56 protein-coding genes and 10 pseudogenes are annotated in these 56,736 nt (G+C 39.5%); 24 read left to right on the top strand and 42 right to left on the bottom strand.

Annotated features, from left to right (window positions below):
- Positions 1 to 15: 15 nt before the first annotated feature.
- From AC0L6R_RS09505 to AC0L6R_RS09465, 9 genes and pseudogenes are all read right to left on the bottom strand, one after another.
- The gene (locus AC0L6R_RS09505; RefSeq protein WP_283414307.1) at positions 16 to 918 is read right to left on the bottom strand and encodes a tetratricopeptide repeat protein; all 903 of its coding nucleotides are present in this window, start codon (positions 916 to 918) and stop codon (positions 16 to 18) included.
- Between the two features lie 101 nt (positions 919 to 1,019).
- Positions 1,020 to 2,007 (bottom strand): annotated as a pseudogene (gene pfkA / locus AC0L6R_RS09500) (6-phosphofructokinase).
- A 3-nt stretch (positions 2,008 to 2,010) separates the two neighbouring features.
- Positions 2,011 to 2,382, bottom strand: a complete 372-nt coding sequence (locus AC0L6R_RS09495; protein WP_111613051.1) for a methylglyoxal synthase — start codon at positions 2,380 to 2,382, stop codon at positions 2,011 to 2,013.
- Positions 2,383 to 2,464: 82 nt separating this feature from the next.
- Positions 2,465 to 3,004: pseudogene (locus AC0L6R_RS09490) on the bottom strand (prolyl oligopeptidase family serine peptidase); the annotation flags it as partial.
- Positions 3,005 to 3,071: 67 nt separating this feature from the next.
- A pseudogene (locus AC0L6R_RS09485) lies at positions 3,072 to 3,143 on the bottom strand (hypothetical protein); the annotation flags it as partial.
- Positions 3,144 to 3,186: 43 nt separating this feature from the next.
- A complete protein-coding gene (locus tag AC0L6R_RS09480) occupies positions 3,187 to 3,459 on the bottom strand; it encodes a hypothetical protein (RefSeq protein ID WP_473270963.1) in 273 nt (90 codons plus the stop codon).
- Positions 3,460 to 3,598: 139 nt separating this feature from the next.
- Positions 3,599 to 4,082, bottom strand: a pseudogene (locus tag AC0L6R_RS09475) (hypothetical protein).
- Positions 3,991 to 4,194: a hypothetical protein gene (locus AC0L6R_RS09470; protein ID WP_473270962.1), complete on the bottom strand. Its 204-nt coding sequence runs from the start codon at positions 4,192 to 4,194 to the stop codon at positions 3,991 to 3,993. The pseudogene AC0L6R_RS09475 and the gene AC0L6R_RS09470 overlap by 92 nt, the downstream one beginning before the upstream one ends.
- Positions 4,124 to 4,531, bottom strand: a complete 408-nt coding sequence (locus AC0L6R_RS09465) for a hypothetical protein (protein ID WP_473270961.1) — start codon at positions 4,529 to 4,531, stop codon at positions 4,124 to 4,126. Before AC0L6R_RS09465 ends, AC0L6R_RS09470 begins: the two co-directional genes overlap by 71 nt.
- Positions 4,532 to 4,718: 187 nt before the next feature.
- Between AC0L6R_RS09465 and mscL the strand changes: the two are divergent.
- A pseudogene (gene mscL / locus AC0L6R_RS09460) lies at positions 4,719 to 5,136 on the top strand (large-conductance mechanosensitive channel protein MscL).
- A gap of 43 nt (positions 5,137 to 5,179) precedes the next feature.
- Here mscL and AC0L6R_RS09455 read toward each other — a convergent pair.
- The 10 genes and pseudogenes from AC0L6R_RS09455 to AC0L6R_RS09410 form a co-directional block, all read right to left on the bottom strand.
- Positions 5,180 to 5,611: a hypothetical protein gene (locus tag AC0L6R_RS09455; RefSeq protein WP_473270960.1), complete on the bottom strand. Its 432-nt coding sequence runs from the start codon at positions 5,609 to 5,611 to the stop codon at positions 5,180 to 5,182.
- 108 nt (positions 5,612 to 5,719) lie between these two features.
- Entirely contained in the window at positions 5,720 to 6,079 is a 360-nt protein-coding gene (locus AC0L6R_RS09450; RefSeq protein ID WP_473270959.1) for a hypothetical protein, read from the bottom strand.
- A 34-nt stretch (positions 6,080 to 6,113) separates the two neighbouring features.
- On the bottom strand, positions 6,114 to 6,662 hold the full coding sequence (locus AC0L6R_RS09445) for an RNA polymerase sigma factor (RefSeq protein ID WP_473270958.1): 549 nt from the start codon (positions 6,660 to 6,662) through the stop codon (positions 6,114 to 6,116).
- Positions 6,663 to 6,764: 102 nt separating this feature from the next.
- Positions 6,765 to 7,682, bottom strand: a pseudogene (locus AC0L6R_RS09440) (universal stress protein).
- 691 nt (positions 7,683 to 8,373) lie between these two features.
- A complete protein-coding gene (locus AC0L6R_RS09435) occupies positions 8,374 to 8,883 on the bottom strand; it encodes a lipopolysaccharide biosynthesis protein (RefSeq protein WP_473270957.1) in 510 nt (169 codons plus the stop codon).
- A complete protein-coding gene (locus AC0L6R_RS09430; RefSeq protein ID WP_473270956.1) occupies positions 8,840 to 9,595 on the bottom strand; it encodes a lipopolysaccharide biosynthesis protein in 756 nt (251 codons plus the stop codon). The genes AC0L6R_RS09435 and AC0L6R_RS09430 overlap by 44 nt, the downstream gene beginning before the upstream one ends.
- Positions 9,596 to 9,646: 51 nt before the next feature.
- Positions 9,647 to 9,763 (bottom strand): FeoB-associated Cys-rich membrane protein, encoded by a 117-nt coding sequence (locus AC0L6R_RS09425; protein ID WP_283414316.1) that lies wholly within the window; start codon positions 9,761 to 9,763, stop codon positions 9,647 to 9,649.
- The gene (locus AC0L6R_RS09420) at positions 9,736 to 10,656 is read right to left on the bottom strand and encodes a nucleoside recognition domain-containing protein (protein WP_473270955.1); all 921 of its coding nucleotides are present in this window, start codon (positions 10,654 to 10,656) and stop codon (positions 9,736 to 9,738) included. Before AC0L6R_RS09420 ends, AC0L6R_RS09425 begins: the two co-directional genes overlap by 28 nt.
- A 63-nt stretch (positions 10,657 to 10,719) precedes the next feature.
- Positions 10,720 to 11,895: a FeoB small GTPase domain-containing protein gene (locus AC0L6R_RS09415; RefSeq protein ID WP_473270954.1), complete on the bottom strand. Its 1,176-nt coding sequence runs from the start codon at positions 11,893 to 11,895 to the stop codon at positions 10,720 to 10,722.
- Between the two features lie 5 nt (positions 11,896 to 11,900).
- Positions 11,901 to 11,978, bottom strand: a complete 78-nt coding sequence (locus AC0L6R_RS09410; protein WP_473271021.1) for a hypothetical protein — start codon at positions 11,976 to 11,978, stop codon at positions 11,901 to 11,903.
- Between the two features lie 936 nt (positions 11,979 to 12,914).
- Here AC0L6R_RS09410 and AC0L6R_RS09405 point away from each other — a divergent pair.
- The 8 genes from AC0L6R_RS09405 (at position 12,915) to AC0L6R_RS09370 (ending at position 23,381) form a co-directional block, all read left to right on the top strand.
- The gene (locus AC0L6R_RS09405) at positions 12,915 to 15,008 is read left to right on the top strand and encodes a hypothetical protein (protein ID WP_473270953.1); all 2,094 of its coding nucleotides are present in this window, start codon (positions 12,915 to 12,917) and stop codon (positions 15,006 to 15,008) included.
- A 23-nt stretch (positions 15,009 to 15,031) separates the two neighbouring features.
- Positions 15,032 to 16,873, top strand: a complete 1,842-nt coding sequence (locus AC0L6R_RS09400) for a hypothetical protein (protein WP_473270951.1) — start codon at positions 15,032 to 15,034, stop codon at positions 16,871 to 16,873.
- Positions 16,846 to 17,070: a hypothetical protein gene (locus AC0L6R_RS09395; protein WP_473270950.1), complete on the top strand. Its 225-nt coding sequence runs from the start codon at positions 16,846 to 16,848 to the stop codon at positions 17,068 to 17,070. The genes AC0L6R_RS09400 and AC0L6R_RS09395 overlap by 28 nt, the downstream gene beginning before the upstream one ends.
- Before the next feature lie 98 nt (positions 17,071 to 17,168).
- Positions 17,169 to 18,218, top strand: a complete 1,050-nt coding sequence (locus tag AC0L6R_RS09390; protein ID WP_473270949.1) for a hypothetical protein — start codon at positions 17,169 to 17,171, stop codon at positions 18,216 to 18,218.
- 230 nt (positions 18,219 to 18,448) lie between these two features.
- Entirely contained in the window at positions 18,449 to 18,964 is a 516-nt protein-coding gene (locus AC0L6R_RS09385) for a hypothetical protein (protein WP_473270948.1), read from the top strand.
- Between the two features lie 46 nt (positions 18,965 to 19,010).
- Positions 19,011 to 21,254: a hypothetical protein gene (locus AC0L6R_RS09380; protein ID WP_473270947.1), complete on the top strand. Its 2,244-nt coding sequence runs from the start codon at positions 19,011 to 19,013 to the stop codon at positions 21,252 to 21,254.
- Positions 21,229 to 22,581 (top strand): hypothetical protein, encoded by a 1,353-nt coding sequence (locus AC0L6R_RS09375; RefSeq protein WP_473270946.1) that lies wholly within the window; start codon positions 21,229 to 21,231, stop codon positions 22,579 to 22,581. The genes AC0L6R_RS09380 and AC0L6R_RS09375 overlap by 26 nt, the downstream gene beginning before the upstream one ends.
- Before the next feature lie 143 nt (positions 22,582 to 22,724).
- Complete coding sequence (locus AC0L6R_RS09370) at positions 22,725 to 23,381, top strand: Crp/Fnr family transcriptional regulator (RefSeq protein ID WP_283414321.1); 657 nt, start codon at positions 22,725 to 22,727, stop codon at positions 23,379 to 23,381.
- Here AC0L6R_RS09370 and AC0L6R_RS09365 read toward each other — a convergent pair whose 3' ends face one another.
- Positions 23,382 to 24,185 carry a universal stress protein gene (locus tag AC0L6R_RS09365; RefSeq protein WP_473270945.1) on the bottom strand — a complete coding sequence of 268 codons (804 nt, stop codon included), beginning with the start codon at positions 24,183 to 24,185 and terminating at the stop codon, positions 23,382 to 23,384.
- A gap of 217 nt (positions 24,186 to 24,402) precedes the next feature.
- Here AC0L6R_RS09365 and AC0L6R_RS09360 point away from each other — a divergent pair, with 217 nt between their 5' ends.
- Positions 24,403 to 25,209: a sulfite exporter TauE/SafE family protein gene (locus AC0L6R_RS09360; RefSeq protein WP_283414323.1), complete on the top strand. Its 807-nt coding sequence runs from the start codon at positions 24,403 to 24,405 to the stop codon at positions 25,207 to 25,209.
- 108 nt (positions 25,210 to 25,317) lie between these two features.
- Positions 25,318 to 26,863, top strand: a pseudogene (locus AC0L6R_RS09355) (DUF4394 domain-containing protein).
- Positions 26,864 to 26,924: 61 nt separating this feature from the next.
- On the opposite strand, the gene AC0L6R_RS09350 reads toward AC0L6R_RS09355, so the two are convergent.
- The gene (locus AC0L6R_RS09350) at positions 26,925 to 27,575 is read right to left on the bottom strand and encodes a sulfate ABC transporter permease (protein ID WP_473270944.1); all 651 of its coding nucleotides are present in this window, start codon (positions 27,573 to 27,575) and stop codon (positions 26,925 to 26,927) included.
- A 79-nt stretch (positions 27,576 to 27,654) separates the two neighbouring features.
- Between AC0L6R_RS09350 and AC0L6R_RS09345 the strand changes: the two genes are divergently transcribed.
- The 5 genes and pseudogenes from AC0L6R_RS09345 to AC0L6R_RS09325 all read left to right on the top strand — a co-directional run bounded on the left by AC0L6R_RS09345 (position 27,655) and on the right by AC0L6R_RS09325 (position 32,919).
- Entirely contained in the window at positions 27,655 to 28,848 is a 1,194-nt protein-coding gene (locus AC0L6R_RS09345) for a tol-pal system protein YbgF (protein ID WP_473270943.1), read from the top strand.
- Between the two features lie 209 nt (positions 28,849 to 29,057).
- Positions 29,058 to 29,540, top strand: a complete 483-nt coding sequence (locus AC0L6R_RS09340; RefSeq protein ID WP_283414458.1) for an Lrp/AsnC family transcriptional regulator — start codon at positions 29,058 to 29,060, stop codon at positions 29,538 to 29,540.
- 55 nt (positions 29,541 to 29,595) lie between these two features.
- Positions 29,596 to 30,138 carry an NUDIX domain-containing protein gene (locus AC0L6R_RS09335; RefSeq protein ID WP_473270942.1) on the top strand — a complete coding sequence of 181 codons (543 nt, stop codon included), beginning with the start codon at positions 29,596 to 29,598 and terminating at the stop codon, positions 30,136 to 30,138.
- 1 nt (position 30,139) lies between these two features.
- Positions 30,140 to 31,495 (top strand): MATE family efflux transporter, encoded by a 1,356-nt coding sequence (locus AC0L6R_RS09330; RefSeq protein WP_473270941.1) that lies wholly within the window; start codon positions 30,140 to 30,142, stop codon positions 31,493 to 31,495.
- A 70-nt stretch (positions 31,496 to 31,565) separates the two neighbouring features.
- Positions 31,566 to 32,919: pseudogene (locus tag AC0L6R_RS09325) on the top strand (M24 family metallopeptidase).
- Positions 32,920 to 33,057: 138 nt separating this feature from the next.
- On the opposite strand, the gene AC0L6R_RS09320 reads toward AC0L6R_RS09325, so the two are convergent.
- The 3 genes from AC0L6R_RS09320 to AC0L6R_RS09310 all read right to left on the bottom strand — a co-directional run bounded on the left by AC0L6R_RS09320 (position 33,058) and on the right by AC0L6R_RS09310 (position 35,964).
- Positions 33,058 to 34,242, bottom strand: coding sequence for an MFS transporter (locus AC0L6R_RS09320; RefSeq protein ID WP_473270939.1), 1,185 nt, complete (start codon positions 34,240 to 34,242; stop codon positions 33,058 to 33,060).
- Between the two features lie 47 nt (positions 34,243 to 34,289).
- Positions 34,290 to 35,391 (bottom strand): peptide chain release factor 2 gene (gene prfB, locus AC0L6R_RS09315; protein ID WP_473270938.1). Its coding sequence is split into 2 segments (ribosomal slippage): positions 34,290 to 35,330 and positions 35,332 to 35,391, totalling 1,101 coding nucleotides; the frame shifts between segments, so codons are not numbered across the junction.
- Positions 35,392 to 35,457: 66 nt separating this feature from the next.
- Complete coding sequence (locus AC0L6R_RS09310; RefSeq protein ID WP_283414332.1) at positions 35,458 to 35,964, bottom strand: hypothetical protein; 507 nt, start codon at positions 35,962 to 35,964, stop codon at positions 35,458 to 35,460.
- A 697-nt stretch (positions 35,965 to 36,661) separates the two neighbouring features.
- Between AC0L6R_RS09310 and AC0L6R_RS09305 the strand changes: the two genes are divergently transcribed.
- Entirely contained in the window at positions 36,662 to 37,048 is a 387-nt protein-coding gene (locus AC0L6R_RS09305) for a GreA/GreB family elongation factor (protein ID WP_473270937.1), read from the top strand.
- 56 nt (positions 37,049 to 37,104) lie between these two features.
- Here the strand turns inward: AC0L6R_RS09305 and AC0L6R_RS09300 are convergent, their stop codons facing one another.
- From AC0L6R_RS09300 to AC0L6R_RS09265, 8 genes and pseudogenes are all read right to left on the bottom strand, one after another.
- Complete coding sequence (locus AC0L6R_RS09300; protein ID WP_283414334.1) at positions 37,105 to 38,172, bottom strand: branched-chain amino acid aminotransferase; 1,068 nt, start codon at positions 38,170 to 38,172, stop codon at positions 37,105 to 37,107.
- A 38-nt stretch (positions 38,173 to 38,210) separates the two neighbouring features.
- Positions 38,211 to 38,762, bottom strand: a complete 552-nt coding sequence (locus AC0L6R_RS09295; RefSeq protein ID WP_283414335.1) for a cob(I)yrinic acid a,c-diamide adenosyltransferase — start codon at positions 38,760 to 38,762, stop codon at positions 38,211 to 38,213.
- A 60-nt stretch (positions 38,763 to 38,822) separates the two neighbouring features.
- Positions 38,823 to 39,539 (bottom strand): ABC transporter ATP-binding protein, encoded by a 717-nt coding sequence (locus AC0L6R_RS09290; RefSeq protein ID WP_283414336.1) that lies wholly within the window; start codon positions 39,537 to 39,539, stop codon positions 38,823 to 38,825.
- Positions 39,540 to 39,614: 75 nt separating this feature from the next.
- Complete coding sequence (locus AC0L6R_RS09285) at positions 39,615 to 42,386, bottom strand: tetratricopeptide repeat protein (RefSeq protein WP_473270936.1); 2,772 nt, start codon at positions 42,384 to 42,386, stop codon at positions 39,615 to 39,617.
- Positions 42,387 to 42,403: 17 nt separating this feature from the next.
- The gene (gene gatC / locus AC0L6R_RS09280; RefSeq protein ID WP_283414338.1) at positions 42,404 to 42,691 is read right to left on the bottom strand and encodes an Asp-tRNA(Asn)/Glu-tRNA(Gln) amidotransferase subunit GatC; all 288 of its coding nucleotides are present in this window, start codon (positions 42,689 to 42,691) and stop codon (positions 42,404 to 42,406) included.
- An 86-nt stretch (positions 42,692 to 42,777) separates the two neighbouring features.
- On the bottom strand, positions 42,778 to 43,509 hold the full coding sequence (locus tag AC0L6R_RS09275) for a lysophospholipid acyltransferase family protein (RefSeq protein WP_473270935.1): 732 nt from the start codon (positions 43,507 to 43,509) through the stop codon (positions 42,778 to 42,780).
- Positions 43,502 to 43,876, bottom strand: a complete 375-nt coding sequence (locus AC0L6R_RS09270; RefSeq protein WP_473270934.1) for a globin domain-containing protein — start codon at positions 43,874 to 43,876, stop codon at positions 43,502 to 43,504. Before AC0L6R_RS09270 ends, AC0L6R_RS09275 begins: the two co-directional genes overlap by 8 nt.
- Positions 43,877 to 43,898: 22 nt before the next feature.
- Positions 43,899 to 45,255: pseudogene (locus tag AC0L6R_RS09265) on the bottom strand (NfeD family protein).
- A 251-nt stretch (positions 45,256 to 45,506) separates the two neighbouring features.
- On the opposite strand from AC0L6R_RS09265, the gene AC0L6R_RS09260 reads away from it, so the two are divergent.
- The 3 genes from AC0L6R_RS09260 (at position 45,507) to AC0L6R_RS09250 (ending at position 48,286) form a co-directional block, all read left to right on the top strand.
- Positions 45,507 to 46,655: a DPBB and LysM peptidoglycan-binding domain-containing protein gene (locus AC0L6R_RS09260; protein WP_473270933.1), complete on the top strand. Its 1,149-nt coding sequence runs from the start codon at positions 45,507 to 45,509 to the stop codon at positions 46,653 to 46,655.
- Between the two features lie 309 nt (positions 46,656 to 46,964).
- On the top strand, positions 46,965 to 47,519 hold the full coding sequence (locus tag AC0L6R_RS09255) for a hypothetical protein (RefSeq protein ID WP_283414343.1): 555 nt from the start codon (positions 46,965 to 46,967) through the stop codon (positions 47,517 to 47,519).
- Complete coding sequence (locus AC0L6R_RS09250; RefSeq protein ID WP_473270932.1) at positions 47,519 to 48,286, top strand: TIGR02757 family protein; 768 nt, start codon at positions 47,519 to 47,521, stop codon at positions 48,284 to 48,286. The genes AC0L6R_RS09255 and AC0L6R_RS09250 overlap by 1 nt, the downstream gene beginning before the upstream one ends.
- Before the next feature lies 1 nt (position 48,287).
- Here the strand turns inward: AC0L6R_RS09250 and AC0L6R_RS09245 are convergent, their stop codons facing one another.
- The 10 genes and pseudogenes from AC0L6R_RS09245 to AC0L6R_RS09200 form a co-directional block, all read right to left on the bottom strand.
- Complete coding sequence (locus AC0L6R_RS09245; RefSeq protein ID WP_473270931.1) at positions 48,288 to 48,833, bottom strand: ATP-binding protein; 546 nt, start codon at positions 48,831 to 48,833, stop codon at positions 48,288 to 48,290.
- Between the two features lie 439 nt (positions 48,834 to 49,272).
- Positions 49,273 to 49,419, bottom strand: coding sequence for a hypothetical protein (locus AC0L6R_RS09240; RefSeq protein WP_473270930.1), 147 nt, complete (start codon positions 49,417 to 49,419; stop codon positions 49,273 to 49,275).
- A 94-nt stretch (positions 49,420 to 49,513) separates the two neighbouring features.
- Positions 49,514 to 49,735 carry a hypothetical protein gene (locus AC0L6R_RS09235; RefSeq protein ID WP_473270929.1) on the bottom strand — a complete coding sequence of 74 codons (222 nt, stop codon included), beginning with the start codon at positions 49,733 to 49,735 and terminating at the stop codon, positions 49,514 to 49,516.
- Between the two features lie 7 nt (positions 49,736 to 49,742).
- Positions 49,743 to 50,225: a M17 family metallopeptidase gene (locus AC0L6R_RS09230; protein WP_473270928.1), complete on the bottom strand. Its 483-nt coding sequence runs from the start codon at positions 50,223 to 50,225 to the stop codon at positions 49,743 to 49,745.
- 79 nt (positions 50,226 to 50,304) lie between these two features.
- A pseudogene (locus AC0L6R_RS09225) lies at positions 50,305 to 50,406 on the bottom strand (hypothetical protein); the annotation flags it as partial.
- Between the two features lie 35 nt (positions 50,407 to 50,441).
- Positions 50,442 to 50,939: a hypothetical protein gene (locus AC0L6R_RS09220; RefSeq protein WP_473270927.1), complete on the bottom strand. Its 498-nt coding sequence runs from the start codon at positions 50,937 to 50,939 to the stop codon at positions 50,442 to 50,444.
- A gap of 18 nt (positions 50,940 to 50,957) precedes the next feature.
- A complete protein-coding gene (locus tag AC0L6R_RS09215) occupies positions 50,958 to 51,224 on the bottom strand; it encodes a hypothetical protein (RefSeq protein ID WP_473270926.1) in 267 nt (88 codons plus the stop codon).
- A 68-nt stretch (positions 51,225 to 51,292) separates the two neighbouring features.
- Positions 51,293 to 52,087: an alpha/beta hydrolase gene (locus tag AC0L6R_RS09210; RefSeq protein WP_473270925.1), complete on the bottom strand. Its 795-nt coding sequence runs from the start codon at positions 52,085 to 52,087 to the stop codon at positions 51,293 to 51,295.
- Between the two features lie 77 nt (positions 52,088 to 52,164).
- Positions 52,165 to 53,301: a bifunctional isocitrate dehydrogenase kinase/phosphatase gene (aceK, locus tag AC0L6R_RS09205; RefSeq protein ID WP_473270924.1), complete on the bottom strand. Its 1,137-nt coding sequence runs from the start codon at positions 53,299 to 53,301 to the stop codon at positions 52,165 to 52,167.
- Positions 53,298 to 53,894 carry an isocitrate dehydrogenase kinase/phosphatase AceK regulatory subunit gene (locus tag AC0L6R_RS09200; RefSeq protein WP_473270923.1) on the bottom strand — a complete coding sequence of 199 codons (597 nt, stop codon included), beginning with the start codon at positions 53,892 to 53,894 and terminating at the stop codon, positions 53,298 to 53,300. Before AC0L6R_RS09200 ends, aceK begins: the two co-directional genes overlap by 4 nt.
- Before the next feature lie 317 nt (positions 53,895 to 54,211).
- Here AC0L6R_RS09200 and AC0L6R_RS09195 point away from each other — a divergent pair, with 317 nt between their 5' ends.
- The 4 genes from AC0L6R_RS09195 to AC0L6R_RS09180 all read left to right on the top strand — a co-directional run.
- On the top strand, positions 54,212 to 54,895 hold the full coding sequence (locus tag AC0L6R_RS09195) for a hypothetical protein (protein ID WP_473270922.1): 684 nt from the start codon (positions 54,212 to 54,214) through the stop codon (positions 54,893 to 54,895).
- A gap of 2 nt (positions 54,896 to 54,897) precedes the next feature.
- Positions 54,898 to 55,536, top strand: a complete 639-nt coding sequence (locus tag AC0L6R_RS09190) for an NUDIX hydrolase (RefSeq protein WP_473270921.1) — start codon at positions 54,898 to 54,900, stop codon at positions 55,534 to 55,536.
- Between the two features lie 57 nt (positions 55,537 to 55,593).
- The gene (locus AC0L6R_RS09185) at positions 55,594 to 56,226 is read left to right on the top strand and encodes a DUF819 family protein (RefSeq protein ID WP_473270920.1); all 633 of its coding nucleotides are present in this window, start codon (positions 55,594 to 55,596) and stop codon (positions 56,224 to 56,226) included.
- On the top strand, positions 56,213 to 56,736 hold a 524-nt coding region (locus tag AC0L6R_RS09180; RefSeq protein WP_473270919.1), incomplete at its 3' end, for a hypothetical protein. The genes AC0L6R_RS09185 and AC0L6R_RS09180, both read left to right, overlap by 14 nt.

The following is a 56,736-nucleotide window of genomic DNA, read 5'->3' as shown; positions in this document are numbered from 1 at the left end:
GATCAGACTTTCTTGCTAGTTTTCGTTTTCTTTTACTTCTTCTTCTAATTCTTTCAATTTTGCTATGGCACTTTCGAGGGTTGGTTCTAATGCAACTACTCTTTTAAAAACCTCAATAGCGCGATCCTTTTGGTTATTTTTTGTTAATGCTTCTGCATAACTATTTAATACGCGTGGAGAATAAGGGAAGATCACCGAGTTGATTTCATAGGTGAGTAATGCCTGAGGCAATCGATCCGAAGTCTCGAATAAATAACCAAGGGTATTCAGCTCCTTCTCTTTGCCAACCCGTTGATACACTTGGTTGAAATGAGATTGGACATTTCTGTAAATAGAATCTAGAGGTTCCGAATCAAATAATTCCAGAAGGTAAGTCGCAGCACGGTAATTAGGCTCTGAGGCATAGCCAAGTGCGATTTGGGCTAAATCAGTTTCCAAATCATTCACGGGGAATTCAACAATCCGGGAATACTCCTGATCATTTTCCTTGAAGATAAAAGTCGGTACTCGATGGATTAGCATTCCTTTTTCCTCTCCATTTGGACCTTGCTTATACTGCTCTTCTCCGTCATATAAGGCAGTGAATTTGAGTTGGTCTTCACTTAACCCTAGCTCATTCCAAAGTTTCACGAACTGTGGAACCCAGCGTTTGCTGTCTCCACACCATGTACCAATAAAAATCTCCACTTCCGTATCTTCCAAATTCTTTTTCCAATCTGTATTTTTCCCCGATAGTTGAAATAATTTTTCGCTCTCCGCATACCAGCTTTGGAATGCAGTATCAGTTCTTAAAATATTCAGATCAAATTCACCTGCCAGGTGCTTTTCGCCTTGAGAATTTAAATAGGTTAGTGGAGTTTGGGCTAGAATCTTATTTGAGATTAAAAGAATAAGAGCAATTAGAAAATGTCGCTTCATTGAACTGCTATTAAAGAGTAGATTAAAATTGAGATTAAGCTAAAGCAAAAAGTCCAAGGACTCAACCTTGGACTTATGAATTTTAAGATATTTAAGAATAATTAAGTAGATAAAATTTTAGCTACTCGGAAATCATCTTCGTCTACTGATTTGTCATCTACGATTGCTTTTTTGATAGGCGTGTAAACAACCTTATTATTGATCAGCCCTGCCATCACATCATATTTCCCTTGCAACAATCCTTCAATTGCGGATACACCAAGTTTGGAAGCTAGGAGACGGTCATAGGAACTTGGAGAGCTCACCCCTTTGCAAATGCCCTAGAATAGTCACCTTGATGTCATAGTAAGGAAGGTGTTTTGAAACTAGTGCAGCAATTTCTGTTGCACCACCGCTTTTTCCACCTTCAGCTACGATCACAATATTGGATGCTTTTTTGGCTTTGGTTCTTATCCTTAATTTGTCTACCAAATGCTCAATAGGCATTTTCTTCTCTGGGATCAAGATAGCGGCTGCCGCACTTCCAATACCAGCATTGATAGCAATAAATCCTGCGTCTCTTCCCATTACTTCCACGAAGAAAAGCCTGTCATGTGAAGTTGCAGTGTCGCGGATCTTGTCAATGGCCTCAATAGCCGTGTTACAAGCTGTGTCAAATCCAATGGTGGAATCTGTGCCGGAAAGGTCATTGTCTATCGTTCCTGGTAGCCCAATAGCTGGTATCCCAAATTCTTTATAGAATAAATGAGCTCCAGTCAGAGAGCCATCCCCGCCAATAACTACCAAAGCATCAATGCCATGGCTTTTTAGATTATTATAGGCTTTTTGTCTTCCTTCTGGTGTACGGAATTCAGCACTTCTTGCAGACTTCAGGAAAGTTCCACCTCGCTCAAGTACATGAGTAATGTGCTTTGACTCTAATTTTTTAATGTCATTAGAAATCATCCCTTCGTAACCGCGGTAGATTCCATACATTTCTATATCGTAGTAAAATCCTGCTCTTACTACAGCTCGGATTGCAGCATTCATTACAGGAGAATCGCCTCCAGAAGTTAATACGCCAATTTTTTTAATGGTTTTAGGTTCCATTTTTTAGGTTTGAGTGAAGGCCTTAAACATTAGGTCGGCCGAAGCCGGGTTGGTTGCCAAAGGGATATTATGTACGTCACATATCCTCATTAGCATTTGCACATCTGGTTCGTGCGGATGTTTGTCAAGTGGATCTCTGAAGAAAACAACCATTGCTAACTCTTTTTGAGCAGCCAAAGCGGCAATTTGAGCATCACCTCCGTAGGGTCCGGAAAGTAATTTTTCAACTTCAAAACCAGCTTTTTCAATATGAGAGCCGGTAGTGCCTGTAGCTACTAAATCCACATCTGCCTTCTGCAGTCTTTCGCGGAATCCACTTAAAAAATGTACCATGTCGGCTTTTTTACCGTCGTGGGCTATGAGTGCTATTTTCATAGAGTGTTAGTATAATAGGTTCGTGTCAAAGTTAGGAAAAAATATTTCCCTACTTGACTGGTGGAAATTATTTAAAGGTGACTTAATATTTACTTGGGATTCTATTCTCAAGGTATAGTAGGAAAGTGTATTCCAGTGCCATTTCTTTGAGGGAATTAAATCTTCCTGAAGCGCCCCCATGTCCTGCATCCATATTAGTATGTAAGAAAAGCAACTTAGAGTCTGTTTTCATATCCCTTAATTTTGCCACCCACTTAGTAGGTTCCCAATATTGCACCTGACTATCATGAAGGCCAGAGGTAATCAATAAATTCGGATATTCTTTAGCCTCTACATTATCGTATGGAGAATAAGAAAGCATATATTCGTAATAATCTTTGTTCTTTGGGTTACCCCATTCTTGAAATTCTCCCGTGGTCAAAGGGATACTTTCATCCAGCATGGTAGTTACTACATCCACAAAAGGAACTGCTGCGATTAGTCCATTGAATAAATCAGGCCTCATATTCATTACAGCTCCCATTAACAATCCTCCAGCACTTCCTCCCATACCGTATAAATGGGATGCTGAAGTGTATTTCTGGGAGATAAGGTGTTCGGCACATGTGATGTAATCGGTGAATGTATTTCGCTTTTTTCAGCATTTTTCCATCTTCATACCACATACGGCCAAGGTCTTCTCCGCCACGTATATGTGCGATTGCGAATACAAAGCCTCTATCCAGCAAACTTAGCCTACTGCTGGAAAAATATGCATCCATGCTATAACCGTAGGAGCCATAGGAATACAGCAAAAGTGGATTGTTACCATCCGGAGAGAATTTGTCGAATTTTATACACCAAGGAAATGGGCACCATTACGCCATCTTCAGCTTTTGCCCAGATTCGAGCTGAGGTGTATTGTGTGCTATCATAGCCACCAATGATTTCTTGTTGCTTCAGCAAAGTTTTCTCTTTAGTCACCATGTGGTAATCAAAGGTACTGGCTGGAGTTACAAGGGAATTGTAACCGAATCGGAGAATTGAAGTCTCAAACTCGCAGGGGTTAGTACTATTCTCAGGCAGTGTAAGTTTCATCGTCAAACTCTAAGGAATCACCCAGACGTTCCATCCCAAGGTTTAATATTGATTTTACAAAGTCCTTTAGTTCTTTCTTGTACAGCCAGGGAAATGGGAGAAAATATCAAAGTCTTCTAATAAAACGGTTTCTCGATGTTCAAATTCCCTCCTCCCAATTTTCTATCCTAGGGCTTGCTATTGGCGTTTTGACTAACTTGAAGTTCTGTGCTTTATGATTTGTTCTAATCCAGAAGTGGTCCTGATAGTGATCAGCAGCATATTCCACATATGGAATTCTGGCTTGAAGTAATCTGAATTCGCTTGTTGGATCAGCAGAATCCAAAAATCTTATTTCTGAAGAAATCGTGCTTTCAGAATGGATAAGGATATATTTTTCAGACTTAGTCTTATGAACTACGCATGAAAATTCCTCATCTTTTTTCTTCATAAATAAGTCTGTCCTCAGCTGTAGGAGTTCCAAGTCTATGTGAATAGATCTGATAGGAGCGAAGTGTGTCAGGGTCTTGTTTGGAGTAAAACAGCGTTTGATTATCTGCTTGCCCAGGCAAAATTACCCGTGATAGCTGGGATATTATCTGGGAGGATCTCTCCAGTTTCAAGGTTTTTGAAGTGAATCTCATAGATTCTTCTGCCCACTTGATCACTAGCAAAAGCCAGAGTTTTAAGATCTGAGAGTGGCTGCAGTTCCCCCAACAAGGTAGTATGCCTTGCCTTCTGCAAGTAAATTAACATTTAAGAATACCTCTTCCGGCGCATCCAAATTCCCTTTTTTGCGGCAATACAGTGGATATTCTCCTCCAGTCTCATATTTGATGTACCAGTAATAGCCGGATTTGAAGTAAGGAACACTTTCGTCATCTTCCTTTATTCTACTTTTCATTTCCTGAAAAAGCTCTTCCTGAAATTTTTCTGTAGATTTTAAACTTGATTTCAGGTAATCATTCTCAGCATTTAAATATTCTATTACCTCTGGGTTTTCTCTATCTCGCATCCAATAATAATTATCGATGCGTTGATGCCCATGTGTTTCTAATAAATGGGCTATTTTTTTGGCTTTAGGTGCCTGCATTTTTATTGAGTAATTAAGCTTGCAATGTTAAGGAAAAAAACGGCGCCAGAGTTCGCTTCCTAGTTGGAATATGAGCTATGAACTGCACTTTTTACTAATTAAAATGACTTAGTAACCGTTCATTCCTTGGATTGGTAAATATTTTTTAAAATATTCAATAAATAATATAACCATTAACCAAAATCGTATGGGATTACTTAAAGAGTTTAAAGAATTTGCTGTCAAAGGCAATGTGGTCGATCTGGCAGTTGCCGTGATTATAGGCGGTGCGTTTGGCAAGATCGTAGCGTCTTTTGTCAGAGGACATCGTAATGCCTCCAATCGGAGTATTGCTGGGAGGAGTAGAATTTACTGACTTGGCCATCGTGCTCAAGGAAAGTAGCGTAGGCCCAGCTGGAGAAGAGCTAGGCCCAGTTTTATTGACGTATGGTATCTTTATCCAAAATGTGGTAGATTTTATAATCGTTGCATTTGTGATATTTATGGCTGTAAAGGCAATTAATAGTATGAAAAAGAAGGAAGAAGCTGCACCGGCACCTCCACCACCAGCACCACCTAAGTCTGAGGTTTTACTAGAAGAAATTAGAGATCTATTGAAAAAATAAAAAATAAAAAAGCGGCATAAGCCGCTTTTTTTATTTTTTATCATCATTCTTTTGCCGTTGATAAATGTGTCTGGCAAATTCTCTGGACAATCCGTTTAGTTGAATAATTTGATTGTATGTATGTGATTACGCTGGATAAGTCTTTTACGAACTTCTCTTCGTCAACAATCATTTTTCGCTCAATCTCGAATTTTCTGGCTAGTCTTGCTTTGGCATCTGCTTCTGACAGGTCAATATCTCTTGTTTTACCTAATTCTGACATTTCTCTGAGACTTTTTTCACGGGACTCATTGAAGACATTGTAGATAGGCCAAAATTTCTGAGCCTGTTCTGGCTTTAGGTCCAATCTAGTAGTGATAAAAGCAACTCTTGCAGCTTCTAATTTTTCACGATCATATCTTTCTCCTTGACGCTGGCCATAGGTAGATCCTACAGCTAGGAAAAACATGAGTACTATTATTATAAAATTTTTCATGTGTTTATTTTTTATTTTCAGAGGAAGATTCTCAGGGTGATTAATCATCCCTCTTAGTGTTGTTTTCGGAACACTTACAATCATTTGTAAGTCCGTAGTTTTATAAGCTTAATACCAGTTTTGATCAGTTTCGTCTATGTTATCCACTTCATATAACATCTCCTCCGCAATAATCTGATCTAAAATTTCTTCGGGATTGTCGACCATACTGAGCACATCTTCTGCTGTCCAAAATTGACTTTCTATATATAGATTAACTTCTTCATCCATAGAAAAAGTTTCTAACTGGGAATTCGAGGAATTGAATTGCCAAACTCCTAAGCTCACGACAAGGACTGCGCCCACAGCCGCGTATTTCATCCAATTGATAGATCGATTAGGTTTGATTCTATCCATTATATTATCCGGGAGGCTATCGAAGTAATTATCGGGTGCCTTAAAATCCTTTATTTTTGGAATTTTTTGCATGGTATATATTTAGACTGGGTAGAGTGTCAATAGTTTATTCTAATGTTAAGGAATGTTCGATTTTTTTCACAGCATGATGATAGCTGGCCTTTAGCGCTCCTATACTGGTGCCTGTAATTTCAGACATTTCTTCATAGGTAAGTTCGTCTTGGTATTTCAAATGAAATACTAGTCTTTGCTTGTCGGGAAGGGTTAGCAACGCTTTCTGGAGTAGGCGTTGTATTTCATCTCCGTCGATATTACCAGGTTGATCTATGTAAGATTCCATTTTTTCCTGATGATCTTCAATAGAGAAGAAATATCTTTTTTTCTTCTTTTCTAAGAAGGTCAACGATTCATTGGTAGCAATTCTATACAGCCAAGTAAACAGGCTTGATTGTCCTTGAAACTTGTCTATGTATTGATGTGCCTTAATGAAGGTATTTTGGGTGATATCATCTGCATCTTCATGAATCAAAACCATTCTTCTGATCACATGATATACTCGTTTTTGGTAAGCCTGGATTAGCTGCCTGAACCCCAGGTCCCTAGTTATGGGATCTTGTATGAGCTGAAGGATTTCCTGGTCACCGTTTATATTCATTCGCCTGTTAGACCAAATTTACATGAAAGGGTTTAGTAAGCCAGTAAAAGTTGAGGTTTAAGGCTTGGTTTTCAGCGAGAAAAAATCATTTATTAGATGTAATTAAATCTCTAGTATGTAGTCTAAAATCCCGGCATTTTTACCTTTTGGTCGTGTTACCAGTAGTGGTATGCTGTCATTGTACTGAATCAGTCTTTCTGCCATACTTCCAATGAAAAGGGCTGTGGCAGCAGTTCTACCTTTGGCACCAATAATAATCCCATCCGCATCTATTTCTTTAGCTTTTGCTACGATTTCCTCTACAGGATCATCGTTGACGTCCTGAGTATAGACAGGAATGATTTTGTTTCCCTTGGTGTCTATTTTACGAATAAATTTCTTGTAATTAATTTCGGCATGCAATCGCATGATTTGCGTGAATTCCTCGTAGCTTTTGCCAGTATAATGATATCCAGAAGGTACAGTAAAGACGTTCTGACATACAATCTCAAGTCCACCGTGTTTTTCTGCTATCATGATTGCTTCTTCCAAAGCATCTTTTGAGTAATCTGAGAAATCACTTGGAACGAGCAAGCGCTTCATTTTAGTGACGGATCCTTCAGGGACAATTAACAGTGAGCAGCTTGCCCTTCTTGCCAATCTTGTGGATGCAACTCCTGTTCCCGGCAAATGCACCTTTCTTCCAATCAGAATCATATCGGCTGATTTTTCTTCAGCGAGTTTTAAGATTTTCTTAGACAGGGAACCTTCTTTGACAATAAAGTTTAGAGAAATTCCTTTGGGATGATTGAAATGCTCCTTCACCATTGATTCCATGGCTTCCTGTCTTTCATTGACCATGTTTTCCACCAAATTCGGAAATTCCTCAAGCACCTCTTTAGGAATGCTTAGGTTTTTAATCACATTTCAAGTAGATTTTTTGGTTTGATTCACCTGAGCAATAAAAGCTGCATGCTGAATCAAGGTTTGGTCTAGTGAAGTTTGATCTAGGCAAACGACCATTTTTTTAATCAAATACATAATGCGCCAATGGTTTTAGAGATGCAAATTTAACAGTATTGAGAGTATATCTTTAGTTAATTGTTGAAATATAATTTCGAATTATCCTGATATTCATCTTATTGCTACTATGTGGGGAATTGGTTTGTTGAAAAACTTAAATAATATTCTGAACTAATGGGTTGAGATCCAGAGTTTTCGAAAATGATCTAAATACATACTCGGAATCAAACTCCAGATTTGCCAACCTGCCGTGTAATAAATCGTATATTTGTACTGTCCGGGTCGCCGACATGTTCAAACTTCACAAATTACAAATTTACCGAGTGAAGCCCTTCCCAAAAGCAGGCCTCATCCCGCATCTGCGGGACCTCGATTCTTAAGAATCAGGATAACAGTGGAAGTTTGCGGTTAACAGGCAGCTCAAATCTTGTCAAGTAGGAGGTTTGCAACACTCTAAGATCCGGACTTTTTTACTTTATTTTTTATCCATTCCCACTCATCATTTCCTACACCAATTATCCTTGACCAAAACCAATAAAAACCAACAACAACCATACTGGTTATAATAATATTTGCAATAGGAGATTGGGTAAATGAACCTGCCAAACTTGGGCTGTAAGCAATAAAACCAACAAAAATTATTTTTAAAGTTTCCTTTGAAAAAGGATCAAACCCTAATTTGATTTTTAGAAATAGGTATTTTACCAGATTAAAGAGAAACCCTCCGGCCACTGATGCCATTGCTGCCCCCGTCGATTCCATAGATAGGATCCCGATAATTTAACCCGATAATTAAAACACTCATTCCAATAGTAGCTATCAGATTAAACCGATAATGCTTTGAGAAAACTAAGATTTCACCATTGACGGAGAATACAACATCAAGCAGTTTTCCAAAGCCAATCAGAACTACCACATGCTTTCCTGCCTCATAGATTTCCCGGTTTGGAATAAAAAAATACAATGCATCCAAGTTGGCCCATAACCCAATGAAAAGAAGTAAGCAGATATAAAGTTGGCGATTTGAAATCTGCTTATACAGCTTGTTGATTTCGCCCAAGTTTCCAGTTGCAAAATGATCTGCAATGACAGGCATTACCACCTGAGAGATAGCCCTACGAGGTAATTCTATCACCAAAGCCATACTAAAAGCTATGGTGTAAATGGCATTTGCTTCAAGACTGATCATAGAACTCACCATGATGCTGTCTATCTTCATGATTAAGGTGGAGGCTGCGGTAGCAAGAAAAGTGATCAGACTTAAAGCCAATGAAAGAGGTACGAAAACCTTTCGGAAAAGTATTCCAATGGAAATCTAATTTTAGTACTCCAAGCCAAAGTAAATAGACTAATACGCCTAAAAAAGCTAATCCATACACTAGCACCAGGCCTTGCATTACCTGTTGGAAACTGATCCATTTAAGAAGGTAAGCGCCTACGAGAATTCCTGTGAGTAAACGAAGAAATACTTCTCTAACTAGTGTAGGTACTGCGACTTTTACATAAGACCGACTATAAGCGTCTAGGATACTACTCAATAGCGCAAATAGCGTGATCAAAAGAACCACTCCGAAAAAGTCAATTACTTCAGGGGAATTTACCGCAAAAAGATTGATGATTTCAGTCCTAAAACCTAAAAAAATAGCGCTTACCAATGCGAAACCAGCCATGGAAAAGACTAAGCCATAACTTAGGAAAGCTGATTGATTTGATTTGAGCTGAGGGAAAAATCGAGTTATCCCATGTCCAACTCCAAGCTGGGCAAAAGGAACGAATAGTAATCCTAAGTCCTGGATTGTGCGAAAGGCACCTAACTCAGAAGCATCTAAGGCATAAGGATAGAGCCAAAGTACATTGACATACCCTATCACTATTTCTCCCAGGTAAGAAAAAAAGGCGGTTTGAATACTCTGCTTGGCTACTTTGCCCATGAGCCTAAAAGTATCAAAAAACTAGCATTAAGAGATTATTTAGTGTAAAAATCAAGGTTTGGCACATTTATCACATCCAGCTTCAGTTTTTGATTTGAAGAAATACTTCTTTACCAAAAAAGCCAAAGCTGCTATAACTACTATTCCAACGATGATTTCCTGCCACATATTAGGATAAAATTTGATAGACCAGCAAGGCCGATAAATAGGCCAGTGCAGTCATATATACTGTCTGAATCAACGGCCATTTCCCAGCCTTTTGTTTCCCTATACACCACGGCAAGCGTACTCATACACTGCATGGCGAATGCGTAGAATACCATCAGTGAAAATGCGGTGGCTTTATTATAAACTTTATCTCCAGTTATAGGATTGATTTGCTGATTCAATTTTTGTCGGATAGTAAGCTCATCTTCTGTATCTGCCCCTATGCTATATATAGTAGCAATTGTTGATACAAACACTTCACGTGCTGCAAATGATGCAATCAATGCGATTCCAATTTTCCAATCGTATCCTAATGGTCGGATTACCGGCTCAATTGCTCTTCCCATAATCCCAATGAAAGAGTTCTCAAGTAGGAGGGAAGAAGTCTCATTTTCGATTTCAGTAATTTCCTCGGGAGTTGCCTGCGCTAATTTCACTTCGCTTTCAGGCTCGATAGAATCCATTCTCTCAGGCGGGCCATAGGAAGCCAATACCCAAAGTATTACTGAAATCGCAAGGATAACTTTACCAGCCTCAAACACAAAAGTTTTGGACTTATTGTACATGGTCATCAGTACGTCTAACCAACGAGGGGCACGATAAGTAGGAAGCTCTACCATAAGGAAGCTTTTCTCCTCAGTTTTCAGGATGTTTTTCAGAAGCAAAGCAGTGAATAATACACCTATAACTCCTAATAAATAAAGTCCTAGTAAAGTAAGCGCTTGAAGGTTTACAAAACCAAAAACAAGTTCGTTAGGGACTACCAATCCTATTAGAATCACGTACACAGGGAGTCTGGCCAGCCCAAACTCCTCGATGGGGTCACCATTATGGTGATGATTTTTTCCTTCCAATTGCCAATGTTCCTAGCAGCCATTACCCAGGAATAGCGCAGGCGACGCCTGATACTAAGGGAACTATACTTTGCCATGAAGTCCAAAGGGACGCATCCAACGATCCATCAGAAATACCACTCTGGACATATATCCGGTATCTTCCAGAATAGCAAGAAAACCAAAAAGCATAGCGATCTGAGGGATAAATATTACTACTCCCCCTATGCCCGGTATTATGCCTTCAGTTATTAAACTGGAGAGAGGTCCTTCAGGTAGTAGGCTGGAAACAGAGCCGGCAAGCTCAGCAAAAAATCCATCTATCAAATCCATAGGCACAGAAGCCCAAGCAAAAATCGCCTGAAAGATCACCAATAAAATTCCTCCAAATATGACATAACCAAATACTCGATGGAGTAAGATTTTATCAATTCCAGACTCCTTCTTTACATCAGGAGTTTTTACTACTGCTTTTTCTACAATTGAGGTGATAATTCTATATCGAATTTTGGTTTCCTCGAGCTGTGCTTTTTCAAGGTTAAAGTTGGTTTCTTCAAGTTTTGCCTTGATCCAACTTCTGTTTTCCAATGAAATGGTTTTATCTTTTTCTCCAAAACGAAGCATTTGATATGCCTGATAGGAGTTCGAAAATTCAAATTTTTCTTTTACTTCATTTAGTATGTTACCAGGAACTACCTCTTCAATGGTTATAAAAGACGATTTCTTACTAAAGTTTTGTTGATGAATTAACTCACGAATTTGGTCCAAACCTTTTTCTCCCCTGGCATCTGTGCTCAAAATAGGCACTCCTAGGGCTTTGAAAATCTCAAAGGTTTTAATCGCAATATTTTTCCTGGTGGCAATGTCAGCCATATTTAGCACCAAGGCCATATTTAAGCCCAAATCGATTAATTGAGTAGCCAAGAATAGTCCTCGAGAAAGCTGGCAGGAATCAATTACCATTAATACGAAATCTGGCTTCTCCTCTTCACTCAACTGGTTCAGAACTCGATGCGCTATGATTTCATCTTCCGAGTTTGGGTATAGACTATAAGTTCCGGGTAGGTCAATGATCTCATAGTTTGACCCATGATACACCATAGAACCGGTCCTTTTATCTACAGTAACTTCAGGATAATTACCGATTTTTTGGTTTAATCCAGTGAGTTGATTGAAAATAGTTGATTTACCAACATTCGGATTCCCGATGATGGCGATTTTTGGAGATTTGACTTGGGAGGGAATTGTTGACTCGGTCATGAAATTCAGAGCAATTGTACTTCAATGAGTGAAGCTTCGGTTTTTCTAAGGGCGAGTATAGTTTCATCAAGCTTGAATGCCATAGGTCCTCCCATTGGAGCGGAATGATGCAGGGTGATTGTTTTCCAGGCAAAAACCCAAGCTCCATCAAGTTGATTTTCAATGGAGAATCTAAAATTTCTTTTATAATTGCTGCCCGGGTGACAGGTATAGAATCAGCTGTAACGATCATATATTTGTATAGGTCTTTTGACCGGTTGCAAAAATAGAATTATTTGGAATGAATCTAAAGAAAAATAAAGAAGATTTTTGTCATGTTTTAAAATTCCTTGGTCATTTTATCGAATGCCTCCCAATTACCAGAATAAATTCCTTGCTAATTTAAAGGAGTATTTTGATTTCAAAATGCAGGATAAGCTCCCTTTCTGGCTCTGAGGGTCCCTTTAGGTTCGGTAAATCATTCTTGTATAATTCACCCTGTCTCTATAGCAATTCATCTATTGTGAAGGATTAGGCTTGAAGATAATTTAATCCAACTAGCAGAAAAAAAATTCTACCACCGGGAAAAGTGCTGACATCAGTTATTAGCGAAGTATAATTGTAGGTTCCTTATCCCTTGACCTAGGTTATAGCGAAATACGCACACATGGTAGTCCTGAAGATTCCAATGAACTGGAATGCTTATTTCAATAGACTCAAGTGGATATAACTTTTTCTGGTTAAATGTTATTCATCAGTACAGCTAATTCCATAGGTGATAATGCGTCCTCAGCATTAAGTATTTAATAGATTTCATTTTTATTAACCCTAATCCTGGTTAGTGAATATTACTAAAAATAATTTCATAATTGGTAGATATTCAATGATATAGATTGGATGGTCTTAGGGATTATTTGGATTTATTTCTAACTTGATCATGCTCTTTTAATTTTTAATTGTTTGGTGTCGATTTTTATGTGGTAGCAGAAGTAAACAGTTTTTATCATGAGAGGGCTTCACAAGTCTAAACACTTTTTATTATGGAAAAAGACCTGATTCAGTCCCTGCTTACAGAGGTATTTAGTCAATTAGAGGCTAATGACTCCAAAGAAAAAAAATCGATTACTGAAGGGATTCCAATTCTGGCAAAAGCCTTACAACACCAGTCTCTGACTGATATTCAAGCTGAAAAATTAACTGTTCAAACTGCAGATTTTTTCTTTCAGGACAGGCTTACTAAGCCTGATAAAATTAAGATTGAAGAAATCTCCAAAGAAGTAAGTGGGCTAAAGGTCACCGCGCAGCCAGAGACTAAAGTTTTTGTGCGTGAAGTTCCGGTTCGAACTAGTCAGGTGAAAAAGAGTGTGCCGGCATGGGCTGTGGGGGCAAAAGTTGATAAAACAATCGGACCAATAACCAGAGTCGATGGCTTACAGGTTTTCGTGGATGTTTACAATGTAGAAAAGCTGATTGCGTTACGGCAACAAGGGTCAAATAAACCTTTGATATTTTTTAAAGCAAAATTCACTAAACCTAGAGTTCAGACAATCAATAGTCCTGCAATGGAAGTGTCTGAAAACTACACCTTGGTTGCAGGTAGTGTATGGGTTAAAGCTAAAATGTTTGCATCAAATGCCCCGGAGGACCGGTATTTTGGACTAAAAATACTAGCTGGGACAATTTCATTGACAGCTAAGCCAGTGCTAAATGGAAATAACCTCCTTTTAGGGATGAATACCCAAGTATCTGTAGATCTAAAACTTGATTCACCTCCTGTAAAAGGAAATAAAAGCTTGAAGAAATATGGCAGAGATGCAGCTGAGATGTCGCTTCAATGCCCTGAAGCTATTAAATTCAAGTTTACGGGTTCAGGTTTAGGGCAGATAATTAGTGCCGGTGATGCTCAATGGAACGTGTATGGGAATTCAAATTCTTTCGGCTTTCAGAACAAAGCAGCTACCTATAACACCCAACTCAGTCGATTTTGTATCCCATTTTCACCTGATTCAAAAGGCAAAGTTTTTTCTCCTAAGAAAGTGCAAGGGAATTGGGCGGAGTTGTCCGGCGAAGCTAAGGTAAAATTGAGTTGGTGGGCAATTCCGGCGGCATCCTTAGATATAAATGCTCCTTTAGAAGTATCTGGGATAGGAGGGATGGTGGAAGAATGGGAGTCAGGAATTCAGTTTAGTTGGGCCAACGTTGAGACTCAAAAAATCAGGTTAAATGAAAGTCTCTTTTTGGTAGAAGAAGGAAGAATTGCAATTACCTCACTGGCAGCAAATGGATCTGGCGGGGCTATGCATTTTGATCATTGGAATGATAAGCTCAACCCCTATGGAACCTCGATTGATGTCGCATTTCTTTCAAAAACAGCTTTCTTATATAACTGTCTGTCTGAGGGGACTGAACTCATTTTTTCTACTTGCAATACCTCAGTTAATGTTGATAGACCTAAGCAAGTAAATGGGCATGCAGTTGCAATTAAGACCAAAGAATCTGCCTTAATTTTAGCTGGAAATGATGCGTCGAATTTACTTCTCTTAATGGATGATAATATCCTGTGGGATAATAAATTACCGTTCGATAAGGTGCCTGAATTCAAATCAATAGCATTAGCACTGGAAAATGCATTATTCACTGTATCTCCGGTAAATGGCTGTATGGTTTTTGGTAAATGTAATGGTGAGTGGACAAGAATTTTGGAGAGCCAAACCTACTTGGTTTTTGGTATGTTGGCATATCTCCCAACCTTACCGGATCCTTATTTGGCGAATTTCGGAGAGCTCAGTAGATCCTTCAATCGAAAAGGTTCCAATCTGCAAAACATTAAAAATTGGCTGGTATGTCGAATTATTCAAAAACCAATTCCCGACAAAGATGATGAGGTACTAGTTTCTTTCCATTTTGGGCAGGCAGTAACTCATCCAGCTTCTGGCACCTCAAATGATGCTCAGGCTGGAGGGCTTATGAATGCGGTACGAGATTTAGAGTCTGAAAAGGTAGTCTATAGACTTAGTAGCGATTCAAATGTGCCCAAAAGTGCAAGCACCAAGGCAAAAACGCCAGACTATGAGGCTGAATATGATAAGCAAGTGTCAGGTTTCTCTGGGATTTTTTCACATTGCTGGATGTAAGTTCCAATGCAAATCAAGTTGGGGTGAGCCTCGGCACGAACGTGGGAGCAATATCACAGCGGCAAGTTACTGGGGTAGCAACCCACAAGACAGAAACCGAGGCTAACGTTGTAGCACAAGATGGACAAATGATTTCTGTAGAAGGAATGCAGGTGAAAGTTCCGGGATATTTGGCAAGGGTATTCTTATTGCCTCAGGTGGCCTGGGAGCCTGTATTGAATTTGACCACTCCTCCCAATCCTCCACAACCTATGGACCCACCTGGGGGATATAATTATTACCTTAATGATGGTGGACCTACACGACTTATCAATACAAGTAGTTTAAGTGTAACTCTATCTCCAATACCTTTAACCTCCTTTATATTAGATCAATATAGACAAAAAAAGATAGATCTTTTGGCACAGTTTACGTTGCCTTTTGGATTAAAAGCTGTAGCTCAACTCACACAAAAAAGTCCATATCAAGATTTGCTTCCACGACTGGAAGGGGTCAACCCCAAGTTCCCGGATAGTTTGCAAGGAGGAATACAAATTAGAGCTATAGGTGGTGATGCTGGGAAAAAGCCTCCTTTAGAAAGAGACTTACCGATGTTTGACGGGTTTACCTTTCAATTAAATAACATTCTTTCCGCATATGGTACCTACACCAATGCCAGTACACTAGGTGATTCAGTAACAACTATTTTTAACACAGAATTTTCCACCCAAAGTGGAGACCCCAAGGGAGTTCCTGTCTCAACAATAGATTTTTCCGGATACGGAGCGAGCATGTTTAGTAATTGGCTAAGCCCTTCTGCAGCGATCGCAAGTACAAGTCAAGCTCGATTTGATGTTATGCTGGGTAGAACTGGACATGAAGTGATTCAAGTGAAAAGCTTGGTTTATCCTTGGGGAATACGTGTGGTACGGACGATCACCCTATTTCGTACCAGTTCGGGATTCGTCTATCGTGTAGACAGTGGATGGCAACCTGAGACAGATGGTAAGTTTGATTTCGGATATGATTTCGTAAGAAATGGCAATTTGGTCCACCATGATCCTTATGAAATCCATCCGGGCACATTACGGGGTTTGTTCAACATAAGAAATATTGAAGAAGATGCGTCAATTGCTGATTTTGAACGAAAAGATTATATAAAAAAGAATGAGACGTATATAGATATATTGGGTGTAGAACAAACTTGGAACCAGAATACTGACAAAGAATTACCCATTATATGTCGACCCGTTTGGTTTGATGCAGATGTGGAGCTGGAAAACTTAGTACAAGGACATTCTAAAAACAGAACTCCTTCCAAAGAGATCTTGGGATATGTACAATTAGCACCAACAGGAGTGCCTCTGAGTCCTAACCGCTTTAAAGAACTGTTGAATTTGCAGGGCGGAATTATAGGTGGAGATATTAATTGTATAATGGACGTCAATAAATCAGGGCAGCAAATGCGGATTTCACGGTTCGATTTCTCTCATTCTACAAGCCAATCGTCTTCAGACCCAATTTTTGTGGCTTCCTCAAGAGGTAGTCTAATCCTGCCAAAAACCGGTAGCTGGACTGTGGTACAGCATAATGTGAGTTCTGGCGATGTGACTCCTTTACCTCCGCATATACCTGTTCCCTTGATTAGAGTAGGAAAGTGGGTAAAAGATATCGTGGTAAAACAGGCTGATGTAAATACGAAGCTATTAAGATTAGCCAGCCCTTCAGAATTATTGAGAAATCCTGACTCAAGTACCGTCAACTTCGGGATACTCCAAACCACTGCTTCCCAGAAAGCACTTGTTTTGACGCCATCATTCGAAAATGGAACTAAAAAGCTTGTCTTAGTAAAACCCCGATGCTCTATGCAGATGCTTATCGATTAATGGCAGGGAGTGGGATTTTTCCAAATGCGGGAAATGGCATTGATGAATTTGGAAAAGCAGCAGTACTATTCAGTGGCGCATTAGCTGGTGTTGGTGCGGCTGCAAGCGTTTTCAAAGAGAATAGTTTGGAAGATGGTGGAGTTAAAGTTTTGGAAATGCTGAAAATTGAACTCCAAAAAGAAAAGGGGAATCAATAATAGATCAGGGGTTTGAGCTTTTATCTACTGGTGCTAATGATGTTCTGAAAAAAGCGGTAGCTTTTGACCTGCCTCCAATCCAAGTGTATTTGGTGGATATGGAAGCATTGAAAATTTATATCGACTATCAAACGGGTAAGAAGGAAGAAAATCCAAATACTTATGTAGATAGCAAGCTGAATTTTGATATAGACTCCTTTGCCAACGATACAGCTAAATCATGGAAGAGTAGATTGAATAATCTGGCTATGGTTGTCGATTTGGGTAGTTTTAAACGTTTAATGACTATTAAAGGGAATTTTGATGCTAAGAAGGGTAAAGAGTCAGGTTATGAGGGGTTTAAGGATGATGACTTTCCTGCCCTAGGTCTTCCTACTCCAGAGATTGAGTTCAGTGATGAGCTACAGCCTGTGATAGATATATTACAACTTTTAGCATCTCTCAGTACCGGAGATTATGGCGCAGTAATGCAAAAAGGTCTCAAAATAGCCATGAGTAATGCAGGTGAGATTTGGGAATACAAATTTGAAGCTTCTAAAGAAATTCCTTTAGTACGATTTCCGCCAGAAGAAAATGCGTACAACTCACCTCAGACCCCACTCAAATTAGAAGCTGGTTTATCATTAGGGGTTTATTTCAATGCGGCACTTAAGGTTACGACAGATCCAAAACAACTTTTACCTACCGCAGGTGCATTTATTGAGTTCCGTGGTGGGCTCGAAGTGATGTGTGTTACCGTGGGTGGAGCCACGATTTTTGCAATCGGTGAGGTGCAGCTAAAAGTAGCATGTGATACTAAAATAGGTCCAAGTCTGACTATGAAGCTTGGTTTTGGAGCCACGATAGCTGTTGGACTGCCTGTTGTAGGTAATGTGTCTGTCACCTATATGGTAGGATGTGAAATGTATGCAAGTGCGGACCTAATCAGTGTCACTGCTTTTATGCTATTCAGAGGTAAGGCAAGTTTAGTTGGTGGTTTGGTGGCAGTGACTATTTATATTGAAGCCAGTGGTACAGTTACTAGACTTATTCCTGAAAAAAGAACAGAATGCACAGCGTCAGTCACTTTTGGACTTGAGATCAGCATTTGCTTTATCATCAATATTGATTTTGAGGAGACATGGCAGGAAAGCAGACAGATTGCTTGATTCTTAGTTTGATTATCAGCAATAATGCCAGTCAGCTTAGATTCTTTGTTTTTCAGGTTGGAAGATACATCGGCTATTTTCAGAACAAGTGAACAAAGACTCCCGCATTGGCGGAACAGGCTGAAGTGGCTTCAATTCTTAAGTTTAAGATATCCTACTTTGCTTTTCCCACTTTACAGGTAGACAAGCAGATATACATAATATTTATTTTTAAATAGACCTTTTTCATCATGGAACTTAAAAAACTTCTTTCAGTAATGGCACTTCCTCAGCACTTTGATGGGAAGAATTTGTCTGTAAATATTTTAGTAGTGCCAACTAATACGGATCCGTTTGTTAATTGGAATACCGGACTGGCAAGCCCGAATTCCGTTCCTGGATTTGCTGATTTTCAGCCTCAATTCAGTCTGGGGATAGTCAGAGGGACTGATGATTTTCCAATTTCAAATCCATTAAATCCAGATCGAATGCCGGTGTTAGTTCCAGTCACCGTCACAGAAGCTACAAAAAAGGCAAGTTTGCTGGAAAAAGTATCCAAGAGTTTTAACCTAACCATAGGAAATACCAACGATAAACTTCCACCAGTGATAGAGGTGGCCAAGAGCGTTAAAAAATATCTGCCTGAAACTTATAGGAAAAGCTTCAATTTTACTCAACCTCGGCATCCCAATGCTGTCACGGATGATAGCTATGAATGTGCAGTAAGGGATAAGCTTCCTCTTTCAGCCTGTTGCTCCCGTAGATAAGATAAGTTGGGGCAAGATTTTCGCCCAAATTCTTAAGCAACCCTTATTGGCTGAAGCTTGTGGGATGGTGTATAAGGTAACAATACCTCTGGAGGAATCATGGTTTGAAAATGGAGGCTTCATTTATGCGGATATAGTAAATGATCCATATGCTTCAGTTCAAGATCAACTTTTGGAACACTCAGAAGGGCCATTAATAAAACGATACGCTGCCAGAATTCCAGCTTTGGTACCCGGCATCGAACGTCCAGTTTTTGCGGCTGTGACTTTCCCTGTAGTTCATAAGAAAAATGCTGATCCAACTCCAGTAATTCCATTGGGACCTTGGGATGAGGTTTTTCATGAGGCCCGATTATATGATGATGGTTTTGCAAAAATAGTCCATGCTAATCAACCTAAAAGTGGGAATCTTATTAAGGAAAAAAGAGATGGTTTTCATCCCCAAACCGAGGCAGGTATTAGATTGGGATGGGATGATGAGCAGATATTAGTGTGGTATATAAGACAGCTGACAGAAAACACGGATGTTCAAGCCATAGGTTCAGGGTTAAGACTAGATGCTCCTTTGGGGGTGATGGGTTATCATATTGATGTGAAAGAAGCGGAAGAAGGAAGTATGTGGGAAAGTCTAAATGAAGTTGAGATAAATCCCGAAAGTAATTTGGGAAAGGAATTGGCTGCGTCTACAACAGAACTTCCTTATCAAGTTTATCCTACTAAGCTGACAGGGAAGGATTCAAGCAATTTTTGGTTGCCTATGTATTACGCACATTGGATTGGCAAAAGCATGGTTACGGAAGATCTTGACGCGCTTTTGATTTATAAAAATAATCAGGCAAATGGAGCTATTTTGAAAGGCAGCCAAGTGAAGAAAGTTGATCCTAATTCCACGCTGATCCCGGCCCCAATTGATACTGTGCTTAGATATGGACAAAGCTATGACTTTAGAATTCGCTTAACTGATATAAGCGGAGGTGGGCCAAAAGTGGATAAGCTGCCATTGAATAGTGCGCCTAATCCTGTGACCAATGTAGCCTTCAAGCGTTACGTGATTCCTGGTATGCTTAGGATTGAAATGCCCAGTCAGTTACTTAATCAGACGGGAGAATATTTCAACTCTACTGATCTTGCAGAAACATCTTTTTCTGCTAATCCTAAGATTTCCTTACATCGACCATTATTGGAATATCCAGCGGTAGTTTTTACTCAAAAATATCAGAAGGTGGGACGGGACCCCATTGCAGAATTGAAGAATGTGGCTGCTATCAATAACGTTATAAAACCAGCATTACCAGATCCTGATGTTAATGAAGTATATATTAGAGTAGAGGTGAAATCACTTAGAATGGATAATGTCCTAAGTCAGAATGGTTCTGACAGCTACATCACATTATATCAAACGAAACGCTTTTTCCCCTCAGAATTTGATGAAAAATTAGACATCCCCATAGAATTCATCGATGTCCCGGTTTTAAATCTTGGAGAAGAGGCTAATCCATTTTTTATAGATAATCTAAAAAATTCGGATTTAGATGAAATGGACCAGTTGATCTTACCTACGGGCAGAAATATTAGAGTAACTCTACGAGGTTTAGCTAGCAGTGACGATGATCCAGATGAATATTTTGGCTCTATAGATACCAATATAGAAAATGATAGTAGGTATGGGAAAGTGACCCAATTAAGCTTCTACAAGGAGCCATCTCAAGAGAGTCAATTATTATTTCCATACGGGAATGTGCCTGAATTGCAGGGCATTTTCCTTCGTCCCGAAAGCGTTCCGACGATTAAAAAGAATCTTTTTTCACACCTGCTGAAAAGAGTTACAGAAACTGGAGAGGCAGATATTGTAAATAGGTTGGCTGATGCCCTAGGCTGTAAAGCCAAAGGTATGACTCTACTGGCTCCAAAGGGAGAAAGGATAGCATTTGGTTGTAGCTCTCGAATTCAGCATTCTTTAGCTCCGGATGGGAGCAGTGTGACCTTCGCATCTAAAGCAGAGTTGCAATCTCACTGGCTTGGTGGAATAAGTTGTAAAATGGAAAGAGACTGGACTTGGGATTGTTTGGAGAATGACGCTTTTCAAATCAGTAAGAGGTACAAATTTAGAAGGGACCTGGAGAGTGAATGGAGAAACCTTCAAAATGCTGGAGAAATAGAACTTAAGCATACTATTTCATTTGAAGCACTTCAAGAAGATCGTTTTGGGGAAATAAACAGAGGATATACTCGACTTGTTTTTATAGACGCAATAGAACCCAAAAATGATCTTAAAAAGAGATGGGGTTGAACTTCGATTTCCGGATGAAATCTGGGTTAATTATAAGCTAACACCAAAATTCAAGCCTAATCACGTACCAACCCCTGTAAAGGAATTTGAAGAATTAACTTTGCCAACAGTGATTGCGCCATCGCAAATGCCTAAAATGAAAAGTGTAGGGTTGGCCTTTTCTCCATATGATCGATCTGATGATTATAGTTCCACAGAGGTGCGAAGGAGGCATTTATGGATTGAATTTGAAGAGCCGGTGGAGAATCCTGATGACTTATATTTTTGTAGGATGTTGGCAAATGCTCCTGATCAGTTGATTTCAAATAATGCTCCAGAACAATTGATAGCACCAGAAGAAAGCCCATTGAATCTCGATCCCGAACTGACAAGAATAATCACTCCTGGCCAGAGCGATGATATGGCAGCAATAGGAGCCATGCAGCAAATGACTAAATCATTGGATAGTGATCGACATTTTATTTTACCGCTTCCACCTGGTATGCATGCAGAGAGCCCAGAGCTTTTTGGGTTTTTTACTTATGAATTTAGAGTAGGGCATGCTCATTTTGACGGTGTGAAAGATAACCTTTGGTCGACTGCTCAAGCTAGGTTCGGTAGAGCACTTCGAGTAACAGGAATTCAGCATCCTGCTCCTAATTTATTATGTACCTTGAATAGAGGAAAGCAACAAATGTATGTTACTTCTCCTTTTGCAAAGGCGGTAATGAATGGTAAAAACGTTACTTCCAAACCACCTAGAACGAGCTTATGGGCAGTGTTATATGCTCAAGTTTTTCAAGCCGACGGACTTGACTTCAGGAATATATTATTGGGGGAAAAGGAAATGCAGATCGGGATAAAAATTGTTGATGATAAAAAAGAGTATGAACAATTTAAAGATTTGGAGAAAATAGCTTCAGCGCCAAATAAGGTTCCTACTAAGGTTAAGTCTTCTTTTGTTCAAAATGATTCCCTAATTCTCAAAGGACATTTGGTTGCAAATTTAAAGGAACTTCATCCTGTCGGTACAGCTAAGTTTTCATCTGAAGAAATTGCAAGTAGATTAAAAATGTTTGGTTTACCCGAGGATAGCCCACTCAGTGTCTTAGTGGTGGAGGTTTTTGGTAACATTACTAATATATTTGATCACTTCGAACAATTTCAACAAGTCAGGGAGAGTCCGCTGATGGAGAAAATTTTAGAGAACGTTGACAAGGATAAAATGCCTCCTACTAATACTCCAGAGGAAATGAGGCCATTGAGTAGAGGTTTGGGGCATTTTAGGATTTTGCGAACATCTCCACTCACTAAGGTTCCATTTGTTTGTTGCCCAACCTGTGAATAACTAATGGTGAAGCATTTATTGGAAATACCTCTCAAGTCAATTGGGAGGTATTTTTTTTTGAACTATATTGATTGAGAAAACGTGATATTTATCACTTAGCTAAGAAGCGGAGATTTATAATTTCGCCAACTTTTAATTACGATATGACTACTGAAGAACTGAAAGAAGCACTACCTAATTTTACTGATCCAGCATTAATAGCCCAACTATTGGAAAAGGGTCAGATAATGGAGTTGAAGGCTGGAAAAGTAATTATGGAGCCTGGACAATTCATGAAAATGGTACCAATAGTATTGGATGGCTCTATAAAAATTTCAAGAATGGATGATGAGGGAAGAGAGTTGTTCCTGTATTTTTTAGATGCTGGTGAGACTTGTGCGTTATCCTTGACCTGCTGTTCTGCTTCAAAAGCAAGTGAGATCAAAGCCGTAGTTGAGGAAGATGCTACAATTATTGCCATACCTATTGCCATTATTGATCAGTTCTCGAATGATTTCAAGCAATGGAAAGATTTTGTGTCCAATACTTACCAAAATCGTTTTCAAGAAATGCTAGTTGCTTTAGATGCGGTTGCATTCAAACGAATGGATGAGCGATTGATGGGATATATCGTGAAAAAAATGAAGCAACTTAAAACCAATGAACTGCATACTACCCATCAGGAGATTGCAAATGAGCTTACTACTTCGAGGGAAGTCGTTTCTAGGCTGTTAAAGCAATTGGAGAAAAAAAAATGGATAGAGTTGGGTAGAAATGTGATTTACATTCGAGATGATTTCGAGGAGTTGATAAGCAAGTGATCAGGTCATTACTAAAAGTGGGACTTTTGAATGGAAAACCATTTGAATAGTTTGGCTTCTGCTCAAGACTTGCTCCCATAGATTTTTGTGCTGGTGGCACATTACGAGGATTACATTTTCGTTTTCTTCCAAAAATTGATCTAATCCTTCAATGGGTGTTCTTGCATAAAAAGTATGGATTTTAAGAGGTAAGCCTGGATATTGTTTGACAATTAAATCTTCTAAATTTTTTATCCCGGGATCCTCCTCAAAATCATTGGAAGTTTGTACATGAACGAATTCTATTCCTCGGTCCCATCTTCTACTCATGTCTATAACCCAGCCTATGAATTTTTCCTCATGACTAGCAAATTCTAAGGCCAAAGCTACCTTTCGAATATCTGCTGCAATTGATTCTGCAGGCACAACTAATACGGGTACTGATGATTCTTTGATCAGGTTGACTGTAGTACTTCCAATAAGGGCAAGTTTAATTCCACTGGCACCTTGAGTTCCCATTACCACCAATGTAGCATCTAATTCTTTTGCTATCCTGGCTATTGATATTGAAGCAGTTCCTTCTTTGATAATAGTTTGAAAAATCAGGTTGGTTCCTTTATATTTTTCTAAAGTATTCTGCATCAAAGCTTGGGCATCTCGATGCATGCTTTCCATGGCAACAGAGGCTTGGGAAGCAAAGTCGAAAACTGCTTCTATGACATGTACGAGTATTATTTCGCCATCTTTTTTCCCTGCAAGTGCGATTGCAAAGTCTAATGCATTAATTGAATTTTCTGAAAAATCAATCGGGAGAATTATTTTCATGGCGATTCAGTTTTTAACAATAATTTAAGCAAATGTGGAGGAATAAATGAGTTATACGGCAGATGAAATCAGATTTTTTTTGCAACTAGAGCTATTGGAATTATTCTTACTCAGGATATCAAAGTTTTTTGCCTTTTCTAAAGTCAGTGTAACAATTGTCACTTCTTCTTCTGGGGATCACGGGTACTTTTGTGCTATCAAATCTTAGAAAATCATTATGGAAATCATCGTTTTAGTTGGTTATGCAGCGGCGGTTGTTATAGGTGTAAGTTTGGGGCTAATTGGAGGAGGGGGGTCTATATTGACTGTGCCTGTACTTGTCTATATCTTGGGGATTGACCCTGTTTTAGCCACTGCATATTCGCTTTTTGTAGTAGGAAGTACTTCACTGGTTGGGTCATTTACTTATATGAAAAAACAGCTAGTTAATTACAAGACTGCTTTAGTTTTTGCTATACCCTCATTTATCGCAGTTTTCTTAACTCGAAAATTCATTGTCCCAGCTTTACCGGACCCTTTATTTGACTTAGCAGGAATGGAGATTACCAAAAGTATTGGAATCATGGTCTTCTTTGCCCTGATCATGCTTGCAGCTTCCTATTCTATGATCAAAGGAAATGGTAATACAACAAATGAGGAAGAAAGCGAAATTAAATTTAATATACCATTGATTGCAGTTGAGGGAATTGTAGTAGGATTGATTACAGGTATAGTGGGTGCCGGTGGCGGATTTTTGATCATTCCTGCTCTGGTTCTTTTGGCAAAGCTTCCTATGAAAATGGCTGTTGGTACTTCACTCTTGATAATTGCCGCAAAATCTTTAATAGGATTTTTAGGAGATGTTTCTAATCAAACAATAGATTGGAAAATGCTTTTGATTTTTACAGGCTTATCGATTATTGGGATTTTCATAGGTAGTTCCTTATCCAAAAGGATTAATGAAAAGGCACTCAAAAAAGGGTTTGGTTGGTTTGTGCTTGTAATGGGGATTTATATCATCACCAAAGAACTCATGTCAATGTGAGGTAGTGAATTCCATTTCAAAAGCGGGAAATAAAGATCGAATTTAACGTAGCTGTAAGTTTTCTTTTCTAGTTGTAAAATCCAGTTGGTTGGTTGGTTTCGTAAATGAATGAAACTAACTAATCAACTAATGAAAAAAAGAAACATTTTCCCCGTATTACTGGCCAGTATGATTTTTTCTCTGGCTTTTACCTCATGTGATGATAATGACGATGATATGGATCCCGTCGTTGAGATGCCAGGCACTGCCCCGGAAGTAAGTTTTACGGCATTGACTTCGGATAATATGATTTTGGTGTACAATGCTCAAAATCTTTCCGCCCCTTCTAGTTCTTTGGCTATTACGGGATTAGGTTCCGGTGAAATGATTGTATCAATTGATTACCGTCCAGCGACCGGTCAGCTTTATGCACTCAGCTCCATGAGTCGTATCTATCATATCAATGAAAACTCAGGTGCAGCTACTGCCCTGGGAACTGGTGCATTTACCCCTTCAGTTCAGGGTGCGAATCCTTCGTTAGACTTTAACCCTACAGTGGATAGAATAAGATTGGTCACCGAATCCGGACAGAATTTACGTCTACATCCAGAATTGGGCACTGTTGTCGCTACGGATGGCTCTATTAATGGAGGTATGAATCCTAGAATCGGCGCTGTAGCGTACTCGAATAGTTTTTCAGGGACTACCATGACCACCTTATTTGATATTGACTTTGAGCAGGACAAACTTTATAAGCAAGTTCCTCCAAATGATGGTGGATTGGAGGAAGTAGGTGAACTAGGTGTGGACTTTGAAGGAGTAGGTGATATGGATTTGAATCCTGATAACTCTGTGGCTTTGGCAGTAAATAGAAAGGATGATGAATCAAGACTATACACAATTGACCTTTCCACTGGAAAAGCTATGTGGATAGGAACTTTTACTCAACCAGTGGTAAGTATTGCTTTCAAAACTAACCCGATTGCCTACGCAACCGACTCAGCTAATAAACTTTACCGATTTGACCCTACAAATCCAAGTCCGATTTCAGTGGACATGATGGGATTGAAAGCAGGAGAGATGATCGTTGGACTTGATTTCCGTCCTGTGAATGGTCAGTTACTTGCCATATCTAATATGAGTCAGTTATATAGTATCAACCCTTCGAGTGGGGCAGTTACTGCGATCGGTAGTCAGCTCATGCCAGCAGCAATGGGATCCTTTATTGGATTTGATTTTAATCCAACAGTGGATAGAATCCGCCTGATCACCGAGACAGGACAAAACCTTAGATTACATCCAGATTTGGGGACAGTAGTAGCAGTGGACGGAAGTCTTAACCCAGGGTACGCCCATGGCGAGTGCAGCTGCATATACCAAAAGCTTTGCAGGAACTACTTCTACAGCCCTTTACGTAGTAGATGCCCAAAATGATATGTTATATCAAGTGTCTCCTCCAAATGATGGAGTGCTCGTAGCAATCGGATCATTGGGAATAGATTTGATAGATGATAATGGATTTGATATAGGTGGAACTTCAGATATGGCTTATGGGGTATTTACTGTAGGGTCTGCCTCTGGAGTTTACTCTGTAAATCTGATGTCAGGTGCAGCTTCAAAAATTTCAGACCTTAATTTTACGCCTACTTCAATGGCATTAGGGTTAGGTTTCTAATCAAAAACAATCAAACCAAAAAAGGGCCAGATCATCTCTGGCCCTTTTTTGGTTTGATAGGTTAACTCCTGTAAACCATAATATACCATACTAACCAAATAGCCAGGGGAAGGTAATAACTAATCAATACTACAATACTGCACTCCCCAAAAGGCCGCCTGCTAATCATATGAAAACCGTAGAGCCAAATAATTCCGTATATGATTTCGAAGATATTGAGTGTAGCTAAAGCATAGTGGTATTGCCCAGCTACATTTTCAGGACCAATCAATGACAGCATAGAAAGTGCTCTGAATTCATCAATTTCTAAGTAAGTGACACCCGTTTGCGGAGAAATGTATACCAGCAGCCTAATCAGCTCTGGGAAAATAAAAACCACTTCGGCAATAAGTGCAAACTGCCAGAGTTCCTTATAGGGAACTTTATAGCCTATTAAGAAGGCACCAAGCCAAAAGAGGAAAGATATTATTGTGAATTTCCACAGCAATGCAAAAGGAGTCCATAGGTAGTTTAAGGCATTGAAAACATGAAATATCATGAAGTCACCTCTGGCTTCCAGATTATCATAATCAGGAATGGCTTCCAGAATTAGCGTATTGGTGAGATACCTAATCAGCAGAAACAAAAAAACCAGTACAAAAAAATAAACCCGTTTGTCGAAATCAATTAGTTCTTTCAGACGTTGTCCCTCTGGAGTTAAAGTTTTAGCCATAATTGTGATGAATCTTGGCCAAATCTAAAATTTTGTTTGGGAATACCCCTAATTTTGAGTTTTAAAAAAGAATAAATATATGTCAACACGAATCGTAATGATTCTCAGCATTTGGTTTGCCGGACTTGGCATAGCTCAGGCGCAGCAGGCTGAGGCAGATTCAATGTTCTTTGCGCCTTCTAAGTATTTGCTTTTGGACAAAGGGCTGCAGTTTAGAATTACCAAGGCTATTAATAGCATGTATAATTTTGATTTTGCGACAGCAGAAAGAGATTACGCTGTGCTAGCCATTCAATACCCCAATCATCCTTTACCAGAATTTTTAGTCGCTTTGGGATATTGGTGGAGGATCGAAGTAGATGTGACGAACGAAAAATACGATGCCATCTTACTTAAATATCTGGATAGATCCATTAATAAGGCTCAAGCCATGTTTGATGAGGATGAAACTAATAAGGAGGCAGCTTTCTTTCTAGCAGCTGGATATGGATTTAAGGGCAGGCTTTATTCTGAGAGAAAAAGCTGGACAAAGGCAGCTTGGGCTGGAAAGAATGCATTAAAATACATGGAGTTAAGTAGAGGTGAGGAAGAGTTCAATCCTGAATTGCTTTTAGGAGATGCGCTTTTCAATTATTTCTCTGAATGGATACCGGAAAATTATCCGCTGATGAGGCCTGTAATGGCGCTTTTCCCAAAGGGAAACAAAGAGCTAGGTTTGCAACAATTGGAGGAGGTCGCCAATAATGCCTTTTACACCAGAATTGAAGCACAGTATTTTTTATTTAGGCTATATGCTTCAGAGGAAAAAGAGCCATTTAAAGCATTACAAATTACAGATTATTTACATACTAAATTTCCTGACAACCCGTATTTCCATCGCTCTTATGCACGCCATCTTTATGCAGTAGGAAGATGGGCAGAATCCGTGCAGCAATCCAAAGAAATACTGGATAGAATTGATGCTAAGCAAACGGGTTATGAGTCGAATAGTGGAAGGTATGCAGCATTTTATATTGCCCAATTCAATGAGCGGATGGGAAATACCGCTGAAGCAAAGAAGTATTACCTGAAAACACTCAGCTACGGAGAAGAGTCTGAATCCCAGGAAAGCGGTTATTATTTACATGCATTGCTACAACTTGGCAAGATTGCAACTAAGGAGCAAAACAAGACTCTCGCAAAAGAATATTTCAAAAAGGTAAAGAAGTATGCTAAGCGAAAACACCCCGCTCATCAAGAGGCCCGAGATTTTATCAAAAAGAATAAACTTTAATTCACTAGCTATCGTTTTTACAAAAAATAACAGGAGATAATTTGAATTTTTTAAAGGAGGCAAGGGATTTTGAAAGGATTGTTTGTGTATTGGCCCTTAAATCTTAAGAAAATTTTGATTTTCCTCTTTAAAATTCTGATGAATGGTTTAAAACAATCATCAATTATATTAACTTTGTGCGATATAAAATTTTGTAAATGCAAGAGATCATGGATCATAGCTTAAGAATAAAATTCGATAAAATCGACAGGAAGATTCTGGAAATCTTACAGGCTAATGCCAAAATCACGAATGCTCAATTGTCAAAAGATATTGGGCTTTCTCCGGCTCCTACCTTAGAGCGAGTGAAGAAGTTGGAGCAGTCTGGAATCATAAAGAGTTATCATGCAAAGCTAGATCCTGAGAAGATCGGCTTGGGTGTAAGTACTTTTGTATTAGTGAGCTTGATAGGTCACAATAAAGGGAATATTGAAGCTTTCATGAAGGAGATTAATATCATCCCTGAAGTGATAGAGTGTCACCACATCACCGGTACTGGAGATTTTATTCTTAAGATTATAGCAAAGGATATTACCTCATACCAAAATTTGATGCTTGAGAAAGTGTCAGAGATCAAAGAAGTAGATTCCATGCAATCCATGGTAATTTTGTCTACTTTCAAAGATTCTAAAGTAATGCCAATTCCGGCTTAATCAGCCTTTACTACTAGCTAAAGGGTGGCGTAAGTCACCCTTTTTTTTTGAACAAATGGAACAAAATCCCTGGAAAACAAAAAAGATTAATCCGATTTATGAAAATCCCTGGATTAAGGTAGAGCATCATGATATCATAAATCCTGCTGGAAAAGAGGGGATATATGGTAAGGTTCATTTCAAGAATAGAGCAATGGGCATTATTCCTATTGATACCGAAGGAAATACCTGGCTGATCGGCCAATACCGATACACCTTGAATGAATATGCATGGGAAATACCTATGGGTGGGGGACCTTTGGAAGAAGATAAACTAGAGAGTGCAAAGAGGGAATTGAAGGAAGAAACAGGATTAACAGCTGAGAAATGGACCGAGATTATGAAAATCCATACTTCCAACTCGGTAACTGACGAAGTGGGTTTTGTTTATTTGGCACAAGAGCTTACTCAAGGAGAAACTGAATTTGAGGAAACCGAGATTCTCAAAATAAAGAAATTGCCTTTCACTCAAGTGGTGGAGATGGTAATGAAAGGCGAAATCACAGATGGAATCAGTATAGCTGCAGTCCTCAAAGTAGCAAGAATGCTAAATTTGTAATATGACGATCAAGGATCATTTTAAGACTACGTTTACCTTGGCTTTTCCAGTGGTGTTGAGCCAGCTGGGTCAGGTGCTGGTAGGAGTAGCCGATAGTATGATGGTTGGCCGAATGGGAGCGGTACCGCTAGCTGCAGCCTCCTTGGGTAATAGTATTTTTTTTGTAATCCTCATGTTTGGGATGGGAATTTCGATGGGTATTACTCCTTTGGTGTCAGTAGCGGAAGGCAAAGGGAAATTCAAGCGAATCGGGCATCTTTTTCAGCATGGTTTATGGATTAATATTGCTACCGCTATTCTTTTGACGGTTGTGGTACTAGGGCTTTCCCAAGGACTACACTTTCTTGATCAGCCTGAGGAAGTGGTAACACTCACTATACCTTATCTTTTTATTATCACAGCATCTCTTCTGCCTTTCATGATCTTTCAATCGTTTAAGCAGTTAGCAGAAGGACTTTCCCAGACTAAACAAGCGATGTATGTGACCATTTTTTGTAATCTGGTTAACGTATTTCTGAATTGGGTATTTATTTACGGGAAACTTGGAGCTCCTGAAATGGGGCTAAATGGAGCTGGATTGGCAACGTTGATCTCCAGAGTATTGATGCCACTTATGATGGGTTGGTATGTCATGCGTGCGAAGAGATACAGCGTATTTAACCTAAAACTAGGTATAGGTAAACTTAGGTTTTTACTCCTCAACAGAATATTGAAAATAGGAGTGCCAACAGGATTTCAATACATATTCGAAGTAAGTGCATTCAGTGCAGCAGCCATCATGATGGGCTGGATAGGTGTCAATGCACTTGCGGCACATCAGATTGCCATTAATCTCGCTTCTGTCAGCTATATGATGGTTTCGGGTCTGAGTACAGCAGGTATGATTCGTGTTAGCAATCAAATTGGTCGAAATAATTTTAGAGGAATGCGGGAAGCAGGAATGGTGGTTTTTGGGATGGTTTTGGTATTTATGTCGATCACCGGATTGATCTTTATCCTAATGAGATTCTATCTCCCCACCCTTTACATCGATAATGAGGAGGTTGTCGCTTTGTCGGCATCATTACTAATCATTGCGGGATTATTCCAGCTTTCTGACGGCGTGCAAGTGGCAGGTTTGGGCGTATTGAGAGGGCTTGAAGATGTGAGGTTCCCTACATTGATCACCTTAGTAGCATATTGGGTTATTGGACTTCCTTTAGGTTATTTTTTGGCGTTTGAACTTGGCTTTGCCGAAAAAGGGATTTGGTATGGCTTGTTAATAGGTCTGTCTGTAACTGCTGTGGTACTCTTTTACCGTTTTCATAAACTAAGTAATCGTATGATTGCCGCAAATAAACCGGTTGTCATAGCCTAGGCGTTTTCGAACAGTATCGTTCTTCCTAATTATACTTTTTGTTTTATCTTCAGGATAAATCCAATCTGATATGACTAAAAAGCTACTCTTTGCCTTTTCTCTACTGATTCTTTCTAATTGTGCTTTCGCACAAAACCTTGCCGTGCTTTCCCAGCGTGATCAAGCTGAGGTAATAGATCGTTGGTTGGAATACCGAATAGAGAATCTTCTCCCGGAATTAATGACTGAGACTGGAATAGATATGTGGGTGGTGATCTCCAGGGAATACAATGAAGATCCAGTGATCCGAACTATGCTTCCTGCCACTTGGCATGCAGCACGCAGGAGGACAATCCTAGTAATGTATCAGCCTTCCGCTAATGCTCCAGTGGAAACGTATGCTGTTGCTCGATACGATGTAGGAAAATCTTTCAAAAGAGCTTGGGATCCAGAGACTCAACCGGATCAGTGGAAGGCTTTAATGGAGTTGATTTCTTCCAAAAATCCTAAGAAAATAGGCTTGAATTACGCTAAAGATTATGGACATGCAGACGGGTTGACTACAAATGAGCATCAGGTGTTTTTGGAATATTTGCCTCAAAATCTTCAGACAAATGTTGTCTCTGCTCAGACACTAGCTGTTCGCTGGTTGGAAACTAGAACTGAGCCTGAGATGGCTACATACAAGCATATTCAAGAAATCGCTCATTCCATCGTGAGTGAAGGATTGTCTGAGGCCGTGATTACTCCCGGTGTGACGACCACCGAAGATGTAGTGTGGTGGTATAGGGAGAGAATTTAAAGAAATGAAGCTGGACACTTGGTTTCATCCATCTGTGGACATTCAGCGTGCGGATCCTGCAAACAATGAGCAAAACAGAAACTTTGCGACCAAGTCTCCTGAGTCAGTGATTTTACCAGGGGATTTACTGCATGTGGATTTTGGAATTACTTATCTCAGATTAAATACTGATACTCAGGAAATGGCATATGTGCTGAAAGCTGGCGAGACTGAGGTTCCGGCATATCTTAGCAAAGCTTTTGCCCAGGGAAATAGAGTTCAGGATATTTTGACATCCAATTATGTGGCTGGTAAAACTGGGAATGAAATTCTTCGTGCTTCCCGAAAAGTATTGGATGCAGAAGGGATTCGAGGAAGCATCTATACCCACCCATTAGGTTTTTATGGGCACTCTGCTGGCCCAACTATAGGCATGTGGGATAATCAAGGTGACACTCCTGGTGCAGGTGACTTTCCGCTTCATGCAAATACCGGCTATGCTATAGAATTGAATGCTGTAGTTTTTGTGCCCGAATGGAATAAAGATGTGAGAATCATGCTTGAAGAGGGAGCTCTATTTGATGGGGCAAAAGTGACATATTATAATGGTCGCCAAAAGGAGATTTTCGCTATTCCAAGAGCAAAAGGTTACTTGGGGAATTGAGTTTTCCATGAGTTTCCAGGAATTTTCCCGCAGATTATCGCTGATTTTTAGCGCGCAGATTATCGCTGATTTTTAAGTAAAACCTTTAAGATCTGCGTAAAATCTGCGGTTTTATCGGCGTTTATCTGCGGGAAATACCTACATATATTCTTCCAACGCTACGCCCTGTTTATTTCTCACAAAAAGCAGCCCCACAAACGCCAATCCTGCAATTCCAGCACTGCTTAGAAAAACCAATTGGAAGTTGTCTGCGCTATTTGCAAAGAGAAACCCTGATACCAGAGCACCTATGCCAATACCGGCCTCAAGAGCAATATACATAGTCGCTAAGGCTCTTCCCCTGAATTGATCCAGTGATAAATCTACCACCCATGCTGCAGTCGTTGGGCTATACATGCCCACAGCACATCCAAAAAGTATCCCTGATCCCATTAAAGCAATCTTGCTTTCTGCAAGGCCTATCAAAATCATAGCGCATACCAATGTCGCGCTCGCAGCTCGCATAACTGGCACTCTTCCGTATCGATCTGAGGTTTTTCCTGCCAACAATCTGATTCCAAGCGATGAAAGAGTGAATACCCCAAAGAAAAGCCCTTTGTTCTCTATACCTAGGTGAGTGGAGAAATCCGGAATGATCGTAAGAACTACACCAAAGGAAAAAGCGCAGAGAAAGAGAATTCCTGAAGGTACAAGCACTCTTTTTTCTATGATTTCATCCTTCTTTAATTTGAACATGTTCAAAGAAATCCGCTCTTTGTTTGGTAGTGTTTCTTTGAGTTTGAGTAGAATCAAAATGGAAAATATAGCGGTAAAGGCGGAAACATAAAAGACTGTTTCTAAAGGGAATAATGTGGCCAGCCAACCGCCGATTGCTGGTCCAGCTGCCATTCCCATAGATCCGAAAAGGGAAAACAGACCCATTGCTTCACCACGTTTTTGGTAGGGGACGATGTCTGCTACATAAGCCGAAGCTCCAGTAGGAGTAAAGCCTGTAGAGAATCCATGTGCAAATCGTAGAAATAAGAATCCTCCTACAAAGCTGAGAAGGGGATATAGCATTCCAACCACAAAGCAGACGCTTGCTCCGATCATCATTACCGGTATTCTTCCGATTTTATCTGCGAGCTTTCCACTGAAAGGTCTGGAAAGACCTGCCGAAAGTGTAAATAAAGCAATGATAAATCCTTTGTAGTCTTCACCTCCAAGCGATGTTAAATACGCAGGTAGCTCAGGGATAATCATATTGAAGGATGAGAAAAACAAGAACGAGCTCAGGCAAAGGAGAGAAAAATCTAGGGAGAAAAATGAAGAGCTTGTTTTCATAAAATCTATAATAGAAAAAAGGCCAGGATTAATGCCTGGCCTAAATATTACTCTTTACTTGCTTGCTCTTCGCTCTGCGCTAGGAGGAAAGCTTTCATAAACTCATTTAATCCTCCGTCCAGCACATGCTGGGTGTCTGAGGTTTCAAATCCAGTTCGGTTGTCTTTTACCAGCTTATACGGATGAAGCACATAGTTACGGATCTGTGATCCAAAATCTACCCGCATCTTAGATGATTCGATCTTTGCGATTTCCGCATTTCTCTTCTCCAATTCCAGCTGGAACAAGCGGGATTTCAGCATTTGCATTGCTTTCTCCCTGTTAGCAAGTTGGGAACGCTCGATCTGACACACCACCACGATTCCTGTTGGCTTGTGTGTCAACTGAACTTTGGTTTCTACCTTGTTCACGTTTTGTCCGCCAGCTCCACCAGATCGTGAGGTATGTAACTCCACGTCGGCAGGATTGATTTCGATTTCTACGGAATCATCCACTTCCGGATAGGCATACACCGAAGCAAAAGAGGTATGCCTTCTTCCGCCAGAGTCGAAAGGTGAGATTCGCACTAGTCGGTGAACACCTGTCTCAGATTTCAAGAATCCATAAGCGAGCGGACCTTCAAACTCCAGAGTACAAGATTTGATACCGGCTACTTCACCGGGCTGCATATCCACTTCCTTCACTTTGTAACCGTTTTTCTCACCCCACATGATGTACATTCTCATGAGGATCGAAGCCCAGTCATTACTCTCTGTTCCTCCGGCTCCCGGATTGATTTCTAGCACTGCGTTCAGCTGATCCTCTTCCGAAGAGAGCATTTTTTTGAGTTCCAGCTCTTGTACGGCAGCCTCAGCTTTTACGTACTCAGCTTTCATTTCTTCTTCAGAAACTTCATCTGCGCTGTAGAATTCAAATAAAACGTCGAGATCCTCTATGGTTTTATTGAGAGATTCGAATGAACTGGTCCAAGCTTTTCGTGCCTGAATCTGCTTCATGCTTTTTTCTGCCTCTTCTGGGTTGTTCCAAAAATCAGGCTGGGCCGATACGGCCTCTAGGTCTTCTATTTCGGCAATCTTACGATCGTAGTCAAAGATACCTCCTCAAAGCCGATGTGCGGGCTTTCAAGTCTTTCAGTTGTTCTGAAGTCATCTGTCTAGGTTAAAATTTAGGGTGCAAAAGTCCGAAAAAATATCTGTTTATACCAGTAAACTTCTATTAATCCATCCTCATTTGGATCAACTGAATCTTATTTCGGCCAGTGTTTTTGAATGTTTTGTATCGCAAAGGTAGCATGGCAAGTCCTGTTCCTAGTAAAATCCCAGAAGTGAGACCAACACCTTTACTGATTGAGAATTCCTGTTCGTGGTAAATGCTATTGATAGACTCGGCTCCTAGCAAGATGATCCCAGCTCCTGCAATTAGCACATTGATAGCTCTTAAGGTGCCATTTCGGCGATCTTTATCACGAATATCCAGCTCAGTGATCGACTCAGGAGAGAGGATGTTTTCAGAGAGATATATGAAGTTTTGATCGATACTTTGAATTACATCTGTTACGAAGTAATCTATTTTCTTACTCTTATATGTAATTGATTCTCCAGGATAATATCTGATCTGAGATTTTTGTTTTGTGCCTCTTTTGAGAAGAATGAAATCTGTTCCTTGCGCAAATGTGGAAAGCGAGGCAGTAAAAATGATCAAAAGAACTAAAAGTCTTTTCATAATACTAAATAAGATGATTATACGCTATGATGCCAGTCACTTTAGATTCTTTGCTTATCAAGTTGATAGACCTCTCGATAGCTACAGGGAGACTGAAAACTCTCGCATTGGCGGGACAGGCTGAAGTGGCTACAATTCTTAAGGTTAACATATCTTACATTGCTTTTACCACCATTCTGGTAAAAAGGCGGATATACATACTAAGTAAAAACAATTTTGAAATTTTTCTTTAGTTAAACTGTTAAATCTTTGCCGAATAGTAGATTTTCCTGCATTTGTTAGCTTGATTTGATTAAGAGGCTTAATGTCGACCAGCTCAACAGCCGTGGTTTGTCAGACCCACCTGTCTTTTTTCAATTTGGCAAAAGTAAACCTTGTAGGCATTGATCCGTAAATACGATTTCGTGATTGTTCAATCTTCTGTTCAATCTTCTCAAAAGAGCATAAACAGACAACTCTTTAGTAAAGCAATGTTTTACACTACAATTATCTTTTTATCTAATTCTTTTGCAGCCGTAGTTGCCAAACAGGATAATTGTGCGATTTGTCAAAAGAATAAAGCCTTTATTTCTTAGCCCTCAGTGATTATTAGGATTACGTAAGCAGGGCAATTTTCCAGAGCAGCCTAGCTTATTTCTCTTGCATAGCGTAAGTACTCACCTCTTTATCAAGACATCACATTTTTATTCTAAAACAAATGAAGCCAATACTCACAAAATCCGACTATAATACGATTAAAGAATTAATCCTAAATACTCCTCATCATCTTATAACAAAAGAGATTTCACTGCTTGCAAAAGAAATTGAGCTAGCTAAGAAAATTCCTGATTCCAAATTAGAACCTCAAGTCATTCGTCTCAATTCTTATTTTGAAGTACAGGATGTAGCATCCGGGAAACTTTTGAATTTTCAATTGGTCCTTCCAAAGTTGGGGAACTTGGCAGAGAAAAGACTGTCTATACTTTCTCCTTTGGGTGTGGCGCTAATAGGCTTTCAAGAAGGAATGGAGATCGAATGGGTTTTGCCAGGGGGACTAAAGAAACTTAAGATTCTCAAGGTCCAAAATCCTGTTCCTACTGAATGAAAAAAAGGCTGTCTACTTTAATAGACAGCCTTTTTTGCTAGCTTTTGAAGCAGAAATTAAATCGAAATTATCCAATCATGAGTATCTGCTATGCTGCCATATTTGATTCCATCTAATTCTGCAAGAACTCTATGTGAGAAAGCATCATCGGATTTGTTTGGAAGGAGGTAATCTTTGCCATTTACGTTGATACGTTGAACATGTGCAATGGTAGCTGCTGTTCCTGTTCCGAAAGCCTCCTCGATAGTTCCATTTTGAAGTGCAGTTTCTAATTCTGAAACTGTCAGAAACCTTTCTTCTAGTGGCTCATTCCAATCTTTTGCCAATTGGATAACGGAATCTCTGGTGATTCCTTTCAAAATTGTTCCTGTATTGGTAGGTGCAGTGATTAAAGTCCCATTGATTTTAAACATGATGTTCATCGTACCGCTTTCCTCGATTTTGCTATGGGATTTACCATCTGTCCAAAGAAGCTGATCATATCCTGCCTTTTGAGCTTGGCGGGCAGGATAAAGAGAAGCTGCATAATTGCCGGCAGTTTTGGCTGCACCAGTTCCTCCTTCTGTAGCTCGGGTGAAGGTAGTTTCTACTTTTACACTTACTGGCTTGCTATAGTAGTTGCCCACCGGACAAGTGAGTATGATAAACTTATAGGTGTCGGATGGCTTTACCCCGATGTAGTCATCCGTAGCAAACATAAAAGGTCTCACATAAAGTGACGCACCTTTTGCTTTAGGTACCCAATCTCTGTCTAAATCAACCAACTGAGCTAGTCCTTCCATAAAGATCTCTTCAGGAAGTTCAGGCATGCACATACGGTCGGCTGATTCATTCAGCCTTTTCCAGTTTGCATTTGCACGAAAGACCAGGATTTTACCCTCATCATTTCTATATGCTTTCATTCCTTCAAAAATAGATTGGCCATAGTGAAGGGTTGCATTGGCAGGATTGATGCTGAGTGGGCCATAAGGTTCTATCCTTAGGTCAGTCCATTCGCCGTTTTTATAATCCGCCACAAACATGTGGTCGCTGATGGTGCGTCCAAATACCAAGTTGGAAAAATCTGTTTCCGGCAATCTAGAGTTCTGAACTTTAGTTATCGGTAGGGCAAGTTGTGTCTTCATTTGTTTTGCCTTTAAACTGGCTAAGCCAAGGTAGCTAATTATTTATTTCTGGGATTCCAGATTACTTCATTTACGTTGAGTTCCTGTGCCATTTTTCTGCAAAGCACAAAAAGGTAATCAGAAAGTCTGTTCAGGTATTGAATGATTAATTCGGAGACGGGTTCCATTGCGGCAAGCTCTGTCACTATCCGTTCAGTTCTTCTGCAGACAGTTCTGGCCAGATGTCCAAAAGAAACTGAAGTATGTCCTCCAGGGAGAATAAAGGAGGTAAGTGGGGGAAGCGCTTTTTCCATCTCATCGATTTGCTTTTCCAGCATTTCAATATCTGATTTTAGCAAATCAGGCTTTTTGACGTTTTGCTTGGCTGGATCTGTAGCCAGATCTGCTCCTATGGTGAATAGTCTATCCTGGATTTCTTTCAGTATCTCTGCTCTCATCCAGTTTACTTCCTGATCACCAAGCATCCCAATGTACGAATTGAGTTCGTCCACTGTGCCATAAGCATCAATTCTAACATCGAATTTTGGAACTCTCGTTCCACCTAAAAGTGAGGTTTGTCCTTCGTCTCCTGTCTTCGTATAGATTTTCATCTTTTTGCCCTGATTCTCTTTGGACAAAAATAAGAATCTATTTGAAATTATAAGGTGTGATTAGGCGTGCATTGCAATTCCGCGGGTAGGATTCGGGTTTATTGTGTCCGTTTCTACCAATCCATCACGTAATCTTACGATTCTATGAGCATAATGAGCGATGTCATCTTCGTGAGTTACCATGATGATGGTGTTCCCTTTCGAGTGCAACTCATGAAAAAGCTCCATGATATCATATGAAGTTTTGGAGTCCAAGTTCCCTGTAGGCTCATCGGCAAGAATGATACTTGGATTATTAACTAGCGCTCTAGCTATTGCAACACGCTGTCTTTGACCACCGGAAAGCTCATTCGGGCGGTGCTTGGTCCTGTCCCCAAGTCCCACGTTGGTGAGTGCCTGAAATGCAATGTCTTCCCGATCTGACTTGCTCATGCCTGCATATACCAATGGGAGTGCCACATTTTCAAGACAGCTTGCTCTAGGTAGAAGGTTGAATGTCTGGAAGACAAATCCGATTTCCTTATTCCTAATTTCAGCCAGTTCGTTCTCAGTCATGTCTGAGACGTCTTTGTCATTCAAAATATAAGTTCCCGAAGTAGGCGTATCCAAGCAACCTATGATATTCATCAATGTGGATTTACCCGATCCTGAAGGTCCCATGAAAGCAACATATTCTCCTTTGTTCACAGAAATGGAGACAGACTTGAGGGCTTGAATAATTTCAGCACCCATCTTATATGTTTTATTTATTTCGTGGGTTTCAATAATTTTCTTCATGGCTGGGGTTTTGCTAAAGTTACCTGTTTGGATTGGGAAGTTAATTTCCTCCCTCACAAAAAACGTTAATAGGATTCAATAGTTCAAGTTTTGTAGGCGTACAAGTTCCTCTTCGCTGACCCATTGCTTCAGTATTTCCAGGGATTCGTTGGCATAATTGTCCAATCCACTTTCTCTGGCAGCTTTGATTTTGTTAAACCAAAGTATAGGGTCATGATTGAATTCGGTCGCTGAATTTAGGATTTCATATTGATCCAAAGGATCTGTTACTTTATGTAATTCACTGATAATCAATGGGCTAAGGTATGGGTTGGCTGTTGGTTCCTCTCCAGAATTTATCCAGGAGATAAAAGCCACTACTGAAGCCTCATCAGTGAGATCCGGATTATCGACAAAAGTTTTCAGGTCTTCATTAGCCTCGATTTTTGCGGAAATATATTTTTCCAATTCTTTCAAATCATCCTGACTCAAACCATGTGCTTTGTGGACTATAATGCGGATTGCTATGTCCGTTTTCAGCGCAGACTCCTCAGCTGTACGCCATTGAGACAATAAATTTTGGGCAGAACTTTCGTGAAATCTGCTGATCATATTTAGATACTCCGGCACGATAGGCCCTTCGTCTGTCAGATAGGTTGGGTAGAGTACCTGATATTTTTCCCGGATTTCCACTGCTTTTTCCGGCATTCCTGCCAAACCAAAAATACTCCAGTGATGGGTGTCAAATCCTTGGAATCCTTTTTCCTCAGCTGCGATGAATTCTATCGCTGATTTTTGAAAATCCAGGTTTTGAGCTAAAATAGTACCGGAAAGTTGTAGGTAATAAGCTGCATCTTTGGGGTTTCGGAATGCTAATCCATTTAGGTTTTTTACTGCCTCTGTAACTCTTCCTGCTGCCATGCTCCTGATTACCGCAGTTTCTTGCATGGACATCAGGTAAGCTAGCATTTCCGGTTTTTGGCCTATACTATCGAGTATATGCAGGTCTTCACTTGGATTATTTCTATTGATTTCAGACATCAGATTTCTCCAGCCTGCATTGATTAGCATTGGAGAAGTCTCACGCTGAAGTTCTTCCTTTAAGGATTCCAATAACTCTTCAGATGGAATATTAGCCAAAGCATTTGAAGCTGCTAATTCATTTATCTGAGAAATGAGATCTGAATTGCGGGTAAGGCTAACTTCAGGCTGACCAAGTTTGGTTTTTAATGCTGTTAGATTTGACCTGACTACTGGATCAGCACTTTCTGAATTAGTCATTAATTCCAGAGCTTCAGATGTTTTATTGACTTTAGTGTAGAGTAAACTTAAGTTGTTACTTAGGTGCGGCTCATTAGGGAAAATTGTGAGCCCCTTTTCCAAGTAATAGATAGCCTCAAATACCTTGTTTTCTTGGTGTAAGCGATCACTTAAAAGTATGATATTATCGATTTGGGGTGATTCTGTAAAACTTTCTTCCAAATGTTGTCTAGCTAAAGTCGGTTGCTTCAGTTCCAATAGCAAATGTGCAGTTAGAAATTTAGCTTTAGGGTTTTTACGATAACGCATCCATGCATTTTCATATAAAATACTAGCTTCCAGTTTTTTGTCTACTTGATAGTAGTAATCCGCTAGAATATTGCTAGACATGGCGTTGGCCTGCACGCCAACTATCCCTCCTGTATAGGTAATGAGCACTAGAATTACTATTAATCCGCCAATCCTAATGTGGTAATAGACCAGGGAATAAGGTTTGTATAGGATTTTGTCAATCGCTTTTCCAGAATTCATGACAGACATGAAGTTTGCCAGTAGGTATATGAAAAAGAAAAATGAGAAACCAAGCTGCGTGTAAACAAATAAGTGTTTGAAAAGCTCTTCTGCAGGTTGATTTCCTGATAGTTTTAATTTCCAGACTAACCAAAGCGTAATTCCTAATCCAATTAAATGTAATGCTTTAATAACAGCAGGAGTTGAAATCAACTCATCGCTTTGGCTCACCTTTTCACCGATAGAAATCCAACCAAAAACCCCTAAAGGCAAGAGTAAATATAATGGGGAAAATGCAGGAATAGATAGGTGAACTTCTCCTTGTAGGTTTAGAAGTATTATGAAAAGTGTGCCTAAATAGAGTAACGCAATGAGGCTAATTTGGACAGTTATATTCAAATTGAGATTGCGGTTTGCCCTTGCAAGCAGGATGTAAATGCCTGAAAGTATGCCATGTCCGTTCCAAAATACCCATGCAAGTGCAAGACCAAACCCGATCGTTAAACTGTGCTCTGAAACATACATTCCCGGATTTGAAATCGGACTTTGGGTGATAAGGACAGCAAGAGCTGAAAATGTCCCAACAAAAATTATTAGCCACTTGATGGCCAAGGGTATTTTTTGTCCCCATAGATGAAAATAAATCAAAGGAAGTAGTGTCCCTGCTAGAAGAATGATAAGCGGGTAATTGGCATTTTGTCCTCCGATATTTAATCCATTGAAATTGCTGAAGGTAAGAAGGACAATCCAAATAATTCCTCCTAGAATGAAATAGGCCTTTTTAAATTCAGTGACTAATGTCAAAATAGAAACTACAGCCAGCCATACTATCCCTGCATAAATCAAGGATTCTGTCACATGGAATGCTGGAGCTAAGGTCTTGAACTCTTGGAATACCAAGTAATTGTCTACCTGAATTGGAAATGAAATAGGTCCTATCTGTACCCAGTCAAAAGGAATAGGGACAGTATCCAGAAATGCACCAGCCTGAATATTGAGGTAAGGCTGCGGATCGAATATGAGGTAATACAGTGCAAAAAGCCCTCCTGTACTTATGAATAGGAGGGCTAGGGTTTTATAAATTGTTGAGGTATTCAATGTGGTTGTCAAGTATGTTACTCCATTACTTTCGGTACACGGAAGTAGTCAGCATCTCTTTTTGGTGCGTTTTTCAGTCCGGCTTCATGATCCAGCTGATGACCTACTTTATCCTCGCGCATATCATTTACTTCTGAGGACATGGTGGTCAGTGGTTCTACATTTTCTGTATCAATTTCATTCAATTTCTCTACCCAATCGAGGATTTGGCTCATGTCCTTAGACATTTTTTCAGCGCTTCCTTCATCAAATTCCAATCGAGCAAGGTGAGCGATTTTCTTAATTGAGTTGGTGTCTATTTTCATCTGTGTTTTTTTATTTTCAATGATCAGATGTAATCTCGCATGTTAAGATTTTTTCTCTCGCTGGGAGATTATTGTCATGCTCGATTTCATGATTTTGAGTTGTCTAGGTTGAGTTGACTTTGAATCACATGAAAGCACTTGTCTTTCAACGCTTTTTCAGATTCAAAATTATCAGGGGATAACGGCTCGTGAAGGACCATTTTTGCAGATCTCCAGTACAGCAGCAATTTCCCATCATCGGGTAAAATTAGATGATTATAGGATAAAGTGACAGGGATGATCGGGATTTGTTTCTCCATGGCCATCCGGAAAGCTCCATTTTTAAATGTAATCATCTCTGGAGGATTCTTGGTGTAAATTCCACCTTCGGGAAAAATGATCACAGAGCTGCCTGATTGAAGGGCCTGATCTGTACGTTTCATCGTTTCCGCACGGCTTTTTAGTCTTTCTCTATCCACTGCGATATGGAGGTTTTTGAAATAATATCCAAATAGAGGCGCTTTACGAATGGAAGCTTTTCCTACGAAAAGAACATCTCCAGGTATAAAGCCCATCATAGCTATATCCAAGTAGCTGAAATGATTTGCAAGAAATATGTAGGCTTTGTCCTTTTGGATTTTCTCACTTTTCTCAATCTTGACTGGAAGGAAAATGAAAATGAAATAAGCCCTTGCCCAGTAGCGATTGATTTTTCGACCATATTTTTTCCAGCCTGGAACCCAGATGCAAACCAGAATGAAAGGAAAGATCAGTAGAAAACTTAGCGCAAAGATTATCCCAGCGTATATAGAATACAGCCTTGCGAAAAGATCACGCATGATTGATCATGTGGTTTGCTGCATTTACAAAATAATTCAACATGGCTTCTTTGATATTCTGCTCCAAGTTGAGCTTATCCAAGGCACTTAGCATTGCAGTCATCCAATGGTCTCTCATGGTCGCATCGATTTTCCATTTGGTATGACGCATTCTCAACCGGGGATGGCCTCTCTGCTCAGAATAGGTTTCAGGTCCCCCAAAGACTTGAAGTAAAAACAGAAATAAGCGATCCTCTGCGGGTAGTAAATCCTCAGGATAAAGTCTCTTCAAATCCTCGTTTTTGGCAACTTCCTGATAAAAATAGTGCGTGAGCAAGCGGATTTGCTCTTCACCGATCAGGTCATATATCGTCTGAGAAGTATTCATGGCGCAAACTTACCAATTTCTCTCAAGCCTCCCATTTTTTCACCTTCAGCGAAGTGCCTTCAGTGGAAATCACGATTATTTTTTCTCCTTGGTCAATAAATTCACCTCGGGAATAGGCGTCATAAACATCACCGTCTATTTCTATTCTCCCGCTTGGTCGCAGTCTGGAGTGCACTGTGCCAGTCTTGCCATTTAAAGTTTCAGCATAAGAAGAAGAGGTATAGCCCTCGCTTCTTTGCTGAGTTGATGCTAGCGTGATGGTTTTGAATGCTCCCCATTCATTGACTTTGGGAGTAAGCCAAAATACCAGCCCCACGGAAACTATGGCCGCTAAAATTACGGTAAGTAGGGCTCCAAAAAGGTCCGCAGCTGGAACAAAATCAAAATTGAAGTTCTGGTTTGGAATCATGCCTAGAACAAGTCCAGTCAAAATCCCGATAATCCCAAGTACGCCAAAAATCCCAAACCCAGGAATCACAAATAGTTCTACTGCCAATAAAATTACTCCGATAAAAAAGACTAAGATTTCCCAGTTTTCAGCAAGTCCATTGAGATAATAAGGGATAAAATAGAGAAATACTGCCACCACAGAAGCCAAGATTGGGAATCCAACTCCAGGAGTCTGCAATTCAAAGTAGAGCCCACCAATTATTATTAGGATTAGAAATCCGCTAACAGCAGGATTCAGAAAAAAAGCTATTATCTGCTCAAGAAAGGCCTATTTCATAGGCTATAATTTCAGCATCACCGAGATTTTGGGCAGCCAGTATATCTTCAATAGAATCGTATTGGCCTTCACAAAAACCATATTTCTCAGCTTCAGAAACGGAGAAAGTTATCACTGATCCTTCTTCTGAGACTCCTTCGATTTCAATCTTCTCATCGACCATTGCTTCAGCGATTTTTGGATCACGACCTTTCGCTTCCGCAGTGCTTCTCATCATTGAGCGCATGTAGGATTGGTATTTGTCGGGCGCCGCTGCTCCATCTGCTCCGTTCACCACAGTGGCAGCTCCTATACTTGCGCCAGGAGCCATGTAGATGCTATCTGTGGCGATGGAAATCAAGGCACCCGCAGAAGCAGCGTCTTTATTGATAAAAACGTAAACTGGAGTGGTAGAATTTAGAATCAACGTTCTGATCTCATCCGCGTCATTCACAGCTCCTCCGTAAGTGTCCATGTCAATTACAATCAGATCAGCATTCACTTCTTCAGCCTTTTCCAAAGCCAATTTTACTCTTCGAGTCATCGCAGGATCGATATCAGTGTCGATCTTGAAAGTAAAAACTTTCTTATTAGCGCCACTATCGGTTTGTGCCAGAACGAGTTGGGATGCTAGAATAAGAAATAGGAATAGAGCGCTGAAATAGATTTTCATTATTGGAATTCTTGTTCGAATGATAAAAGATACGAAATACGTGTAAAAACTGATTCTTTTCTTTTTATGGCCGGGATTTGTTGCTGTATTTTATGGTTGTAAATTCTGATTATAAAGCTATTCTCCGATCTTTGTGACGAATACAAGGTCAGGCCCGCCACATTTCTTTTCTAGCATAATTCTTGCGCCAACTGACTTTGGAAATTAATCTTGTATTTCTAATTCGTTTACCCCCAATTCAGTATATCCCTATGAATAATAGATCACAGTTTTTCTGGTCCTTTCTTCTTCTATTCTCACTTTCTGCTTCATTATCAAAGGCTTCCGAACTTACCGCCTTTGATTCGGTTGGAGTTCAGCGTATAGGAGATCAGTCATATATTTTGCATGAAGTAGATCCGAAAGAGACTTTGTTCGGGATTTCACGCAGGTATAACTCCCCTGTGAGTGATATAGTAAACGCTAATCCAGTGTTGAAGCAAGGGTTGAAAATCGGTCAAACGATCAAAGTTCCTTTTGTATCGATGGCCGAAATTCCCGCAGGTTCTGTTTTGCATAATGTAGTGCCAGGTGAGACGCTTTTCTCTATTTCTAAAAAATATGGCGTATCAGTAGAAAGCGTAATGAAAGATAATGGGCTGAAAGGTAATGACCTTAGTGTCGGCCAGTCGTTAATCATAGAACCTGCTGTACCAGTCGCAGTGGAGAAGGAGCCAGCACCCGTAGTGGCGGTTGCCACTTCAACTGAAGTCGTTAAAGCAGAGCCAAAGCCAAAAGAAAAGCCAGTTAAAAAGGAGGAGGAAACTCCTAAAGTAAAGGTAAAATCAGAACCGGCTCCAAAACCTGAGGCAGCAGTGGAAACCAGCAAGCCAATGGTTCCGGGAGAATGGAGATCACATACTGTTCAAAGTGGAGAGACACTTTTTTCAATTGCAAGTCAATATTCTGCTAGAGTAGAGGATCTAATCACTTGGAACGCCTTGACTTCGAATAATTTACAACAAGGTCAAGTTCTCAAAGTAGGTCGTGGTGCAATGCAGGAATCCACTGTTCCGGTAATTGGTACACCAAGAGTTGTTTCCAGTGCAGAGGAAATGATGGTAGAGCCAGCAGATGCGTCTACTTCCGGGGGATTTAAAAACATCAAGGAAACCGGTCAGGCTGAGCTAATTGAAGGAACTGGAGGGCATAAAAAATACTTGGTTCTACATAGAACTGCGCCAGTTGGCACGATCATGCGGGTGAAAAATGAAGAGAATGACGTAACCATTTTTGCTAGGGTAGTGGGAACGCTTCCGGAAACAGGCGACAACGGTAAACTAGTAATTAAACTTTCCCAAGCTGCTTTTGACCAATTGAAAGCTGTAAATGGAAGATTCCCTGTTGAGGTGATGTATTGAGGAGTCGGGTGTTTGATGTTGGATGGCCGATGTTGAATTCCCTGAGAACGAAGATTGAGAGATTTGAGAATAGCGATTGAGTAAGTTTTATAAGTAGTAATAAATAAAAGATGTCAAATAAAATTATGATTTAGCATCACAAATCTCTTGATTTTGATTTTATGAACACTGATTAACTACATCACAAATAATAAAGAAAGACCGTTAGAACTGGCGGTCTTTTTTCGTTTTGAACCTATCTTTTCTGGCAGAGGTTTTAAGAGTGAATTTTGGTTTCCGCAAAGCCACTGTTAATTTTGTGCTTGAGCTATGAATAAAGTCCAACTCGTATTCCATCACATTTTCAGATTTATCTGGAATCTTATTTTTATTATTTCCTATCCAATTTTGGCGAGTTTTGGCTTGTTATTTATCGGTGTTACTTACGTTTTTTCCTTACTCTCAAGATTTCTGAACAGACTACGGCCTGAGGGGAAGAAGGTGGTTTTGAAAGAATCGGAGTGGGAAGATTTGCCGTATTCTGGAGAATTGTTGGAAGCTAAATTGATCAAGCAAATCGTTTTTGGACCTTCTGGGTTTAAGTTTAGAAGGAAAGATGGGGTTCCGTCTGTTCTTTCAGATTATGTTTTTGGGAAAAAGGTCAGGGTACTGGAAGAAGGATTTATTCTAGAGAAATGGAATAGTACCGAGTCTAAAGATTTGCCAGATTTCGACATCTGCCTGTACGATCCTGATGAGGATTCCTTGCGTTCGCTTACGAATATCAAATGCTTTGATTGGCATGTGTCTGAGAAAGTTGAGAATGAGCTTTCCTTCAAATGGTTTGATGGGACACAGGGTGGTGAAGTGAAAGTTGCTCTTTGATGCAGGATTTAAAGGGTTTTTTAGACGAGAAAGTTGAGCAATACAATAGGCCGGGATTTATTACGCTGGACCCAATTTCTATTCCTCATCGTTTTTCGAAGAAACAAGACATAGAAATCTCAGGATTCTTCGCTGCGATTTCGGCCTGGGGACAGCGAAAAACCATTATTAACAAGTGCATAGAATTGTTTGAAATGATGGACAATTCACCTCATGACTTTTTACTGAATCATCAGGAAGATGATTTGAAACCCTTTCTGAATTTCAAGCACAGAACCTTCAATGACGTGGATACGCTTTATTTCATCCATTTTTTGAGATGGTTTTATAAAAAATATACTTCCTTGGAAGAAGCTTTTCTCCTTGGACAAACTGGCGGAGTGGATGCTATGCAATCTATGTTGACCAAGTTTCAGGAGTTTTTCTTTTCTCTACCAGATTCTCCACAACGCACGCGAAAGCATATCGCGACTCCAAGCCGCAAAGCAGCCTGCAAGCGAATTAATATGTATCTACGCTGGATGGTGCGTGATGATGATAAGGGAGTGGATTTTGGACTTTGGAAAAGAATCTCACCAGCTCAATTGATCTGTCCATGCAACCTGCATGTAGATCGGGTAGGACGAAAGCTTGGGTTGATTACCCGAAAGCAAACCGATTGGTTGACAGCTTTGGAGTTAACAGCGAAACTTCGGGAGTTTGACGCTGCTGACCCTGTAAAATATGACTTTGCGCTTTTTGGGCTAGGGGTGGAAGAGAAATTTTAACCTAATGAAACTTCTTTATCTCAGGCGCATCCGCAACAGTAGAAAACTCTCGTGCAATTCGCTCGGCATAATCATCCAAAAGCTGCATCACCCGATCCTGATTTTTTGACTTTACGATCAGACCTGCATGGTATTCCAGTGGGACTCTAAAGTACACCTCCGGATCGTCAAAACTGCTCAAATCTGGATGCTGAAATTTGGATAGGGTAAGCAAAATCCCAGCGTAGTTTTTAGACACTTTTGGAAGCTGGTATTTATATCCTTTAGCCAATGCATCTTCAATTTTTGCCCATTCTGCCCAGAGATTAATCCCTGTTGCCGCTTCCACCATTTCAGCCAAATGTGCTCCGCCGACACGGGATGAAGTTTCCAAAAAGTAAATTTCCCCATCTTCATGAGACTTGATGAATTCTGTATGAGTCGCTCCAGATTTCATTCCAAATGCCTTCATAACGGCAGCATTTGCTTTTTTGATAGCCTTTTCGTCAGTCGATCCAAAAGTCAAATTAGCAGATCGAAAGATCCCACCACCTTGGGAGATTTCCATTGGAGTGGACAGATACTTGGAAACTGAGCAAAACAAGTTTTTACCATCCAGCATCAATCCATCCGCATGATAGACGTCGCCTGGTTCTTAAAATTGCTCCACTAAGTAGTATAGTCTATTGTCTCCTAATCGATCAATGTTTTCCCAAAGAGATTCCTTGTCGTGAACTTTAATTATTCCATTTGCAGAGGCTTCAGATTTTTGGCTTTAGTACCCAAGGAGCAGGAGTATGATCCGCAAACTGGTTGATATCATCATCATTGAAAAGGGGTGCAAAGGCAGGGACTTTATATCAGAATCATGTGCTTTGATCCTCATCGCAAGTTTGTCCCGGAAAAAGCGACCCTGAACTCTGACCCATTCCTGGGATTCTCAGGCTTTCACGTAGAAAAGTTGCCTTCTCTACATCGTAATCATCCAATGCAACTATGCTCTTGATTTATGAGTTTTCATCATATTTTTCCACACCTTTCATCAGCAGTTCTAAGTCCCAATCCAAATCCTGACCAGGCATGTAGAAAATTTCATCTATGTATTCAAATGCCCAAGGCTTGTCTTTCAGCTTTTCTGAAGTAATAAGAAACACTCGGTTTCCCTGTTTTTTCAGCTGAGTTAAAAAAGCATTTCCCTTGAAAAAATTAGAAATGCATAGAAAAGCTTGGGCCCTTGGTTTTCCATAATTACAATTGATTTTCGATGAATTTAAGTAATAATTGAACTCCAAAAGCAGTCCCTGACTTGGTTTTTGCAAATTCACTATCTCCAAATGCCACACCGGCAATATCTAAATGCGCCCAGTTCGGATGCTCGTGAATAAATGCTTCCAAAAATTTGGCTGCTGTGATAGCACCTGCGATAGGTTTGCCATGGTAATTCTTGATATCCGCTATCTCTGAGTCCATTTCAGTTCTATAGCTTTCCCACATAGGTAGAGGCCCTACATCTCCCTGATTGCATTCCAGCTTCACGAAGTAAATCAGAGATTGTGTCTGAATTGGAAAAAAGAGCTCCACACTCATATCCAAAAGTACCCACACGACTTCCTGTCAATGTAGCCAAATCAATAAGCTGATCTACTTGATAATTCTTCACTAAATAAGACAAGCCATCAGCCAAAATCAATCGTCCCTCAGCGTCCGTGTCGATCACTTCTATACTCAGTCCAGCATGCGAACCAATAACTTCCGAAGGTAAATAGGCATCCTTGTCCACCGAATTTTCTACAGCGGGAACGATTGCTGTTAGGTTTATTGGAAGTTTTAGTGAGGAAATAAGCTGAGTGGCAGCCAAAACTGCAGCTGCTCCACCCATGTCGGATTTCATATAAACCATCCCTTGAGTTTTGATGTTCAGTCCGCCGGTGTCGAATGTGACTCCTTTTCGAAATACCAAATCCTAACGGGATTTGGCTGCTGGGGTTTCTATACTCCATGATGATAAATTTGGGAGTTTTTGCGCTGCCACGTGCAACAGCCAAAAATGCATCCAACCCTTCAGATTTGGCTTTTTCTTCATCAAAGATTTTTACAAGTAAAACCATTTTCAGCACGGACTTTTCTGCCCATTCTGCCAAATATTCCGGTGTGATTACATTTGGAGGAAGGTCAACTAGTTTGAATCCTTCGATTTTTGCTGCGGCAATCTTTGCTGCTCGATCAAGAGTTTTTCTACCGACTCTTGTGAAATAACTGAGACTTCTAGGTCAGCAAAGTCTTTTTGGTCGTCTTTTTTCAGCTTAAAAAAGCCAATGTTATAGGTACCAAGCTGAAAACCAACCAAGGCACTTTCAATTAATTCGGATGAAAAATCAGATGAAAAATCAATAGAAACGGATTTTTCTACCAAATCCTTATTCTTGCTTAGAATTCTTCGAAATGACTTTTCTATGCTCGAAACATCTGTTTTTTCTCCCAATCCTATCAATAGAACTAATTTCCCATTGATTTCTAACTGATAAGAAGAGTCTTTTTTGCCTGAGAAAAGTGAGTTGCTGACAGCATAGCCTCCCAGTTTTTCTTTGAGTAATTCCCACCAGTTTAAACCGACTATCGGGATGACCAGAAGTCCTGAATTAGTGCTGGAATTTGAATGTATATTGAATTTCATAAGGTGGCGCTTTCGCTTTTAATCTTCTTTATCACTGAAAAATAGCCATTCTATGGCTTTGGGGAACTCATCACTCCAATAAGTCTCGTTGTGTTTTCCATCTTCATTGATGCTAAGATGGACTTTCATTTTGCCTTTTAAGCTTTCGCGTTTGAGTAAGCGTTTTCGGAATTTGAGCACGTGTTTTACCATCGTCTCGCTTTCATCCCCACCGGCATAGAGGTAAAGTCTGGTTTCCTGAGGTTCAAAAATATCCAGAAAGCCAAGTTTGATTTTGGGGATCACCCAAAGCGAGGGTGAAAACACCATTAATTTACCAAAGACTTCTGGGTATATCAGGCCAGAGAAAATACTCACCAAGCCTCCATGGAGCTTCCTCCAATTCCTGTGAATTCCCGCTCAGTTTTAGTTCTATACGTTTTATCTACAAATGGCTTTAAGGTATCAGTAATGAAACGGATGTATTTCTTGCCACTACCGATTCCTAGCACAGTTTTGCCTACGTTGTATTCCTGCAATCGCTCAGATTCTCCATGCTCTACTGCGATGACGATGATCTTTCCAATTTTATAATCGGACATTACAGCCAGCTTTTTATCTATCTGCCAGTTTCCAAATTCAGCATTTTCATTGAAAAGGTTTTGGGCATCATGAAGGTAAAGCACCGGGTATTTTTCCTCGCTGCTATTGTAATCATGTGGCAAAAGTGCCCAAACTTTACGGGTTTTGTTAAGCTGAGGGATTTCGAATTCCTCTGAGATTAAACGTATTATTGGAAGTTGGCTAGGGCGATAGGGGAGCCAATTTTTACGCCATTTGGCTACTTTTTCGGTCTTGGTTACTTTATCATTTTTCCAGTGCCGATTTGGCGTACGATTTCCGTAGCGATCAATTTCTACCTCAGACCAGTCGCCTTTGGTGAATTTGTAGATAAGCTCAGATTCAAATTCCTCACCTTCAGGAAAAGTAAATTCATACTTTCCATGGGAGATTTTCTTCATCAAAAAACGACGATCCTGTGTAGTCCAATTATTGAAGTTTCCCGAGATGTAGACTGGTCTGTCATCATCATCTGAAGTGTTCAGAAATATGGTTTTTCGCTTTTTGACGGGTTGGTTGGAATCTAATTGTGGGGAGTCAGAATTCATTCAGTGGGTGATTATGGGCATAACCCAGCCTGCAAAAATAACTGTTGCAGGCATACCAATGAAATAAACTTCAGATCTTAAATCATTTCATCCGGGCGAAAGCGAATTTCATCAGGGTAGGGGAAGGCATGGATTAATTCTCCTGCATTGATTCTTTGCTGGACTTCCTGCCAATATAACGGGTCAAAAAGGTCTTTATGATATGTCAGAAAGTGTTCTTTGAGATCCTTTCTTCCTATCATCCATCTTTTGAAGTCTTCTGGGAAAACGTCGTTTTTGGCAATGGAATACCAAGGTTCCGGAGCATAAATTTGGTCGTAAGTTTCTGCTTTTGGTTTGACGCGAAAGTTCATATCTGTCAAAAATTCGATCTCATCGTAATCGTAAAAGATCACACGCTTTTGACGGGTAAGGCCAAAGTTTTTGGTCATCATATCTCCGGGAAAAATATTCGCCTGTGCCAATTCCAGGATAGATCTACCATAATCTTCTACCGCTCTGATCCCTTCTTCGGTACTGCAATGTTCCAAGAAGAGATTTAAAGGCTCCATTCTTCTCTCTGTATATAAATGTTTGATTACTAAGTGTGTGTCTGTAATTTTCAAAAGAGAGTTAACTGTTTTTCGAAGCTCAATCATCAGGTCTTGGCTGATTCGCTCTATAGGGATTTTGAAGTGTTCAAATTCATGGGTGTCAGCCATTCTCCCCACTCTGTCATGTAAAGAAACTAGCTTGTATTTCTCTCTCACTTCTTGCCGTGTCATGGTTTTTGGTGGTTCAAAATGGTCCTTGATCATCTTGAATACTATATTCAATGAGGGAAGTGTGAACACTGTCATCACCATTCCTTTGATACCTGCAGCTACTTCAAATTTATCTTCACTTTGCCCCATATGATGAAGAAAATCTCGGTAGAAAAGTGTTTTTCCATGCTTATTAAAACCGATTGCATTATAGAGCTCATGAACTTTTTTATGCGGAATCACTGAGCTTAAGAAGCTTACGATTTGAGATGGAACTTCAGCTTCTACCATAAAATAAGAGCGAGTAAAGCTAAACATGCTACTCATCAGATTAGGATCAAAAATGAGTGTATCCACGAAAACTCCATTTTTGCCGTGAACCACAGGGATAATAAATGGCATCCACTTATGTCCCAAAAATGTCCTTCCTATCAAATAGGCTGCTTTGTTTCGGTAAAATACCGACTTCAAAATTTGGGTTTGAGTATCTGGCCCCACGCGGTACCTTGTTCCAGGATGACTTTTCGGACACCAGCAATCAGGAATTTGATGTCTTGCTCCTTGTCCATGAATGGGGCTCCGAAATCATAATCATCCAAGATTTGGCGTATGTTTTTTTCCAAGCCAAAAAATGAGGGATAGATCCTAAGAAGTTTTTCTGATTCTCGAACTACACAGGAATCAAATCCCTCCATCACAAACATCAACTTATCGTCTATAGTCAATTTTGGAAAGCTTTTTCTGATTACGGAATTGAAGAATGTCTCTGCAAGCTCAATATCCGGCCTATCAGCAATCAATAATTGGTATTCAGCTTTTACTTCCATCCAAATAGTAGAATCGGTCGCATTTTCAGCAAGCATCTCTGTGCATTCTGCAGCAAGCGGAAAAAGTAAATCTTTATATAGCCGAAGACGCTGTTTATTGTTCAGATGAGTCGCATGCCAAGCTTTTTCACTGAAATATTTTGGGGCCAAACGAGTGTAAGTGTTGAAAAGCTCCATGTATGTCATGAAGCCAATCTGGATTTTCTTAGCGACTTGTTGAATTGGTGTGTTGAGCATAGGGGATGTCTGGTTCAGACTTTTGGCAAAAGCACAAAAAAAACAGAAAATATTTTATTGATCAGCTAAGATATAATTTCATTGATTTTTAAGGGTTTATAAAAGAAATTGTTTGGGAAAATATAATTTTGAAATTCTTTCGCAATCGATTGTTTGGAGTATATGAAAACATTTTCTAATTTTCGCAGGTATTCATAAAACGAATATCTACAATAGGTTTAATAGGTTTGAGAGCAGGAAAAGGTTGGAACAATGTTTCAACCTTTTTTGATTTTTAGTCGTCCTGACTTAGCTTAACCTTCTGAATTAAATCTTCCATGAGGAGTCCGAAATTTACACTTACTGATTTTGTCTTATTAAGCATTGTGTTTTTATCACTGATGGCTTGTGAAAGCAATGAAAAACAAACCAATGAGGGGCTTGAAAACGGTTCTGCTGCTGAGGAGGAAATAAGTCGCCACAGGGCGCTTATTGATGTGGCATTAGCTCAAAATAAAAATTGGTACACTCACTGGAGCAGTGATGTTGGGGAGTTTAACGCATCTCAGTTCGAATTGATGATGACTGATTCCATTGACCCTATGGAAATGCCCGAGAGAAATCCAATTTTGAAAGATGATCCACTTTATCCATATCAAATACCTCATCCTTCTGGCAATGGTACCATGGATATTTATAGTTACAAAATAGAAGCTCAAGATGCCGTCGATGAGCCTTTTCTAAATCCTGATTCAGAAGTTGTATGGTATAGAGAAGATGGGATGAAAGAACGCTTACTATTTATGGGGCCATCCGGGATGTTTGAGGATGGTATGTGGCTAAATTCAGAGGAATTTTTAGTGTTAGGATATTTTCAAGAAGAAGCAGGATTCAGGCCAATGGCATGGATCATCAATGTTGGTAATCATGAATTGCGACAGTTTCAACTGGCCAAGGTTTCTCCGACATATGAATCGCATTCTTACATAAATGCGAAAATTAAGCAGATAGATTTAGGTTAAAAATGGATTTTAAGAGCGTTTTGGATTTGTTGGTAAATGGAATGAAACATCCCCTGCCCGGCAAAAAAGCGCAACTTACCATGTCCCCAAATCCAGTCGATTTGAGTAGGTTTGATCCAAAACTACCTGATAATCACCGTAAAGGGTCTGTTTTGATATTGCTTTACCCAAATGAGGACAAAGCATTTTTTCCCCTAATCAAAAGACCTGTTTACCAAGGGGTTCATAGTGGGCAAATAGCTTTTCCAGGAGGAAAAAAGGAAGAGGAAGATGAAAATGAAGTGGAAACTGCGTTACGCGAAGCTTGGGAAGAAGTCAATATTCAGCCTGAGCAAGTCAAGCTGATAGGCAGAATGAGTGATTTGTTTATACCAACTAGTAATTTCTTAGTAAGTCCAATATTAGGATATACTGAAGAGCTGCCTGATTTTGTACCTGAAAAAAAGGAAGTAGATCGGATCATACAAACAGCCGTTAGTGCATTTTATGAGCCTGAAATACGCAAACAAAAAATCTTAGAGTTTAGTAACAATTTCCAGTTGGACACACCTTATTTTGAAGTAGACCGTGAAATGGTCTGGGGGGCGACAGCGATGATATTAAGTGAATTTCTGCAGATTCTGGAAAACGGAAAAAAGTAGAATTCTGGTCTTTTCACTCAAATGTTGGTATTGTTGCAAACTATTACCTCTGAATAAATGGAAGAAAATACCCCTTTGCTTACAAATGATGCTGTAGTTTTTGGATTGCTGATGGCGATTCTTGCTGCGATTTTTGCCACCTCAGCTAGTGATAAGCCATTTTGGAAGAAATTCTATCGGATAGTTCCTACAGTTTTGCTTTGCTATTTTATTCCTGCCCTTGCCAACTCTTTTGGCTTAATATCTGGAGAGAGCTCCGGACTTTATAAAGTTGCCAGTAGATACTTACTCCCTGCCTCTTTGGTTTTATTCACGATTAGCATAGATATCAAAGGAATTTTGAAATTAGGGCCAAAGGCATTAACGATGTTTTTGGCTGGAACTCTCGGGATTATGCTGGGTGGTCCGCTCGCATTGATGACTGTAGGTTTTCTATTCCCAGAATTATTGGGAGGAAGCGGACCTGAGGAGGTGTGGAGAGGTCTCTCTACTATTGCTGGCTCCTGGAGTAGGAGGAGGGGCAAATCAAACAGCCATGTTGGAGTTTTTGGCCCAAGTCCAGCCTTGTTTAGTCAGATGATCGCAGTAGACGTATTGGTGGCAAATCTTTGGATGGCAGTATTGCTGAAAAAAAAAAAAAAAAAAAAAAAAAAGAAGAATGATGATGATGATGATGATGAAGAAAAATGAAGAAAAAAAAAAAAAAAAAAAAAAAAAAAAAAAAAAAAAAAAAAAAAAAAAAAAAAAAAAAAAAAAAAAAAAAAAAAAAAAAAAAAAAAAAAAAAAAAAAAAAAAAAAAAAAAAAAAAAAAAAAAAAAAAAAAAAAAAAAAAAAAAAAAAAAAAAAAAAAAAAAAAAAAAAAAAAAAAAAAAAAAAAAAAAAAAAAAAAAAAAAAAAAAAAAAAAAAAAAAAAAAAAAAAAAAAAAAAAAAAAAAAAAAAAAAAAAAAAAAAAAAAAAAAAAAAAAAAAAAAAAAAAAAAAAAAAAAAAAAAAAAAAAAAAAAAAAAAAAAAAAAAAAAAAAAAAAAAAAAAAAAAAAAAAAAAAAAAAAAAAAAAAAAAAAAAAAAAAAAAAAAAAAAAAAAAAAAAAAAAAAAAAAAAAAAAAAAAAAAAAAAAAAAAAAAAAAAAAAAAAAAAAAAAAAAAAAAAAAAAAAAAAAAAAAAAAAAAAAAAAAAAAAAAAAAAAAAAAAAAAAAAAAAA

The sequence above is a fragment of the Algoriphagus sp. 10J20-15 genome (assembly GCF_055809615.1).
Note: the sequence above shows the minus strand (reverse complement) of the source record. Positions and strands in the feature narration are given on the sequence as shown.

What these genes read in the sequence shown, in the direction of transcription:
- AC0L6R_RS09360 (WP_283414323.1), top strand. Translation starts at nt 24,403, where the DNA reads ATGGAAATCATCGTTTTAGTTGGTTATGCAGCGGCGGTTGTTATAGGT.
- AC0L6R_RS09455 (WP_473270960.1), bottom strand. Translation starts at nt 5,611, where the DNA reads ATGAAAAATTTTATAATAATAGTACTCATGTTTTTCCTAGCTGTAGGA.
- AC0L6R_RS09385 (WP_473270948.1), top strand. Translation starts at nt 18,449, where the DNA reads ATGGAACTTAAAAAACTTCTTTCAGTAATGGCACTTCCTCAGCACTTT.
- AC0L6R_RS09310 (WP_283414332.1), bottom strand. Translation starts at nt 35,964, where the DNA reads ATGAAAAGACTTTTAGTTCTTTTGATCATTTTTACTGCCTCGCTTTCC.
- AC0L6R_RS09305 (WP_473270937.1), top strand. Translation starts at nt 36,662, where the DNA reads ATGAAGCCAATACTCACAAAATCCGACTATAATACGATTAAAGAATTA.
- AC0L6R_RS09465 (WP_473270961.1), bottom strand. Translation starts at nt 4,531, where the DNA reads ATGCAGGCACCTAAAGCCAAAAAAATAGCCCATTTATTAGAAACACAT.
- AC0L6R_RS09450 (WP_473270959.1), bottom strand. Translation starts at nt 6,079, where the DNA reads ATGCAAAAAATTCCAAAAATAAAGGATTTTAAGGCACCCGATAATTAC.
- AC0L6R_RS09340 (WP_283414458.1), top strand. Translation starts at nt 29,058, where the DNA reads ATGGATCATAGCTTAAGAATAAAATTCGATAAAATCGACAGGAAGATT.
- AC0L6R_RS09425 (WP_283414316.1), bottom strand. Translation starts at nt 9,763, where the DNA reads ATGTGGCAGGAAATCATCGTTGGAATAGTAGTTATAGCAGCTTTGGCT.
- AC0L6R_RS09470 (WP_473270962.1), bottom strand. Translation starts at nt 4,194, where the DNA reads ATGTTAATTTACTTGCAGAAGGCAAGGCATACTACCTTGTTGGGGGAA.
- AC0L6R_RS09255 (WP_283414343.1), top strand. Translation starts at nt 46,965, where the DNA reads ATGAATAAAGTCCAACTCGTATTCCATCACATTTTCAGATTTATCTGG.
- AC0L6R_RS09200 (WP_473270923.1), bottom strand. Translation starts at nt 53,894, where the DNA reads ATGCTCAACACACCAATTCAACAAGTCGCTAAGAAAATCCAGATTGGC.
- AC0L6R_RS09480 (WP_473270963.1), bottom strand. Translation starts at nt 3,459, where the DNA reads ATGAAACTTACACTGCCTGAGAATAGTACTAACCCCTGCGAGTTTGAG.
- AC0L6R_RS09235 (WP_473270929.1), bottom strand. Translation starts at nt 49,735, where the DNA reads ATGGACTCAGAGATAGCGGATATCAAGAATTACCATGGCAAACCTATC.
- AC0L6R_RS09210 (WP_473270925.1), bottom strand. Translation starts at nt 52,087, where the DNA reads ATGAATTCTGACTCCCCACAATTAGATTCCAACCAACCCGTCAAAAAG.
- AC0L6R_RS09245 (WP_473270931.1), bottom strand. Translation starts at nt 48,833, where the DNA reads ATGGAAATCTCCCAAGGTGGTGGGATCTTTCGATCTGCTAATTTGACT.
- AC0L6R_RS09390 (WP_473270949.1), top strand. Translation starts at nt 17,169, where the DNA reads ATGGAAGCATTGAAAATTTATATCGACTATCAAACGGGTAAGAAGGAA.
- AC0L6R_RS09505 (WP_283414307.1), bottom strand. Translation starts at nt 918, where the DNA reads ATGAAGCGACATTTTCTAATTGCTCTTATTCTTTTAATCTCAAATAAG.
- AC0L6R_RS09410 (WP_473271021.1), bottom strand. Translation starts at nt 11,978, where the DNA reads ATGGCATTCAAGCTTGATGAAACTATACTCGCCCTTAGAAAAACCGAA.
- AC0L6R_RS09435 (WP_473270957.1), bottom strand. Translation starts at nt 8,883, where the DNA reads ATGAAGATAGACAGCATCATGGTGAGTTCTATGATCAGTCTTGAAGCA.
- AC0L6R_RS09185 (WP_473270920.1), top strand. Translation starts at nt 55,594, where the DNA reads ATGGAAGAAAATACCCCTTTGCTTACAAATGATGCTGTAGTTTTTGGA.
- AC0L6R_RS09330 (WP_473270941.1), top strand. Translation starts at nt 30,140, where the DNA reads ATGACGATCAAGGATCATTTTAAGACTACGTTTACCTTGGCTTTTCCA.
- AC0L6R_RS09370 (WP_283414321.1), top strand. Translation starts at nt 22,725, where the DNA reads ATGACTACTGAAGAACTGAAAGAAGCACTACCTAATTTTACTGATCCA.
- AC0L6R_RS09345 (WP_473270943.1), top strand. Translation starts at nt 27,655, where the DNA reads ATGTCAACACGAATCGTAATGATTCTCAGCATTTGGTTTGCCGGACTT.
- AC0L6R_RS09290 (WP_283414336.1), bottom strand. Translation starts at nt 39,539, where the DNA reads ATGAAGAAAATTATTGAAACCCACGAAATAAATAAAACATATAAGATG.
- AC0L6R_RS09260 (WP_473270933.1), top strand. Translation starts at nt 45,507, where the DNA reads ATGAATAATAGATCACAGTTTTTCTGGTCCTTTCTTCTTCTATTCTCA.
- AC0L6R_RS09375 (WP_473270946.1), top strand. Translation starts at nt 21,229, where the DNA reads ATGATCTTAAAAAGAGATGGGGTTGAACTTCGATTTCCGGATGAAATC.
- AC0L6R_RS09495 (WP_111613051.1), bottom strand. Translation starts at nt 2,382, where the DNA reads ATGAAAATAGCACTCATAGCCCACGACGGTAAAAAAGCCGACATGGTA.
- AC0L6R_RS09190 (WP_473270921.1), top strand. Translation starts at nt 54,898, where the DNA reads ATGGATTTTAAGAGCGTTTTGGATTTGTTGGTAAATGGAATGAAACAT.
- AC0L6R_RS09415 (WP_473270954.1), bottom strand. Translation starts at nt 11,895, where the DNA reads ATGACCGAGTCAACAATTCCCTCCCAAGTCAAATCTCCAAAAATCGCC.
- AC0L6R_RS09445 (WP_473270958.1), bottom strand. Translation starts at nt 6,662, where the DNA reads ATGAATATAAACGGTGACCAGGAAATCCTTCAGCTCATACAAGATCCC.
- AC0L6R_RS09350 (WP_473270944.1), bottom strand. Translation starts at nt 27,575, where the DNA reads ATGGCTAAAACTTTAACTCCAGAGGGACAACGTCTGAAAGAACTAATT.
- AC0L6R_RS09295 (WP_283414335.1), bottom strand. Translation starts at nt 38,762, where the DNA reads ATGAAAATCTATACGAAGACAGGAGACGAAGGACAAACCTCACTTTTA.
- AC0L6R_RS09395 (WP_473270950.1), top strand. Translation starts at nt 16,846, where the DNA reads ATGCTCTATGCAGATGCTTATCGATTAATGGCAGGGAGTGGGATTTTT.
- AC0L6R_RS09195 (WP_473270922.1), top strand. Translation starts at nt 54,212, where the DNA reads ATGAGGAGTCCGAAATTTACACTTACTGATTTTGTCTTATTAAGCATT.
- AC0L6R_RS09405 (WP_473270953.1), top strand. Translation starts at nt 12,915, where the DNA reads ATGGAAAAAGACCTGATTCAGTCCCTGCTTACAGAGGTATTTAGTCAA.
- AC0L6R_RS09300 (WP_283414334.1), bottom strand. Translation starts at nt 38,172, where the DNA reads ATGAAGACACAACTTGCCCTACCGATAACTAAAGTTCAGAACTCTAGA.
- AC0L6R_RS09250 (WP_473270932.1), top strand. Translation starts at nt 47,519, where the DNA reads ATGCAGGATTTAAAGGGTTTTTTAGACGAGAAAGTTGAGCAATACAAT.
- gatC (WP_283414338.1), bottom strand. Translation starts at nt 42,691, where the DNA reads ATGAAAATAGACACCAACTCAATTAAGAAAATCGCTCACCTTGCTCGA.
- AC0L6R_RS09335 (WP_473270942.1), top strand. Translation starts at nt 29,596, where the DNA reads ATGGAACAAAATCCCTGGAAAACAAAAAAGATTAATCCGATTTATGAA.
- AC0L6R_RS09430 (WP_473270956.1), bottom strand. Translation starts at nt 9,595, where the DNA reads ATGGGCAAAGTAGCCAAGCAGAGTATTCAAACCGCCTTTTTTTCTTAC.
- AC0L6R_RS09220 (WP_473270927.1), bottom strand. Translation starts at nt 50,939, where the DNA reads ATGAAATTCAATATACATTCAAATTCCAGCACTAATTCAGGACTTCTG.
- AC0L6R_RS09275 (WP_473270935.1), bottom strand. Translation starts at nt 43,509, where the DNA reads ATGCGTGATCTTTTCGCAAGGCTGTATTCTATATACGCTGGGATAATC.
- AC0L6R_RS09320 (WP_473270939.1), bottom strand. Translation starts at nt 34,242, where the DNA reads ATGAAAACAAGCTCTTCATTTTTCTCCCTAGATTTTTCTCTCCTTTGC.
- AC0L6R_RS09365 (WP_473270945.1), bottom strand. Translation starts at nt 24,185, where the DNA reads ATGAAAATAATTCTCCCGATTGATTTTTCAGAAAATTCAATTAATGCA.
- AC0L6R_RS09270 (WP_473270934.1), bottom strand. Translation starts at nt 43,876, where the DNA reads ATGAATACTTCTCAGACGATATATGACCTGATCGGTGAAGAGCAAATC.